At 71.2% G+C, this 57,267-nt stretch carries 50 protein-coding genes (2 of these 50 running past the window's edge); 25 read left to right on the plus strand and 25 right to left on the minus strand.

Annotated features, from left to right (window positions below):
• The 3 genes in view from ABIC53_RS10025 to ABIC53_RS10035 are tightly spaced (each overlapping or abutting the next) and all read left to right on the plus strand, a layout consistent with a single transcriptional unit that may run on beyond the window.
• Positions 1–1,650, plus strand: partial view of a heparinase II/III domain-containing protein gene (locus ABIC53_RS10025; protein ID WP_354451319.1) — the 3' portion only. The gene continues 234 nt to the left of window position 1, outside the view; only the last 1,650 of its 1,884 coding nucleotides appear in the window; its start codon lies off the left edge, out of view; it ends in the stop codon at positions 1,648–1,650.
• The gene (locus ABIC53_RS10030) at positions 1,647–2,762 is read left to right on the plus strand and encodes a substrate-binding domain-containing protein (protein WP_269267185.1); all 1,116 of its coding nucleotides are present in this window, start codon (positions 1,647–1,649) and stop codon (positions 2,760–2,762) included. Before ABIC53_RS10025 ends, ABIC53_RS10030 begins: the two co-directional genes overlap by 4 nt.
• On the plus strand, positions 2,759–4,408 hold the full coding sequence (locus tag ABIC53_RS10035) for an acyltransferase (protein ID WP_274178346.1): 1,650 nt from the start codon (positions 2,759–2,761) through the stop codon (positions 4,406–4,408). Before ABIC53_RS10030 ends, ABIC53_RS10035 begins: the two co-directional genes overlap by 4 nt.
• A gap of 74 nt (positions 4,409–4,482) precedes the next feature.
• Here ABIC53_RS10035 and ABIC53_RS10040 read toward each other — a convergent pair whose 3' ends face one another.
• The 14 genes from ABIC53_RS10040 to ABIC53_RS10105 all read right to left on the minus strand — a co-directional run bounded on the left by ABIC53_RS10040 (position 4,483) and on the right by ABIC53_RS10105 (position 20,735).
• The gene (locus tag ABIC53_RS10040) at positions 4,483–5,616 is read right to left on the minus strand and encodes a glycerate kinase (RefSeq protein ID WP_274178345.1); all 1,134 of its coding nucleotides are present in this window, start codon (positions 5,614–5,616) and stop codon (positions 4,483–4,485) included.
• Position 5,617: 1 nt separating this feature from the next.
• On the minus strand, positions 5,618–6,655 hold the full coding sequence (locus ABIC53_RS10045) for a LacI family DNA-binding transcriptional regulator (RefSeq protein WP_274178344.1): 1,038 nt from the start codon (positions 6,653–6,655) through the stop codon (positions 5,618–5,620).
• Between the two features lie 9 nt (positions 6,656–6,664).
• Positions 6,665–7,552 (minus strand): sugar phosphate isomerase/epimerase family protein, encoded by an 888-nt coding sequence (locus ABIC53_RS10050; protein WP_274178343.1) that lies wholly within the window; start codon positions 7,550–7,552, stop codon positions 6,665–6,667.
• On the minus strand, positions 7,549–8,751 hold the full coding sequence (locus tag ABIC53_RS10055; protein WP_274178342.1) for a dihydrodipicolinate synthase family protein: 1,203 nt from the start codon (positions 8,749–8,751) through the stop codon (positions 7,549–7,551). Before ABIC53_RS10055 ends, ABIC53_RS10050 begins: the two co-directional genes overlap by 4 nt.
• 10 nt (positions 8,752–8,761) lie before the next feature.
• Positions 8,762–9,886, minus strand: coding sequence for a Gfo/Idh/MocA family protein (locus ABIC53_RS10060; RefSeq protein WP_269267530.1), 1,125 nt, complete (start codon positions 9,884–9,886; stop codon positions 8,762–8,764).
• 186 nt (positions 9,887–10,072) lie between these two features.
• Entirely contained in the window at positions 10,073–11,596 is a 1,524-nt protein-coding gene (gene arfA / locus ABIC53_RS10065; protein ID WP_282502036.1) for an arabinosylfuranosidase ArfA, read from the minus strand.
• 66 nt (positions 11,597–11,662) lie between these two features.
• The gene (locus tag ABIC53_RS10070; RefSeq protein WP_274178340.1) at positions 11,663–12,943 is read right to left on the minus strand and encodes an ABC transporter substrate-binding protein; all 1,281 of its coding nucleotides are present in this window, start codon (positions 12,941–12,943) and stop codon (positions 11,663–11,665) included.
• A gap of 40 nt (positions 12,944–12,983) precedes the next feature.
• On the minus strand, positions 12,984–13,652 hold the full coding sequence (locus tag ABIC53_RS10075) for a hypothetical protein (RefSeq protein WP_274178339.1): 669 nt from the start codon (positions 13,650–13,652) through the stop codon (positions 12,984–12,986).
• Between the two features lie 2 nt (positions 13,653–13,654).
• Positions 13,655–14,581 (minus strand): carbohydrate ABC transporter permease, encoded by a 927-nt coding sequence (locus ABIC53_RS10080; RefSeq protein ID WP_120263486.1) that lies wholly within the window; start codon positions 14,579–14,581, stop codon positions 13,655–13,657.
• Positions 14,578–15,570, minus strand: coding sequence for a carbohydrate ABC transporter permease (locus ABIC53_RS10085; protein WP_112616385.1), 993 nt, complete (start codon positions 15,568–15,570; stop codon positions 14,578–14,580). Before ABIC53_RS10085 ends, ABIC53_RS10080 begins: the two co-directional genes overlap by 4 nt.
• A 71-nt stretch (positions 15,571–15,641) precedes the next feature.
• The gene (locus ABIC53_RS10090) at positions 15,642–16,940 is read right to left on the minus strand and encodes an ABC transporter substrate-binding protein (RefSeq protein WP_274178338.1); all 1,299 of its coding nucleotides are present in this window, start codon (positions 16,938–16,940) and stop codon (positions 15,642–15,644) included.
• A gap of 183 nt (positions 16,941–17,123) precedes the next feature.
• Positions 17,124–18,077 carry a glycoside hydrolase family protein gene (locus ABIC53_RS10095; protein ID WP_282502034.1) on the minus strand — a complete coding sequence of 318 codons (954 nt, stop codon included), beginning with the start codon at positions 18,075–18,077 and terminating at the stop codon, positions 17,124–17,126.
• A 103-nt stretch (positions 18,078–18,180) separates the two neighbouring features.
• Positions 18,181–19,947: an ABC transporter ATP-binding protein gene (locus ABIC53_RS10100; RefSeq protein ID WP_282502033.1), complete on the minus strand. Its 1,767-nt coding sequence runs from the start codon at positions 19,945–19,947 to the stop codon at positions 18,181–18,183.
• A gap of 50 nt (positions 19,948–19,997) precedes the next feature.
• Positions 19,998–20,735, minus strand: coding sequence for a hypothetical protein (locus tag ABIC53_RS10105; protein WP_274178336.1), 738 nt, complete (start codon positions 20,733–20,735; stop codon positions 19,998–20,000).
• A gap of 200 nt (positions 20,736–20,935) precedes the next feature.
• Here ABIC53_RS10105 and ABIC53_RS10110 point away from each other — a divergent pair, with 200 nt between their 5' ends.
• Entirely contained in the window at positions 20,936–22,894 is a 1,959-nt protein-coding gene (locus tag ABIC53_RS10110; protein WP_282502032.1) for a DUF6807 family protein, read from the plus strand.
• 10 nt (positions 22,895–22,904) lie between these two features.
• Here ABIC53_RS10110 and ABIC53_RS10115 read toward each other — a convergent pair whose 3' ends face one another.
• Positions 22,905–23,174, minus strand: coding sequence for a hypothetical protein (locus ABIC53_RS10115; RefSeq protein WP_282502031.1), 270 nt, complete (start codon positions 23,172–23,174; stop codon positions 22,905–22,907).
• A gap of 141 nt (positions 23,175–23,315) precedes the next feature.
• Here ABIC53_RS10115 and ABIC53_RS10120 point away from each other — a divergent pair, with 141 nt between their 5' ends.
• Positions 23,316–24,776, plus strand: a complete 1,461-nt coding sequence (locus ABIC53_RS10120; RefSeq protein ID WP_282502029.1) for an HNH endonuclease signature motif containing protein — start codon at positions 23,316–23,318, stop codon at positions 24,774–24,776.
• 127 nt (positions 24,777–24,903) lie between these two features.
• Here ABIC53_RS10120 and ABIC53_RS10125 read toward each other — a convergent pair whose 3' ends face one another.
• Positions 24,904–25,989 carry a M24 family metallopeptidase gene (locus tag ABIC53_RS10125; protein WP_274178333.1) on the minus strand — a complete coding sequence of 362 codons (1,086 nt, stop codon included), beginning with the start codon at positions 25,987–25,989 and terminating at the stop codon, positions 24,904–24,906.
• A gap of 62 nt (positions 25,990–26,051) precedes the next feature.
• Here ABIC53_RS10125 and ABIC53_RS10130 point away from each other — a divergent pair, with 62 nt between their 5' ends.
• The 8 genes from ABIC53_RS10130 to ABIC53_RS10165 all read left to right on the plus strand — a co-directional run bounded on the left by ABIC53_RS10130 (position 26,052) and on the right by ABIC53_RS10165 (position 36,160).
• Complete coding sequence (locus ABIC53_RS10130; protein WP_282502028.1) at positions 26,052–27,044, plus strand: LacI family DNA-binding transcriptional regulator; 993 nt, start codon at positions 26,052–26,054, stop codon at positions 27,042–27,044.
• A 121-nt stretch (positions 27,045–27,165) separates the two neighbouring features.
• Positions 27,166–28,500 carry a Gfo/Idh/MocA family protein gene (locus ABIC53_RS10135; protein ID WP_112616363.1) on the plus strand — a complete coding sequence of 445 codons (1,335 nt, stop codon included), beginning with the start codon at positions 27,166–27,168 and terminating at the stop codon, positions 28,498–28,500.
• Positions 28,497–29,432 carry an NAD-dependent epimerase/dehydratase family protein gene (locus ABIC53_RS10140; protein ID WP_282502027.1) on the plus strand — a complete coding sequence of 312 codons (936 nt, stop codon included), beginning with the start codon at positions 28,497–28,499 and terminating at the stop codon, positions 29,430–29,432. Before ABIC53_RS10135 ends, ABIC53_RS10140 begins: the two co-directional genes overlap by 4 nt.
• Positions 29,429–30,328 carry a 5-dehydro-4-deoxyglucarate dehydratase gene (locus ABIC53_RS10145; protein ID WP_274178330.1) on the plus strand — a complete coding sequence of 300 codons (900 nt, stop codon included), beginning with the start codon at positions 29,429–29,431 and terminating at the stop codon, positions 30,326–30,328. Before ABIC53_RS10140 ends, ABIC53_RS10145 begins: the two co-directional genes overlap by 4 nt.
• Positions 30,325–31,446: a mandelate racemase/muconate lactonizing enzyme family protein gene (locus ABIC53_RS10150; protein WP_274178329.1), complete on the plus strand. Its 1,122-nt coding sequence runs from the start codon at positions 30,325–30,327 to the stop codon at positions 31,444–31,446. Before ABIC53_RS10145 ends, ABIC53_RS10150 begins: the two co-directional genes overlap by 4 nt.
• Complete coding sequence (locus ABIC53_RS10155) at positions 31,443–32,882, plus strand: aldehyde dehydrogenase (NADP(+)) (RefSeq protein ID WP_323987199.1); 1,440 nt, start codon at positions 31,443–31,445, stop codon at positions 32,880–32,882. The genes ABIC53_RS10150 and ABIC53_RS10155 overlap by 4 nt, the downstream gene beginning before the upstream one ends.
• 48 nt (positions 32,883–32,930) lie before the next feature.
• Complete coding sequence (locus ABIC53_RS10160; protein ID WP_282502025.1) at positions 32,931–33,902, plus strand: serine hydrolase domain-containing protein; 972 nt, start codon at positions 32,931–32,933, stop codon at positions 33,900–33,902.
• Positions 33,899–36,160 (plus strand): beta-galactosidase, encoded by a 2,262-nt coding sequence (locus ABIC53_RS10165; protein ID WP_282502024.1) that lies wholly within the window; start codon positions 33,899–33,901, stop codon positions 36,158–36,160. The genes ABIC53_RS10160 and ABIC53_RS10165 overlap by 4 nt, the downstream gene beginning before the upstream one ends.
• 171 nt (positions 36,161–36,331) lie before the next feature.
• Here ABIC53_RS10165 and ABIC53_RS10170 read toward each other — a convergent pair whose 3' ends face one another.
• Both ABIC53_RS10170 and ABIC53_RS10175 read right to left on the minus strand, forming a co-directional pair.
• Entirely contained in the window at positions 36,332–40,237 is a 3,906-nt protein-coding gene (locus ABIC53_RS10170; RefSeq protein WP_282502023.1) for an RICIN domain-containing protein, read from the minus strand.
• 113 nt (positions 40,238–40,350) lie between these two features.
• The gene (locus ABIC53_RS10175) at positions 40,351–41,334 is read right to left on the minus strand and encodes a LacI family DNA-binding transcriptional regulator (RefSeq protein WP_282502022.1); all 984 of its coding nucleotides are present in this window, start codon (positions 41,332–41,334) and stop codon (positions 40,351–40,353) included.
• 171 nt (positions 41,335–41,505) lie between these two features.
• On the opposite strand from ABIC53_RS10175, the gene ABIC53_RS10180 reads away from it, so the two are divergent.
• From ABIC53_RS10180 to galE, 6 genes are all read left to right on the plus strand, one after another.
• Positions 41,506–42,429 (plus strand): carbohydrate ABC transporter permease, encoded by a 924-nt coding sequence (locus tag ABIC53_RS10180; protein WP_112616347.1) that lies wholly within the window; start codon positions 41,506–41,508, stop codon positions 42,427–42,429.
• Positions 42,426–43,304, plus strand: coding sequence for a carbohydrate ABC transporter permease (locus tag ABIC53_RS10185; RefSeq protein ID WP_112616345.1), 879 nt, complete (start codon positions 42,426–42,428; stop codon positions 43,302–43,304). Before ABIC53_RS10180 ends, ABIC53_RS10185 begins: the two co-directional genes overlap by 4 nt.
• Positions 43,305–43,396: 92 nt before the next feature.
• Positions 43,397–44,734, plus strand: a complete 1,338-nt coding sequence (locus ABIC53_RS10190) for an ABC transporter substrate-binding protein (protein ID WP_502915548.1) — start codon at positions 43,397–43,399, stop codon at positions 44,732–44,734.
• 74 nt (positions 44,735–44,808) lie between these two features.
• Positions 44,809–46,347, plus strand: coding sequence for an arabinosylfuranosidase ArfA (gene arfA, locus ABIC53_RS10195; RefSeq protein ID WP_282502020.1), 1,539 nt, complete (start codon positions 44,809–44,811; stop codon positions 46,345–46,347).
• Complete coding sequence (locus ABIC53_RS10200; protein WP_354451333.1) at positions 46,344–48,095, plus strand: glycoside hydrolase family 35 protein; 1,752 nt, start codon at positions 46,344–46,346, stop codon at positions 48,093–48,095. Before arfA (ABIC53_RS10195) ends, ABIC53_RS10200 begins: the two co-directional genes overlap by 4 nt.
• A gap of 40 nt (positions 48,096–48,135) precedes the next feature.
• Positions 48,136–49,116, plus strand: a complete 981-nt coding sequence (gene galE / locus ABIC53_RS10205) for a UDP-glucose 4-epimerase GalE (RefSeq protein ID WP_354451335.1) — start codon at positions 48,136–48,138, stop codon at positions 49,114–49,116.
• Between the two features lie 82 nt (positions 49,117–49,198).
• On the opposite strand, the gene ABIC53_RS10210 is transcribed toward galE, so the two are convergent.
• Complete coding sequence (locus ABIC53_RS10210) at positions 49,199–50,182, minus strand: LacI family DNA-binding transcriptional regulator (protein WP_354451337.1); 984 nt, start codon at positions 50,180–50,182, stop codon at positions 49,199–49,201.
• 63 nt (positions 50,183–50,245) lie between these two features.
• On the opposite strand from ABIC53_RS10210, the gene galT reads away from it, so the two are divergent.
• Entirely contained in the window at positions 50,246–51,406 is a 1,161-nt protein-coding gene (gene galT / locus ABIC53_RS10215; RefSeq protein WP_114589247.1) for a galactose-1-phosphate uridylyltransferase, read from the plus strand.
• Entirely contained in the window at positions 51,403–52,593 is a 1,191-nt protein-coding gene (gene galK / locus ABIC53_RS10220; protein ID WP_502915521.1) for a galactokinase, read from the plus strand. Before galT ends, galK begins: the two co-directional genes overlap by 4 nt.
• Positions 52,594–52,652: 59 nt before the next feature.
• Here galK and ABIC53_RS10225 read toward each other — a convergent pair whose 3' ends face one another.
• The 6 genes from ABIC53_RS10225 to ABIC53_RS10250 are packed head-to-tail and all read right to left on the minus strand — an operon-like array spanning position 52,653 to position 55,158.
• Positions 52,653–52,823 (minus strand): CsbD family protein, encoded by a 171-nt coding sequence (locus ABIC53_RS10225; protein WP_023952533.1) that lies wholly within the window; start codon positions 52,821–52,823, stop codon positions 52,653–52,655.
• Positions 52,824–52,882: 59 nt separating this feature from the next.
• The gene (locus tag ABIC53_RS10230; RefSeq protein ID WP_354451339.1) at positions 52,883–53,497 is read right to left on the minus strand and encodes a hypothetical protein; all 615 of its coding nucleotides are present in this window, start codon (positions 53,495–53,497) and stop codon (positions 52,883–52,885) included.
• Complete coding sequence (locus tag ABIC53_RS10235) at positions 53,494–54,078, minus strand: DNA/RNA endonuclease G (RefSeq protein WP_354451341.1); 585 nt, start codon at positions 54,076–54,078, stop codon at positions 53,494–53,496. Before ABIC53_RS10235 ends, ABIC53_RS10230 begins: the two co-directional genes overlap by 4 nt.
• Positions 54,075–54,470 (minus strand): hypothetical protein, encoded by a 396-nt coding sequence (locus tag ABIC53_RS10240; RefSeq protein WP_323987189.1) that lies wholly within the window; start codon positions 54,468–54,470, stop codon positions 54,075–54,077. The genes ABIC53_RS10235 and ABIC53_RS10240 overlap by 4 nt, the downstream gene beginning before the upstream one ends.
• Positions 54,467–54,658 (minus strand): DUF2273 domain-containing protein, encoded by a 192-nt coding sequence (locus ABIC53_RS10245; RefSeq protein ID WP_023952539.1) that lies wholly within the window; start codon positions 54,656–54,658, stop codon positions 54,467–54,469. The genes ABIC53_RS10240 and ABIC53_RS10245 overlap by 4 nt, the downstream gene beginning before the upstream one ends.
• Positions 54,655–55,158, minus strand: coding sequence for an Asp23/Gls24 family envelope stress response protein (locus ABIC53_RS10250; RefSeq protein ID WP_354451342.1), 504 nt, complete (start codon positions 55,156–55,158; stop codon positions 54,655–54,657). The genes ABIC53_RS10245 and ABIC53_RS10250 overlap by 4 nt, the downstream gene beginning before the upstream one ends.
• Positions 55,159–55,297: 139 nt before the next feature.
• On the opposite strand from ABIC53_RS10250, the gene ABIC53_RS10255 reads away from it, so the two are divergent.
• The 4 genes in view from ABIC53_RS10255 to ABIC53_RS10270 are tightly spaced (at most 48 nt apart) and all read left to right on the plus strand, a layout consistent with a single transcriptional unit that may run on beyond the window.
• On the plus strand, positions 55,298–55,870 hold the full coding sequence (locus ABIC53_RS10255) for an RNA polymerase sigma factor (RefSeq protein ID WP_282502011.1): 573 nt from the start codon (positions 55,298–55,300) through the stop codon (positions 55,868–55,870).
• Positions 55,870–56,457, plus strand: coding sequence for an Asp23/Gls24 family envelope stress response protein (locus ABIC53_RS10260; protein WP_354452208.1), 588 nt, complete (start codon positions 55,870–55,872; stop codon positions 56,455–56,457). The genes ABIC53_RS10255 and ABIC53_RS10260 overlap by 1 nt, the downstream gene beginning before the upstream one ends.
• On the plus strand, positions 56,454–56,774 hold the full coding sequence (locus ABIC53_RS10265) for a hypothetical protein (protein WP_282502009.1): 321 nt from the start codon (positions 56,454–56,456) through the stop codon (positions 56,772–56,774). The genes ABIC53_RS10260 and ABIC53_RS10265 overlap by 4 nt, the downstream gene beginning before the upstream one ends.
• Positions 56,775–56,822: 48 nt before the next feature.
• Positions 56,823–57,267, plus strand: the 5' end (the start) of a protein-coding gene (locus ABIC53_RS10270; protein WP_354451344.1) for a carboxylesterase/lipase family protein. It continues 1,034 nt past the right edge of the window; the window shows 445 of its 1,479 coding nt (coding positions 1–445); its start codon is at positions 56,823–56,825; its stop codon lies off the right edge, out of view.

The following is a 57,267-nucleotide window of genomic DNA, read 5'->3' on the forward strand; positions in this document are numbered from 1 at the left end:
CGCGACGGCTACGAGCAGCAGGTCTTCACGCGGCAGCGGCGGCTGAGTCGGGCGGTGGTCGCAGCACTGTCGGACCCCGACCCCCGATACCTCGATGAGGTCGCGGACGGCGTCTGGCTGCTGTGCGAGCAGTCGACGTGGTGCTGGCCCGCCCACGACGACACCTTCTCGCGGCACGGGTCGGTGCTGGCGACCGTCACCGACCCGTTCCTCGATCTCGGCGCGGGCGAAGTCGTCGGACAGCTCGCGTGGATCGACCACGTGCTCGGGCGACGACTCGACGAGCGATACCCCGGGCTGCGGCAGCGCATCCGGCACGAGGCCCGCACTCGCGTCATCGAGCCGTTCCTCTCGCGACGCGACTGGCACTGGCTCGGGCTCGACGGGCACGTCCACAACTGGAATCCCTGGATCCACGGGAACGTGCTGGTCGCGGGGCTCGTCCTGTGCGAGGAGGGCGATGAACGCGATCAGCTCGTCGCCCTGGTGGCACAGGGCCTGGACCGCTACGTCGCCGCGCTTCCGGCAGACGGCGCGATCGACGAGGGATACGCGTACTGGTGGAACGGTGCGTGCCGGGCGCTCGAGGCTCTCGACCTGCTCGCCTACGCCACCGATGGCGCGTGGAATCCGGTGCCCGAGGTGGAGGCCCTGCGCGAAACGGTCGCGTTCCCGCATCGCTCGCACCTCGGCGGCCCGTGGTACGTCAACCTCGCCGACGGCCCCGCCCGTCCCCCGGCGGATCAGCCCTGGCACGCCCTGCACCGGGCGGCTCGCGCCGTCGGCGACGACGAGGCCCGCCGCCACGCCGTCGCCCAGCGCCGCAACGATCTCCCCGCCACCGAGGAGGCCGGACTCGGTCGTCTGCTGCGCGCGCTGACCGACGACGCGTGGCTCGCGGAGCCGCGCGAATCCAGCCCGTTGCCCCCTGGGGTCTGGCTTCCGTCCACGCAGGTCTGGCTCGCCCGCGGCCACGCGGGCAGCGCCGCCGGACTCACCATCGTGATGAAGGGCGGCCACAACGACGAGAACCACAACCACAACGACGTCGGCTCGATCATCGTCGCGTCCGACGGCGTGCCGGTGATCGTCGACGCCGGCCGGCCGACCTACACGGCGCAGACCTTCGGCCCCGGCCGATACGACATCTGGACCATGCAGAGCGACTGGCACAGCGTGCCCCGCATCTCGGGCTCGGCGCAGCCGCATGGCGCGGCGTTCGCGGCATCCGATCCGGTCATCGTCCGAACGGATGAGATGGAGGCGCTGGATCTCGAGATCGGCGGCGCCTACCCCGCCGGCTCGGTACGCTCGTGGCGACGCCGGGCTGCGCTTCACCGCTCGGGACACGTCACGATCGACGACCGCTGGGAAGCCGCCGGACCGGATACCGAGGTGCGCCTGCTCCTCGCGGGCTCGGTGACGACGGGCGACGGATGGGCTCGCGTGACACCGCTGGACGGCGCGACCCCGGTGCGCATCACGTGGCCCGCCGGGGCACCGCACACCCTCGTCGTTCGCGAACTCGACGATCCGATGCTGACCGACGTCTGGGGCGACCGCCTGAGCCGCCTCGCGATCAGCGCCGGTGGTCGTACCGAGCTGCGTGTCACGGTAGAACAGGAACGGAACGAGGACGAGCGACCATGACCGACCCCACACCGGCGCTGCTGGCGGCCGAGCGCCGCGCGCACATCCTGGCGACGATGGAGCGCGAGGGCGCCGTGCGCATCTCGCAGCTGACCGACGAGCTGGGCGCCGCCACGGTGACCCTGCGACGCGACCTCGCGCAGATGGAGCAGGAGGGGCTGCTGCAGCGCGTGCACGGGGGCGCCATCCCCGCCACCGGTCAGCACACGCACCCGCCGGTCGCGGGCAGCGGCCCCGAGTCTGCCGCCGGCTCGATCGCCGTGCTCGTCCCCTCGCTGAACTTCTACTGGCCCGGGGTCGTGCGAGGCATGGAGGCCGCCGCACGCCGCCACGGACTCAAGGTCCACCTCCGGGGAGCGTCGTACGAGCTTCAGGACGAGCGTCCCGTGCTCGAGCGTCTCGTCGCGAGCGGCGACATCCGCGGCCTGATCGTCGCGCCGAACACCGACACCCCGCATTCGCAGGACGTCGTTCAGTGGCTCGCCGACTGCGGCACACCGAGCGTTCTCGTCGAGCGCGACGCGATCGTCCAGCCCGCCGGGGTCCCCGTCGAGGCGGTGACGACCGACCACGCGCTCGGCGCGGTCCTCGCGGCGCGCCACCTCGCCTCGCTCGGACACCGCAAGGTCGGGCTGGTGCTCTCACGCAACTCACCCACCTCGCGCAAGATCGCCGCCGGCTGGCAGGCCGCGTGCGAGGAGCTCGGGCTCACGCCCGCCCAGCACATCGAGACGACCCTGCCCGACCGGGCGAGCGCGGAGTTCTCCGCCGCGGTCGACACGACCCTCGACCGGGCGCTCGGAAGCGGTGTCACCGCCCTTCTGGTGCACTCCGATCCCGAGGCGATGGCGTTCGTCGACCTCGCGCTCAACCGCGGCATCTCCGTGCCCGACGACCTGTCGATCATCGCTTACGACGACGAGGTGGCGGAGCTGTTCACGCCCGCGCTCACCGCCGTCGCACCGCCCCGCGTCAGCGTCGGCGAGACGGCGGTCGAGCTGCTCGTCTCGCGGATGGCCGACCCCGGCCGGCCCACCCGTCGCGTGATGCTCAACCCCACCCTCGTCGTGCGCGAGTCCACCGTCGCACCGCGGGCGGACGGCCCGGCGTGATCGACCGTCACGACTACTCGCCGTGGGACTTCTGGTCCACGGCATCCGCGGAGAGCCGGCGCCGCCAGCGCGAGCATCAGGCGGCGCTGGCGAACCAGCACGCGGACTGGTCGTTCGGCGATGACTGCTTCGTCTCGGAGCTCGCGGCGCTCGACGCCGACACCCTCGACCTGGGCGATCGCTCGTACATCGCCGCGGGCGCATATCTCACCGGCACCCTGCGCATCGGCGCGGACTGCTCCGTGAATCCGTCGACCGTGGTCCGCGGCGACGTCGTCTTCGGCGACGGCGTCAGGATGGGCGCGCACAGCTCGGTGCTCGGCTTCAACCACTCGATGGAGCCCGGGACGCCTGTCTTCCGGCAGCCGCTGACCAGCCGCGGCATCCGCATCGCCGACGACGTCTGGATCGGCTCGCACGTCGTCGTCCTCGACGGGGTCACCGTGGGCGCCTCGGCGGTGCTCGCAGCCGGTGCCGTCGTGACGAAGGACGTGCCCGCCGGCGCGATCGTCGGCGGCAACCCCGCTCGTCTGCTGCGGTGGCGCGTACCGCCCGGGGACGAGGCCGCGGCGCCGAACCGTCTGCGGGTGCGTCTGACCGACTTCGCCGACCGGGCTCGCGCCGAGGCCGGCGAGGTGCTCCGGCGTTCGCTCGACCCGGATACCGGGCTGTACGCCGACCGGCCGGGCGCCCCGCCGACGGTGCGGGCGCAGGGCGATGCCGTCGAGATCGCCGACCTCCTGTTGGGGTCGACGCCGCCGGACAGCGACCGGTCCGAGCTCATCGCCCGGCTGCGCGGCTGGCAGGGTCCGGAGACGGGCGCGGTGCCGCCGCTCGGCGCGGTCGGCGTCCCCGGCTGGGATGACGGCGACACGGCCTATCACGTGCTCTCGACCGGCTACGCGCTCGACCTGTTGGGGTCGGAGTTCGCTCACCCCATCGGACTGATCCGCGACGCCACGGCCGATTCCGTGATCGCACGGCTCGATGCATTGCCCTGGGACACCGATCCTTGGAACGCCGGACATCACGTCGACGCGATCGGGACGGCTCTGCTCTGGGCCCGGCGCCGGGGCGACCGGATCGCGCCGGGCTTGGCCGAGGCCCTCTTCGGATGGCTCGTGACGCATGCGGATGCCGCGAGCGGTATGTGGGGCCGGCCTTCCGCCGACCGCGGCCTGCTGCTCGTCGTCAACGGCTTCTACCGGGCATCGCGCGGGACCTTCGCGCAGCACGGCATCCCCGTGCCGCATCCGGAGGCCGTCATCGACACGGTGCTCCGCCACGCCCGTGACGACCGCTGGTTCGACCCGGCACGGCTGGATGCCTGCAACGTGCTCGACGTCGCCCATCCCCTCTGGCTCACGCGGGCAGCCGGATACCGCCGCGCCGAGGTCGAGAACCTCGCGGCGCGCCTGCTCGACCATGTGCTCGACGAATGGCGAGCGGGGTCGGGCATGAGCTTCCACCTCGCCGGTGCAGAGCCGGGACTCCAGGGCACCGAGATGTGGCTCGCGATCGTCTGGTACCTCGCCGACCTGCTCGGCCTCTCGGACGCGCTGGGGTATCGACCACGGGGCGTCCACCGCCCCGAGCCCCCGGCATCCTCGCATCAGTCACTCAATGCACGGCCAAGCGCCCAGTGAACGACCTTCCTACGTGAGCAAGCCGTGCGCTCGCGGCGAAGCCGTTCACTCGGGCGAGTCAACGCGCGGGCAGGCTAGATACGGGCCAGCGCGGCGCCGGCGGCGCGGAGCCAGCGAGCGGGGTCGGCGAGTGAGGCCGCGGCGGATCCCGCGAGGTCGGTGAGCGAGACGGATGACGCGAACGCTGCGATGTCGGCGTCAGCGGCGATCCGCCCCGCGACGAGGGCGGCCGGCACCCCGGCCGCGGCGGCGAGCTCGGCGACGAACGCGGGGACCTTGCCTGCCGCGGACTGCCCGTCGAACGAGCCTTCGCCCGTGATGACGAGGTCGGCTCGGGCGATGGCGTCGGCGAGGCCGATGAGCGCGGCGACCTCGCGGGCTCCCGGGCTCAGGCGCGCGCCCCACGCGAGCAACCCGAACCCGGTGCCGCCGGCGGCTCCGGCCCCCGGCGTGGCAGCAAGCGACGCCCCATCCGGCACGAGGTCGGCGAGCCCGCTCAGCGCCGCGTCGGCTGCGGCGACCTGAGCCGTGTCGAGCCCCTTCTGCGGTCCGAACACGGCGGCAGCGCCACGCGCACCGAGCAGCGGGTTCGACACGTCACTGAGCACGTCGACGCCGCCCGGGGGAAGCGGTCGGAGCTCCGACAGGTCGACGTGCGCGATGTCGGCGAGGCCGCGCGCGCCGGGCACGACGTCTCGTCCGGCGGCATCCGTGAACCGGGCGCCCAGCGCGCGCAGCATCCCGGCTCCGCCGTCGGTCGACGAGCTCGATCCGATGCCGAGCACGAGGCGGTCGACTCCGGCGTCGAGCGCGGCGGCGATCGCCTCGCCGAATCCGGTGGTGTCGGCGTCGAGGCCGCGTCGCTCGTCGCCCAGCAGCTCGATCCCCGAGGTCGAGGCCAGCTCGACGACTCCCACGGAGCCGCGACCCGACGGCGCGGACCGGTCGCCGGATGTCGGGGGAAGCAGCAGCCAGGACGCATCGACGGCTGTCCTCGCGGGGCCCGTGACGGTCACGGGCATCGGGCGCGCCTCGGGGATCGCCGCGGCGAACGCGTCGAGCGTGCCCTCGCCGCCGTCCGCCATCGGGCGCAGTTCGAGAACCGCGTCGGCGTCGGCGGATGCCCACCCCGCGGCGAGCTCACGCGCAGCCTCAGCGGCCGCGATGGACCCCTTGAAGCTGTCGATCGCGACGACGACGCGCGTCACGTCACGCGCTCCGCGGCGGGGTGCTCTCGCGCACGAGCACCTCGAGGGGCAGCGCAGCCGCGGCCCCGTCAGCATCCGTGTCGACGGCGGCGCGGAGCGCGCTGTACCCGACATCGGGGAGCGGCACCCGCACGGTCGTCAGGGGCGGTGTCACGTCGCGACCGGTCGGGATGTCGTCGAAGCCGGCGAGCGCGATGTCGGTGCCGGGCTCGCGTCCTGCGGCACGCACCGCGGTGAGGGCTCCGATGGCGACGACGTCGCTGATGCCGAACACGACGGTTCCCGGCTCGACGCCGTCGGCGAGGGCCGCTGACATCGCCTCGGCACCGGACTCACGGCTGAAACCACCGCGGTACACGCGGGGCTCGGCTCCCCCGCCGCTCGTGAAGCCGTCGGCGAAGCCGGCGAGACGGTCGTCGCTCGTCACGACGCCCTCGGCGGCGGCGAGCACGATGGCCGAGCGGTAGCCGCGCGCGGCGAGTGCGGCCCCGAGCTCGCGGGCGCCGCCGCGGTTGTCGATGGCGACGCTGCGGATGCCGGGGGCGCCCGGGCCCAACGCGACGACGGTTCCCCCGCTCGCGGTGATGAGGTCGAGCTCGGTTCTCAGCTCGTCGGACATCTCGCGCGACGTGCGCGAGGCGGCGAGGATGATGCCGCGAGGGCGCTGTCCGCGCAGCGCACGGACGAGCCGCAGCTCACGCGCGGGATCGCGCTCGGTGATGGCGACCGTGACGACGAGCCCGGCTTCGTCGGCGCCGCGCGCGACGCCTGCCGCGAGCTGCCCGAAGTACGGGTCGGCGATGTCGGCCACCAGCAGCGCGACGATCGCGGACGTGCCGCGCGCGGTCGCCTGCGCCGACAGGTTGGCCGTGTAGCCGAGCCGGGCCGCGGCCTGCTCGACGCGTTCGCGATAGGCGTCGGCGACCTTGCGGGTCGAGCCGTTCAGCGCCCGCGAGGCGGTCGCGAGCGACACCCCGGCTTCTCTCGCCACATCGTGCAGCGTGGCCGAGCCACGCGGCGACATCCCCGTCTGTCCCACGAGCCGAGTCTATGCGGTGGGGGTGCGCGCGCCCGAGAGGTGCGGCGTCACAGCGGCACCGAACGCCTCGGCGGTGCGGCGCACGACCTCGGCGGGATCGGCGGCCCAGATGTCGGCGTTGAAGATCTCCACCTCGATGTCGCGGTCGTACCCCGTCGCCTCGACGGCCCGGGTCAGCGATGCGAAGTCGATGACCCCGTCGCCCGGATAGTGGCGGCTGAGCAGGACGTCCGCGGGCAGCGGCGTTCGCCAGTCGCACACCTGGTAGGTCGCGATGCGCCCCTCGCGCCCGGCCCGATCGATGGCGGGCAGGACGTCGGGGTCCCAGAAGATGTGGAACGTGTCGACCGTGGCGCCGACGACCTCGGGCTCGAAGTCGGCCGCGATGTCGAGGGCCTGGCCGAGCGTGGAGACGACGCAGCGGTCGGAGGCGAACATCGGATGCAGCGGCTCGATCGCCAGCGTCACCCCCGCCGCCTTCGCGTGGGGGGCGAGCTCGCCGATCGCGTCGCGCACCCGCTCCCGCGCGCCGACGATGTCGCGCGACCCCTCGGGCAGTCCGCCGGCGACCAGCACGAGGATCGCGGTGGAGCCGGGCGCACCGGCGGCGGCGAGCGCGGCGGCCTCATCGATCGCGACCCGGTTGTCATCGATCGAGGAGCGCCGGGCGGGACCCTCCGGCATCGTGAAGAAGCCCGCCCGGCAGTGCGTAGTGAACCGCAGGCCCGAGTCCGTCAGCATGGCGGCGGCGGTGGCGAGACCGACCTCCTGCACGGGCTCGCGCCACAGTCCGATCGCCTCGATTCCGGCATCCGCGGTGACCCGCAGCGCGGTCGCGAGGTCGGCGTACTTGATCGTGGCCTGGTTGATCGACAGGCGCGGGTCGACGACGCTCATGCCCGGACTCCGTTCAGGCGCAGCATCGCGTGCCAGCGGTCCGCGGTCAGTTCCGGCTGTTCGAGCGCGTACGACGCGTTCGCGAGCTCGACGATCCGCGAGAGGTGCGGCAGGCTGCGCGCCGAGTGCAGTCCGCCGACCATCTGGAACGCAGCCTGATGGCCGTTGAGCCACGACAGGAACGCGACGCCGGTCTTGTAGTAGAACGTCGGTGCCGCGAAGATCTGCCGGCTGAGCTCCTCCGTCGGTCCGAGGATCGCGAGATACCGGTCGGCATCCCCGGCGTCCAGAGCCTGGATGGCGGCGGAGGCGACCGGAGTGATCGCCGCAAAGGCGCCGAGCAGCGCGTCGGAGTGCTGCCGCGGCGAGGCGAGGTCGCGCTCGGGCTGGGTCGCCTGGGGCACGTCTGCGCCGCCGATGAGGCCGACGTAGTTGAAGTCGTCGCCGGTGAACATGCGCACGCCCTCGGGCAGCCGCTCGCGCACCGACACCTCGGACGCGGCGTCGAGCAGGCTCATCTTCACGCCCGCGACCCTGTCGGCGTTCTCGCCGATGATCTCGACGAGGACGTCCGATGCCGCGCGCCAATCGGGCGAGCCGAAGTAGCCCGCGAGGATCGGGTCGAAGGCGGTGCCGAGCCAGTGCAGGACGACGGGACCGGATGCCGCGGCGAGCACCTCGCGGTACACCCGGCGGTAGTCGTCGGCCGATGACGCCGCACGGGCGAGGTGCCGCGACGCCATGAGCACCGGACCCGCACCCTGGTCCTCCGTGAACGCGAGCTGGCTCTTGTAGGCGTCGATGACCTGATCGAGCGAGATGTGCTCGTCGTCGACGTGATCGGTGTTGACGCCGACGACGACCGAGCCCCCCTCCTCGCGCGCGACCTCGGCGGAGCGAGCGATGAGCTCGCGCGTCGCGGCGGCGTCGAGCCCCATGTTCCGCTGCGCGGTGTCCATGGCGTCGGCCACGCCGAGACCCCAGGAGTACACGGCGCGGCGGAAGCCGAGGGTCGCGTCCCAGTCGATCTGCGCCGGCTGGCCCGGGGTGTTGTCGGCCGAGACGACGGGAACGACATGGGCCGCCGCGTAGGCGACCCGGCTGCGCAGCGCGCTCGTCGGCCGGGCGAAGCCAGGCGCGTCGTTCAGCGGGACGGAGGTGAGGGCGCCGTCGGCGCCGAGGAGGGTGAGGTCGGTCATCGTGCGGCGCTCAGATGCTCAGCGCCGGAAGCTCGACCTTGCGGCCCTCGCGGCTCGACTGCAGGCCCGCCTCGGCGAGCTGCACTCCGCGGGCCCCTGCGAGGAGGTCGAACTCGTACGGGGTCTCGGTCACGTACGAGGTGAGGAACTCCTCCCACTGCTGACGGAAGCCATTGAGGAAGACGTCGTTGGTGGGCACGTTCTGCCAGTCGGCGTCGTAGTCGTGCGTGTCCTCGAGGTCGGGGTTCCACACCGGCTTGGGGGTCGCGTTGCGGGGCTGGATCTTCGCACCGAACAGCCCCACGACGGCGGAGCCGTGCGTGCCGTCGACGTGGAACTCGACGAGCTCGTCGCGGTTGACGCGCACGGTCCACGACGAGTTGATCTGCGCGACGACCCCGCCCTCGAGCTCGAAGACGCCGTAGGCGGCATCCTCGGCCGTGGCGGTGTAGTGCTCGCCCTTCTCGTCCCAGCGGTCGGCGATGTGCACGGCGGCCTGGGCGTAGACGGTCTTGACGTCGCCGAAGAGGTTCTCGAGCACGTAGTTCCAGTGCGGGAACATGTCGACGATGATGCCGCCGCCGTCTTCGGCGCGGTAGTTCCAGCTCGGGCGCTGCGCGGGCTGCCAGTCGCCCTCGAACACCCAGTAGCCGAACTCGCCGCGCACCGAGAGGATGCGGCCGAAGAAGCCCGAGTCGATGAGGCGCTTCAGCTTCTGCAGGCCCGGGAGGTAGAGCTTGTCGTGCACGACACCGGTCTTCACCCCCGCCTCGGCGGCGAGCTTCGCGAGTTCGAGCGCCTCGTCGACCGACTCTGCGGTGGGCTTCTCGGTGTAGATCGTCTTGCCGGCGGCGATCGCCTTGCGCAGCGCCGACGCGCGGGCCTTCGTGACGAGGAAGTCGGCGTAGATCTCCCAGCGCGGGTCGGCGAGAGCGGCGTCGAGGTCGGTCGTGTAGTCCTCGATGCCGTGCTTGGCGGCGAGGTCGGCGAGCTTCGCCTCGCTGCGACCGACGAGGAGCGGCTTGACCGTGACCTTGGTCCCGTCCGGAAGCTCGATGCCGCCCTGGTCGCGGATCGCGAGGATCGAGCGGACGAGGTGCTGGCGGTAGCCCATCCGGCCCGAGACGCCGTTCATGATGATGCCGATCTCGCGGACCTGCGGGGCGGTCGCCGTCTCCGGCGCGGGGCTGAGGGTGGTCGTCTCTGACACGGGCGTTCCTTTGCTTCGTCCGCTCACCGGTGGGGTGGTAAGCGCTTTCCCATACTGTAGATGGCTGTCACCCGCGGGCGCAACCCTGTGCTCGCGGGGTGCCGGAGCGGCTCAGCCCAGGCGGATGGCCGCCCACGAGATCGGGGGCAGCGACAGCGACAGAACGTCGTCGTCGAGCGCGATCCCGGGCACCGGAACCACGCCGACCCGGTCGGGGTCGTCGAGCGTGTTCGCGGCATATCGGTCGTCGTCGTGGAGGAGGTGCGATTCAACGATCGACACCGCTGCACCGGGATCGGTCGCGAGAGCCGACACGTCGATGCGCAGGTCCTCCGCGTCGGTTGTCGAACGGTTCACGACGAACAGTGTCGCGCCGTCGTCGTCCACGGTGGCGACGGCGTTGACGTTCGGCACCGCACCGAAGCGCTCGCTCTCGAACGTCCCGGACTCGACGGCGACCGAGATCGCGCGCTCCCCCGCGAGGCGCGACGTGAGCGAGAACGGGAAGAACGTCGTCTGTCGCCATGCCGGGCCGCCGGGCTCGGTCATGACCGGGGCGATGACGTTGACGAGCTGCGCGAGAGATGCCGACCGCACGCGGTCGCTGTGCTGAAGGAGCGTGATGAGCAGGTCACCGAAGACGACGGCATCCAACGCGTGGTACTGGTCTTCGAGCAGCCGCGGCGCGACCGGCCAGCCCGGCTCGCGCGGCTTGTCGTCCTGGCCGCCGTCGTCGTTGTGGAGGTACCAGACGTTCCACTCGTCGAAGGAGATCATGATGCGCTTGTCGCTCTTCTTCGTCGCCGCGACCGCGTCGGCGATGGCGACCACCGACTCGATGAAACGCGACATGTCGACGCCCGACGCGAGGAACTCCCGCGCGTCGCCGAAGCGCTCCTGGTAGTAGGAGTGGCACGAGATGAAGTCGACGTCGTCGAACGTGTGCTCGAGCACCGTGCGCTCCCACGATCCGAACGTCGGCATGCCGCTGCCCGACGAGCCGCAGACCACGAGCTCGACGTCGGGGTCGAGCATCCGCATCGCCTTGGCCGTGCGCGAGGCGAGCTTGCCGTAGTCGTCGGCGTTGCGGTGACCCAGCTGCCAGGGGCCGTCCATCTCGTTGCCGAGACACCACATCCGCACACCGAACGGGTCGCGCCGCCCGTTCGCGACGCGCTTTCGGGTCCACGCGGTGTCGGCGTCGGCGTTGACGTACTCGAGCAGGTCGATCGCCTCCTGCGTGCCCCGCGTTCCGAGATTGACGGCGAGCATGAGATCGCTGCCCACGAGCTCGAGCCAGCGCGCGAACTCGTGCAGGCCCACCTCGTTGGTCTCCGTGGAGTGCCAGGCGAGGTCGAGACGTCGCGGCCGCTCCTCGCGCGGCCCGACACCGTCCTCCCACCGGTATCCCGAGACGAAGTTGCCGCCGGGATAGCGGATGGTCGACACCCCGAGCTCGCGGACGAGCTCGACGACATCCGACCGGAAACCGTCGGCGTCCGCGGACGGATGACCGGGTTCGTGGATGCCGTCGTAGATGTGACGGCCGAGATGCTCGACGAAGCCGCCGAAGATACGGCGATCGATGCGGGAGATCTCGAAACGGGGGTCGATGGCGGCGTTCGTCGGCGTCATGTCATTCCTTGGGTCAGCGGGGATGCCGCGCTTCCGCGCGCGGCATCCCCGACGTGGCGGTCTTCCTCAGCCGAGCACGACCTCGGCTTCGGAGAAGAACTGGTCGACAGCCTGGTCCACCGACGTGGTTCCGAGCCCGAGCGACTTGCCGAGCTCCCAGAACGTCTGCTCGAGCGATCCGTATCCGGCCACCGGCACCGGCGGCGCATCGCCGATGCGGTCCGCGGCCGACTCGATGTAGTCGGCGACCTGCTTGTCGGCGCCCTCGAGGGTCGCGCCGGCGAGTTTCGAGGTCGACGCGGGGAAGCCGAGCGTCGTCCCGAAGACCTGACCGGCGGCCTCGGAGTTCACGACGAAGTCGAGGAACAGGGCGGCCGCCTGCGGGTGCTCGGTCTTGGCCGAGATCGCGACCTGCAGGCCGGCCTGGCGGTAGAGGTCCTTCGAGCCCTCCTTCGCCGTCGGCGGTGCGACGATCGAGATCGACGAGGCGCCCGAGTCGGCGAGGTAGCCGCCGAGGAAGTTGCTCCAGCTCATCTCGCTGGCGGTCAGCGCGGCCCCGAAGCCCGACTTGGGCGACAGCTCTTCGAGCCGCTGCTGCGGCACGGCCGCACCGTCGCGCAGGCCGGCGCCGCTCTCCCAGAACTCGCGCAGCTGGTCCTTGGTGAACCCGAGCTCGCCGTCGTCGGTGTAGAGGTTGCCGCCGTCTGCGCGGAGCACCAGCTCGAAGGCCTGGATGCGCTGGGTGTAGTCCGTGCCTCCGTAGACGGCGCCTCCTGTCTTCTCGGTGACCTCGGCCATCCATTCGTCGAACTCGGCGAAGTCGGTGCCCCCTTCGGGCGCCGCGACCCCGGCCTGCGCGACGAGGTCGTCGTTGACGAAGTTCGCCCACAGGCTGTACCCGGTCGGCAGCGAGTACTGCGTGCCGCCCAGCGCGCCGGTGCCCAGGAGCCCGTCGTCGAAGGTGGTCATGTCGATCTGGTCGGCGACCTCCGCGAGATCGAGCAGATTGCCCGACTCGCCGTACTGACGCAGGTAGCTGTCGGAGAACTGGAAGACATCCGGCAGTCCCCCGCCCGCCGCCTCCGTCTGCCGCTTCTCCCAGTAGCTCGGGAAGTCGGTGAAGCTGACGTTGACGGTGATGTTCGGGTATTCCTCGTTGAATGCCGCGATCAGCTCGTCATAGCGCTTCGCCCGGTCGTCGTTGCCCCAGAACGCGTAGGTCAGCGTGACCTTCTCGTCGGGGTCGAATGCGGCTGCGGGAGGCGTCTGCGCGCCGCCGCATCCGGTCAGTGCCAGCGCACCGGCGGCGACGATGCCGACGGTGGCGAGCAGGCGGTGTGCCTTCATGGGAGTCCTTTCATCGGGAGCGGGCCCGGGGGGACGGGTCTCAGGTGCGGCGGGGCCGGGCGGGGATCGCCACGACCGCGAGCGCGGCGCAGCCGATGCCGGCGACGAAGAGGGGCGGCAGCGCCCACGTCACGATCACGACGAAGGCCGCCGTGGCGAGGAGGTAGAGGCTTCCGACGACGTCGCCGCGCGCGGCATCCGGGATCGCTCGGACCGCTCCGCGCCACCCGAGCTCGGGGCTCCAGGAGCCGGCCGCGGTGAGGAGGGCGACGGCGAGCGCGGCGAGGCCCGCCCAGCCGACCGCTTCGATCACGACGCCGCCCGGGAGGAATCCCGATCGGGCCAGGTCGATGTCGAGCAGCAGGATGAGCGCCACGACCAGGGCCGCGAGACCGACGACCGCCCCCGGCAGCAGCCCTGCGCGGACATCCGCCCAGAACAGCGACAGCCGCGAGTCGTCGGCGGCGACGTAGCGGCGCAGATGCCGCACCCCCGCCGCGAGCGCGACCGGAAGAGTGACGACGGCGAGCGAGACGGCGCCGATGAGGAGTCCGATCAGCAGCACTTCGCCGAGCAGCGCGAACGCCCCCGCCGCACCGGGATGCCGCAGCTGCGGACGGCCCTCGAGTGTCGGTCCGCTGCCGGAGCGGTCGGCCCGCACCGCGGCGCGCTCCTCGCGCCGCGTGCGGGGACGCTCGTCGGTCGGCATCGCTAGCCCTTCAGACCCTGGGTGGCGACGCCGTCGACCAGGAACTTCTGGAAGACGATGAAGAACAGCAGGATCGGGACCAGGGCGATGAAGGATGCCGTCACCGTCGCGCCGTAGTCACTCGACGAGGTCTGGTCGTTGTAGAGGCGCAGCGCGATCGGCAGCGGGTAGTTCTCGGGGCTCGTCAGGTAGAGGAGTGGGCCGAGGAAGTCGTTCCACGCCCAGATGAAGCTGAAGATGGCGCACGTGATGAGCGCCGGCTTGATCAGGGGCAGGATGATCGACCAGAAGATGCGGAGGTGTCCCGCGCCGTCGATCTTCGCGGCCTCGTCCATGTCGCGGGGCATCTGCCGGATGAACTGCACGAGGAGGAAGACGAAGAACGCCTCGGTCGCGAGGAACTTCGGCAGCAGCAGCGGCCAGTACGTGTCCACCATCCCGAGATTGTTGAAGATGATGTACTGCGGGATGATCACGACGTGGAACGGCAGCAGCAGCGTGCCGATCATCGCGGCGAACAGGATGCCGAGCCCTTTGAACTGCAGGCGGGCGAAGGCATAGGCCGCGAGAGCCGACGACAACACGGTTCCGATCACCGAGACGCCGGCGATGAGCAGCGAGTTGGCGAAGAACCGCCACATCGGGACGCCCGCGATGCCCTCGGCGACCTTGATGTAGTTCTCGATCGTCGGCGCGTTCGGCAGCAGGCCCATGTTCTGGCCGAACTCGCTGTTGGGCTTGAACGTCGACAGCAGCAGCCAGACCAGCGGGTAGAGCACGACCGCGGTGATGACGATCAGCACGGCGAACCAGATGATCGTCTGCCAGGTCTTGCGCTTTACGCGGCGCCGGGCAGGCGGCATCGGCGTGGTCTGCTGCTCGGCGAAGATGGCCTCGCTCGTCAGCGGTGAGGTGGGTGACGTGGTCATCGGTTGTCTCCCGAGTAGTGCACCCACGACTTCTGGGTGCGGAAGAGGATGAGGGCGATGATGGCGACGACGACGAGGAGGACCCAGGCGATCGCGGCGGCGTAACCCATGCGTCCGTCGGCGAATCCGGTCTTGTAGAGGTACACCGTGATGAAGTTCGTCATGCCGGCGGGGCCGCCGGTGCCGTTGGAGATGATGTAGGCCGATCCGAAGACCTGGAACGCCCCGATGAGCCCGAGCAACAGGTTGAAGAAGATCACGGGCGAGAGCATCGGCACCGTGACCGCGCGGAAGCGGCGGAGGGCGTTGGCTCCGTCCATCTCGGCCGCCTCGTACAGCTCCTTCGGGATCTGCTTGAGGCCGGCGAGGAAGATGACCATCGTGGCACCGAACTGCCAGACCGCGAGCAGGATCATCATCGGCAGGATGAGGCCGGGGTTGCCGATCCAGCCGCCGAGCTCGATGCCGAACACGTTCAGGCCGTTGTCGACGGGACCGTCCGTGGCGAACATCGCGCGCCACACGATCGCGACCGAGACCGACGCCCCGATGAGCGACGGGGCGTAGAACGCCGACCGGAAGAAGGCCGCGCCCTTGTCGCGGTAGTTCAGCAGCAGCGCGATCAGAAGTGCGGCGATGAGCGAGATCGGGGTGCCCACGAGCACGTAGATCAGGGTGATCTGCGCCGACTGCATGAAGCTCGGGTCGTTGGTGAAGAGTCGGATGTAGTTGTCGATGCCGACCCACTTGGGCGGCGAGAAGATGTTGTAGCTCGTGAACGACAGGTACAGCGAATACGCCATCGGCACGAGCGTGAGTCCGAAGAATCCGACGAGCCACGGCAGGAGGAAGCCGTAGCCCGCGATGTTCTCGCGGACGGCGCGCTTGCGAGCGCCGGGGCGATCGAGATGTTCGGGCCGCTGCTTCCGGACCAGGCCGCGACGCGACGAGTCCTTGGTGACGATCACCCGTGTGGCGGTAGTGGTCACGATGCTCCTGAGGATGCGGGGAGGATGCGGGGCCCGCGGGCCGGCGCCGTGCGCCGGCCCGCGGGATCGGGTCATCCGTTGAGGGTGATGTCCATCTGCGAGAAGAAGCGTTCGACGGCCTCATCCACGGTGATGGTGCCGAAGGCGAGCTCGGTGCCGAGCTTGCGGAACTCCTCCTCGATCGTGCCGTAGCCGACGATCGGGACCGGCGGGGCGTCGCCGAGGCGGTCGGCGATCGACTCCTCGTACTCCTTCACCTGCTGGCTCAGCGGGTCGAGGTCGGCCGCGTCGAGGGCGGTCTGCGAGGCGGGAAGGCCACGGTTGGTGCCGAAGATCTCACCCGACTGCGGCGAGTTCACGAGGAAGTTGACGAGCGTCGCCGCGGCCGCGGGGTGCTCGGTCTTCGCCGAGATCGTGTGGAGCATCGAGGGCTTGAGGTAGAGGTCCTTCGCGCCCTCCTTCGTCACGGGCGGCGCGACGAGACCGAGCTCGGTGTAGCCCTCGCCCAGGTTGCCCAGGTAGCCGCCGCCGAAGTTGTCCCACGTGAGCTCGCTCGCCGTCAGCGCGGCGTCGAAGCCCGAGAGCGGCAGGGCCTCTTCGAGGCGCTGCTGGCCGATCACGGCTCCGCTCTCGCGGAGCTCGGCGCCGTCCTCCCAGAACTGCGTCAGCCGCTCCTCGTCGAACCCGGGCTCGCCGTCCTCGTCGAACAGCTGCGACCCCTCGGCTCGCAGCTGCAGCTCGAAGTTCTGGATGCGTCCGGTGTAGTCGGTGCCACCCCAGTAGGCGCCGCCCGACGCGTCCGTGACGCTCGCCATCCACTCGGAGTAGTCGTCCCACGAGCCGCCGGCGAAGTCCTCCACGCCCGCCTGCTCGAGCAGCTTCGGGTTGGTGAACATGCCCCACGCGTTCGTCGAGGTCGCGATGCCGTAAGTCGTGTCGCCGACGACACCGATGTCGAGGATGTTCTGCGGCAGGGCATCGGTCTCGATGATCTCGCCGAGGTAGGGGTCGAGGTCGAGCAGGAGGTTGTTCTCGGAGTACTGGCGCAGGTACGAGTAGTCGAACTGCATGACATCCGGCAGCCCGCCGCCCGCGGCCTCCGTCTGACGCTTCTCCCAGAACTCCGGGAAAGTCAGGAACGTCGCGTTGACCGTGATGTTCGGGTACTCCTCGTTGAACGCGGCGATCGCCTCGTTGTAGAGCTGTGCGCGAACGTCGTTGCCCCAGAACGCCAGGTTCAGGGTGACCTTCTCATCCGGGTCGAAGGTGGCATCCGCGGCCGGGGTCTCTCCGCCGGCGCAGCCCGCCAGGGTGAGCGCGGCGCCTGTCGCGATGGCGACCGTGGCCAGTGCCCGCTTTCTGTTGAACATCGTTGTCCTCTCTGCCGAACGTCGTCGTCTCGGTGCGCGCGAACGTCCATTGTCCGTGTGTGCAGGTGCGCGCCTCCGATGGTTGGGAAAGCGCTTGCCGGCAACGGTACTACGCGATGAAACGTTTCGCAAGGAAGTCGGGTCAACCGATTCCGACCCGTGATCTCGCGACTGTTACCGGTCTCAGTGCGTCGACTCAGCCTCGCACACCAACCGACCCGCGTCGACACGCAGCCGCACTCGGTAGACGGCGCACCGGCGGGCCTCGACGTCGTACGCACCGGCCCCGTCGCCACCGGCATCCGGGGTCGTGGCCGGCTGTGCGAAGAAGTAGTACCAGAGGGAGTCGTCGTCGCGAACGGGGGCGCCGTGGTGCCCGAACCCTCGGCCGGGCACGGCCCCCGCGCCGAGGACGATGTCGTCGGGACCGCCTTGGCGCACCCAGTGGACGGTGTCGTCCGAGACGAAGACACCCATCCCCCGCCACTCGTCGACGATCATCCACCAGCGGCCGCCGAGCTCGAAGACGCTCGGCCCCTCGTGCGGGCGTCCGCCGATCGCGACCCCGCCGTCACTCCACGACTCGAGGTCCTCCGACACCGCTACGCGGGTGACGGAATCGGCGGCTTCATCCTTGTACCAAAGCCGCCACTTCTCGTCGGGACCGCGGGCCACACCGGCGTCGATGACGCGGTCGCTCGCGAGATCGAGCGGTCCGAGCCGGTGCCACGACACGAGGTCGGTCGAGCGGTAGGCGACGATCGTGCGGGCATGACCCGGCCAGCGATCGGGCACACCGTCGATCTCGGTCAGATACATCCGCCATCCGGTGCCGTCGAAGACGACCTCGGGGGCCCAGTGGGTGCGGTCGACGTCGGCCGGAGGCTGCCCGGCGGTCAGTTCGAGCCCGCCGGCATCCGGTTCGAGGGTGCCCGCGTACTGCCAATCGACGCCGTCTCGCGAGCGCGCCACCCCGATGCGCGAGCCGTGCACCCAGGAGACGCCCGGCCCCGGGTCGGGATGCGTCGCCCGCCGCTGCGTGTAGAACATCCACCATCCGCCGTCGCCCGGCTCGATGACGACCACCGGATCGGTCGCCCCGTCGTACACCGGGTCGCGATAGATCTCCCTGAGCATGAGTTCTCCTGTCTTATACCCGTCGACTCGCCATGAAATGCAGATCCGGGGGCACCGGCATCCGCACCTTCTGGCGAGTCGACGGAGGGGTGAGGGGGGAGGGTCAGGACTGGGTGGCGTGGAGGTGGGCGTAGCGGCCGGCGGCGGCCAGCAGGTCGTCGTGCGAGCCCTGCTCGACGATCCGCCCGCGCTCGAGCACGATGATGCGGTCGGCACGCCGAATCGTCGACAGCCGGTGAGCGACCACGAGGGTCGTGCGGCCGGCCATGAGCCGCGCGAGCGCGTCCTTCACGAGCTCCTCCGACTCGGGATCGAGCGCCGAGGTCGCCTCATCCAGCAGCAGGATGCGGGGATTGCGCACCAGCGCCCGCGCGATCGCGAGCCGCTGCCGCTGCCCTCCCGACAGGCGCGCGCCCCGCTCGCCGACCACGGTGTCCCACCCGGCCGGCTGGTCGCTGACGAACTCCCACGCGTTGGCGTCGCGCAGCGCCCGCTCGATGCGCTCGTCGGAGACGTCGGGCAGCCCGTAGGCGACGTTCTCGCGGATCGTGCCCTCGAAAAGCACCGACTCCTGCGGCACGACCGACACCGCGCGGCGCACGGTCCGCAGGTCGAGCTCCTGCACGTCGGCCCCGTCGATCGTCAGCCGCCCGCTCGTCGCGCGAACGAACCCGAGGACGAGGTTCAGCAGCGTGGACTTTCCCGATCCGGACGAGCCGACGAACGCGTAGGTACGACCCGCGGGGATGTGCAGATCGATCTCGTGCAGCGCGTCGTCGCTCGCCCCCGCGTACCGATGGCTGGCACCCTCGAGCCGGATGTCGCCGACGACGCGATCCACGCGGCGCTTGCCCTCGTTCTGCTCGAGGTCGGGTTCCTGCAGCACCTCGGCGATGGAGCGCACCGACTCGAGCCCGCGCGCTCCGACCGGGATCAGCATGAGGAGCTGGGTGAGCCCCTGCGTGAGCAGCGTGAAGTAGGTCGAGAGCAGCACGACCTCGCCGGGCGATATCGGCAGGATGCCGGTGAGCGAGAAGATCGCGGCGAGCACGAGGCATCCGACGCCGAGCAGCTGCATCGCCACCCACGAGATCGAGGCGACGTGACCGTTGAGCATGTCGAGGTGAAGACCCGCGCGTCGCACTCCCTCGGCGCCGCGCGAGACGCGCGTGACGGCCGTCTCCTCGAGGCCGTGGGCGCGGGTGACCGGGATGAGCGAGGCCATCTCACCCACGCGTGCCGAGAACACCTCGACCTCGCGGCGGAAGACCGCGTTGCGCTCGCGCGAGCGGTTGCGCATGCCGTACCGGATGCCGATCGCGATCGGTACGGCGAGCGCGTAGACCGGCAGGAACTGGGGCACCGCGATCGCGGTCATGGTGAGGGCGCCGATCATCACCATCGTCGCCGACAGCAGCGGATGCGTGACCTGCTGCAGCATGAGCTCGACGTTCTCGACATCGCGCACCACCTTGGTCTGCACGATCGAGGAGCTCACCCGCGAGTGGTATCCGATCGACAGGCTCTGCAGCCGCGCGGCGAGCGCGTTGCGCAGGTCGGCCCCGGTGTCGCGCACGACGGTCATGAAGCTGCGCGTGTAGAGGATGTGGTTCGGGTAGTTCTGCAGCAGCAGGGCCGCGGCCAGCAGGAACCAGCCGATGACCGCCGAGACCTCACCCCCGCCCGCGACGATGTCGATGATCGCCGCGGTGATCACCGGGAGGAACCACATCGGGATCTCCTTCAGCGCGAAAGCGCCGACGGCGACGCTCATGCGCCCCGGGCGACGGGCGAGCAGCCGCAGGACGGATCGCGCCGGATGAGCGCCGTCGATCAGGTCCGCGGGATGGGAAAGCGGTTTCCGTGCCACGCGACCATGCTAGGCGCCCGTCGCGACCGTGCACACCCCCTCGGCGCGAATCAGCCGGCCGCCTGCGCGATGCGGTCGACGAAGAGCTGCGTCGCCTGCGGCACATAGTCCGCGCTCGTCTCGGGATCCCAGCCCACGAGCGCGAGGACGTTCTGACCCGTGCGGACCGTCGCGCCGACGAGCGCGAACGGAGAGCCGCCCACGTCGCCGGTCACCCGCCACCCCCGGACATCGTCCGCGCCGCTGACGGCGAGATCGAACGGCTCGACCGAGGTCGTGACCGGCACCCCCTGCATGGCGAACAGCTCCTGCCCGTCCGCGCAGCCTGCGATGGCATCCTCAGCCTGAGCCACCAGCGCCTCGGCGGCTGCGTCGTCGACCGCGGAGGCCACGACCGCCGTCATCGATCGGTCGTTGCTCGTGCCCCATTCGACAGCATCGCCGGCCGATTCCCACCCGGCGCCGAAGGGAGCGAGGCACCCGGCGTCCGAGACCGTCAACCCGGGATAGATCGACTCGAGCATCGCGGCGATCGTGTCGTACTGGGCGGGGCGGAACTGGATGCCGCTGAACAGGTCGGCGAGCTCGGTGCGGTCGAGCGCACCGGATGCCGCAGCGGGCGCCGACGCCGAGGGCGACGCCGCGGTGGTCTCGGGCGCAGCGCTCGAGGCCGCTCCGCTCGGTCCACCCGCCGGCGTGCAGCCCGTCAGCGCCGCCAGGCCGAGGGCCGCGACGACGAGCCCGGCGTTCAGTCGCGTGCGCGGGGTGCGGGATGCGGGTGATGCCATGGCGGTTCTCCTCGGATCGATGTGCCTCGACGCTAATGCCTGGCACCCGGGCCCGTCGCGGGCAGCGCTCCCCATCGACGGCCGGTGGCGCCTGCCGTAGGGTGTCGCTTCACCGCTCCCACCCGAAGACGTCAGCGCGCGTCGCGAGACCCATGGGAAAGCGCTTGCTGGCATGATGGGAGCGACGTCAGGAGAATCGGATGCCACGCACCACCACCATCGCCCTCGTCGGCGTCCACGGCTACGGAACCGTGCACCTCGACAATCTCCGCCGTCTGGGCGATCGCGTGCGGCTCGTCGCGGCGGCCGACCCCCGCCCGCCGGCACCGGGCACCCTGCCGGAACACACCCGCGTCTTCCCCGACCTGCCGACCCTGCTCGCCGCGACCGACGACGTCGATGTCGTCATCGTCGCCACGCCGCTGCATACCCACCTCGAGCTCGCGCGCACCGTCGTGGACCGCGGTATCGACCTGTACCTCGAGAAGCCGCCGGTGCTGACCCTCGCCGACCTGCGCGTGCTCGAGGACGCCGCCGCGCGGTCGGGCGCGCGGGTGCAGGTGGGCTTCCAGAGCCTCGGGTCGCGGGCGCTTCGAGCCTTCGCCGACGACCAGTTCGACCTGGGCCCGGTCCGCGCGATCGGAGCCGTGGGACTCTGGGCGCGCGACCGCGCGTACTGGGAGCGCAGCCGCTGGGCCGGGCGCCGCGAACTCGACGGTGTCGCCGTCGTCGACGGGGTCACGACCAACCCGCTCGCCCACGCGACCGCCACCGCTCTCGCGATCGCCGGCACGACAGCCGTCGCCGACATCACGCAGGTCACCGCCGATCTCTACCGCGCCAACGCCATCGAGGGCGACGACACGAGCCTGCTGCGCGTGTCGACGACGCGCGGCATCCGCGTCACCGCGGGGCTGACGCTGTGCGCCGACGAGCAGGTCGACCCGTACGTCGAGGTGCATGGCCGCCGCCGCTCGGCACGCTTCTTCTACACGGAGGACATCGTCGAGGTCGACGGGCGCAGCGAACGCTTCGAGCGTGACGACCTGCTCGAGAACCTCCTCGATCATCGCGACGAGGGTGTCGCGCTGCTGTCGCCCCTGTCAGCCTCGGGCGCGTTCGTCGCGGTCATCGATGCCGTGGGACGCACCGCGCCGCACGAGATCGACCCCGCGTTCGTCACTGCGCGCGGCGAGGGCCCCGCCCGGCGGCTCATCGTGGACGGCATCGAAGACGCCGTGGTCCGCGCCGTCGACGCCGAGGCGACCTTCGCCGAGCTGCACCTTCCCTGGGCTCGGCGCACGGCTCGCGACATCGTGCTGACCCTGCCGGGCGACGGCTCGCCCCTGGCGGAGCTCGTCGACGGCGCTGGCACCGCGCGGTCGTCGAGCCCGCGCCCGTACCTGCATCCGCTCCGCACCCCCGGCGGCGTGACCGTGACCGACCACCATCCCGCCGACCACGACTGGCACCTCGGTGTCAGCGTCGCCCTGCAGGATGTCGACGGCACGAACTTCTGGGGTGGTCGCACCTACACCCCGGGCGAGGACTACATCTGGCGCGACGATCACGGGCGCATCGAGATCGCCGGCGTCGAGCGGATCGCCGACGGCGCGGTTCTCGATCTGCGCTGGATCGGCCCCGACGGCAGCGTCGTCATGCGCGAGCGCCGCGAGGTGCGGCTGATCCATCGCGACGAGCGCGCCGCTGTCATCGAGCTGTCGTTCGAGCTGTCGCCGGCGACCGACCGCACCGTGATGCTCGGGGGGCCTGGCAGCAACGGGCGCAGTGGAGGCGGCTACGGCGGACTGAGCTGGCGCTTGCCCGCCTGCAGCGACGTCGACGTGCGCACGCCCTCGACCCGTGGCGAGGAGGCGGTGCACGGAACGGTCGCGCCGTGGGTCGCATGGTCGGCGTCCTTCGCCGGGCCGACCGGCGGCGCTGCTGCGGAGGCGACCGTCGCACTCGCTGCGGCAGACGAGTCGTCTGCCGGCGATCCGTGGTTCGTCCGGGTCGCGGACTATCCCGGCATCGGAGCCGCGCTGGCCTGGGACCGCGCGGTCGCGGCATCCCCGGGCGCTCCAGTACGGCGCGCCTATCGGCTCCTCGTCGCCGACGGCCGGCTGACCGACGCGGAGGTCGCGGCGCTCCTCGCCTGACCCGAAGGCGTCAGCACGCGTCGTTCCAGCGGCGCTCGAACTCGTCGGCGGTGATGGGCGTCGTGAGCTCATCGTCGTCGAGTTCCGACGCGGTCGAGGGCTGATCGGAGAGCATCCCCCAATCGTCGACGACGACCGCACCGGCGCCGTATCGCCGGGCACCCGCGGGGTGCTCATCGATCTGCCGCACGACCCACCAGAGCCCATCGGCATCCGCCTCAAGCTGCTGATATTGCGCGAAACCCGCCAGGTCCGCGTCGACGACAAGGTATCGAGGCATGGCTCCATCATCCCGAGTCGCGATGGCGATGCGGCGCGGGGCGTGGGATGGGGGCTGTGGAGAGCCGCGGGGTGATGTCGGAGGTTCGTGACAGTATTCGAACATGCATTCGAATGGCGGGCTCGGCGGCCGGGCGGTGGGATGGGCAGCGACGGCGACGTCGACGCGCTCGCCGTTCTCGTTGCGGATGCTGAGCGGGTTTCGGATGCCGCACGGGCCGTGCAGGTTCGGGAGGTTCGGGTGCTCGCCGCGGCCGGGGTTCTGGCCGAGGGGCAGGCGGCTGGCGCGTCCGAGCGCGTGAAGGCCCGGGAGATGGCGTTACGTGGCATCGCCGCCGAGCTGGCCGGGGTGTTCGTGGCGACCGACCGGACGTTGCAACGCCGGATCGACGAGGCCCGAGACCTGGTCGAGAACTATCCGGTGACGATGGCCGCCTGGGAGGACGGACGCATCGTCCGGGGGCACGTGCGGGTGATCCAGGAGATCGGATGCCTCGTCCCCGCGGCCGAACGGGCTGAGTTCGAGCGGGTCGCGATCGAGCGGTGCGAGGGCGAGACCCCGAACCGCGTGCGGGACGCGCTGCGGATGCTGGCCGAGCGGACGCACCCGCGCTCGTTCACCGAACGACACGCGGAGGCCGCGGCGGGGCGGTGCGTGCGGGTGCAGGCCGGGCCGGACGGGATGTCCGACCTGATCGCGACGCTCCCGACCGTCATCGCCGACGGAATCGTCGACGACCGGCTCACCCGACAGGCGCGCGAGATCATCAACGCGCGCGCGCACGCCGATGCCGCCGGTGCCATGCCGGACGGTGCTCGAACCGACGCGAACGGCGGCATAACCGACGCCGATACGACCCTTTGCGACGGGTCGACGTTCAACGACGATGTGCGAACCATCGACCAGGTCCGCGCCGACATGTTCAGCGACCTCCTCCTCGCCGGCGCGCCCGCCCTCGACCCCACCGCGACCGGTGACGGCGACGGAACCCTCGGCAAGATCCGGGCGCACGTGCAGGTCGCCGTGTCCGCCCTCACCCTCATCGGGCAAGACGACGGGCCTGCCGGTCTGGCGGGGCGCTCGCCCATCGACGCGGCCACCGCGCGAGAGCTCGCGGGCAACGCGACCTCCTGGGACCGGCTGCTGACCCACCCGGTCACCGGCACCGTCCTCGAATGCGACAGCTACCGGCCCACCGCCGCCATGATCCGGCTGCTGCGCGCGCGGGACCGGCACTGCCGATTCCCCGGATGCCGGCAACCCGCCATCCGCTGCGAACTCGACCACACCATCGCCGCATCCGACGACGGGCAGACGCACGTGCGTAACCTCGCCCACCTCTGCAAGAGACACCACGACGTCAAACACCACACCCGATGGCACGTCCGACAACTCCCCGGCGGGAAGCTGGTGTGGAGCTCACCGACCGGACGGATCTACCGCGAAGACGCACCACCACCATTCGTCGCGTTCACGGTCGCCGTCACGACCGATCGGCCACCGGGTAGGCGGGACGATGGACGATCGCCCGGCGCTTTGTCCCCGGCACAGCGGCGAGAGCGGCGATTCCACACCTTCCTCGGGTCAGAGCCGCCGTTCTGACGTGTTCATCCCCTTGCCGCACCCCGTGCGGAGGCCTCTCCGCGCCTGCGCGAACGACACACGCGCACATGCGCACGCGCGAACCCACGCTCAGGTTCGAGCGGAGCACAGGTCGGCACGGCGCGCTTCAGAAGAACGGGCGCGCGACGGGCCGGGCGATTCCGCCGACCGTGGTCGTAGGCCACCTCGGGTCGACCGTGAGCACCTCGACGCCGACGTCCGTGACGATGACGGTGTCTTCGACCTTCGCGCCGGGCGCGCTCGGATTCCAGGCGAACGCGTGCGGCGACCGCACGAGGTCGCGCGTCTCGGCGGTCGCCCGCGGGTCGCGCCCCGCGTATCCGGTCGGGCCTCCCTGATGGTGGCGTTCCCACTCGTCCGGATCGAACCCCGCATCGGCGTAGCCTCGACACCCCGCAGCGAACACTTCGTCCAGGTGGGCGCCGGGCCGAGTCGCCGCGAAGAACGCCGCCTCCACCGCGAGGATCCGTCCATCGTCGCCACCGGCCGCACCCACCCACCGGGTCGCGTTGGCGATGAGCCCGTGCCGACGTCCGCACACGACGAGCATCGCCCGGGCACCGAGCGGAGAGTCCGTGGGGAGGGGATGCCGGTGGGGCAGCCGCGGCTCTCCCGCCACCAGCACCACGAGCGGGTCGATGCCGCGCGCCACGAGCCCGGCAGCCAGCCGAGCAGCTGCGGCACGCTCGGATGTGAGGGGAGACAGTTCCGCGGCGACATCCGTCAACACCTCGGCCACGGCACGGCCGAGAGCCCGATAACGACCGACTTCCTCCGGCACCAGCTCGGCGCGCGCCGCCCGCAGCTGGGGGCCGACCTCCGACTCGCCGACGGCGAGATCACCCCGCCCCTCGGAGGGCCCGCCGGAACCACCGGACAGGGCGTGCGCGACGACCGATTCGTACCACGGGACCCGGGCGACGCGTGCGGCGTCGTCCGGCGCGAGCTCCTCCGCGATCAGCCGGTCGGCCTCGTTCGCCGAGACGAAGAGCGTGTCGCCGCCCTCAGCGACGCGGATGGCCAGCACGGGCGGACCCGCGAGCGAGACGTGCGTCCGAACGCCGCCGAGGTACCACGAGAGCGCCTCATGCGACGAGAGCACGAGCGCATCGGCGCCGGCATCCTCACGAACGGATGCCAGGCGACGGCGCTTGACGTCGCGCTCCGTCGTCGCGGTCGTGATCGCAGACATCGTCGTCTCCTGTCATAAAACGTTTCCTCGCATAGTATGGCCGGACGAAGGGCGGGGGAACGATGGCCGGAGCGAAGCAGACCACGATCACCGACGTCGCCGCGCACGCCGGCGTCTCACTCGCCACCGTCTCGCGCGTCATGAACGGCAACGCCACCGTCGATCCGGCTCTCGCCGAGCGGGTGCGCGCTTCGGCAGCGCAGCTCGGCTACTCGGCGAATCCGCTCGCGCGCAGCCTCGTGCTCGGCCGCACTCAGACCATCTCGGTCGTCGTGCCCGACCTGGCGAACCCCACCTTCCAGGGGATGCTGCGCGGCCTCAGCCGGGCCGCGGTCGCCGACGGCTACCACGTGCTCATCGCAGACTCCGACGAGAACGTCGACGAGGAGCGCCTGCTCGCGCTGGAGTCGCGGCGGCGCTCGGACGGACTGATCCTGTGCGCGCCACGCATGAGCGACGACCAGCTCGCCGACGTCGTCGCCGACGTCGCCCCCGTGGTCCTGGTCAACCGCACGGGCGACGCTCCGAGCGTGGCGGCCGACTATCGCACGCCTCTGCGCGCCATCATCGACCACCTCTACGCGCAGGGACACCGCCGATTCGCGTACCTCGCCGGCGCGGCGCGCAGCGCCTCGAGCGGGCAGCGACTGTCTGCACTCGAAGACGCGCGACGCGAGCTGGCGGACTGCGAGATCGCCGAGATCCCCGCCGGGGTCGACTTCTCCAGCGGCGCCGGCGCTCTCGACGATGTTCTCGCGTCAGGGGCGACGGGGGTGCTGGCATTCAACGATCTGTCGGCGATGGGGCTGCTGAGCGCGGCGACCGAACGCGGCATTCCGGTGCCCGGCCGACTCTCGATCGCGGGGTTCGACGACATCCCCTTCGCGCGGTACACCTCCCCCGCACTCACGACCGCCGCCGTGCCGATGGGCGAGCTCGGCGCGCGAGCGTGGTCGGCGCTGCACGACCTGCTGACGGGCCGCACGCCCGAGCCCGCCGTGACGGTCTCGCCCGACGTCATCGTCCGCGGCAGCACCGGCGCTCCCGCGGCCTGAGCCGCGCACCTTCGGCCTGAGCCTCGCGTCCGGAGGAGGGCTCGTGCTAGGCTGAGAAAACGTTTCCTGAGAGCGCTTTCCCACATAGGCGGCCTCTCAGCTCTTGGCACGAAGGAGAGCCATGACCCGCACGCGGTACGCCCTGGTGGGCGCGGGACACCGCGCCCAGATGTACGTCGACGCCATCACCGGGACCCACGCCGATCGGGCGGAGCTCGTCGCGATCTGCGAGCCGAACCCGGTACGCGCCGAGCACTACCGCGATCAGCTGGTCGAGCGCGGCGTGCCCGCCCCGACGCTGTGGTCGCCGGACGACCTCGAGCAGATGATCCGCGATTCTCGCGCCGAACGCGTCATCATCACCGCGCGTGACGACCTGCACGCATCCCTCATCGTGCGCTCGCTCGATGCCGGCGCGGACGTGGTGGTCGAGAAGCCCCTGACGATCGACGCGCCGAGCGCGGCGGCGATCGAGGACGCCGTCGAGCGCACCGGTCGATCGGTCGTGCTGACCTTCAACTACCGCTACTCGCCGCGCAACAGCGCCCTCCGCCAGGTGATCCAGGACGGCCGCATCGGGCGGGTGACCTCGATCGACTTCTCGTGGATGCTCGACACGAAGCACGGCGCCGACTACTTCCGCCGCTGGCACCGCGAGAAGGAGCACTCGGGCGGCCTCCTCGTCCACAAGGCGAGTCATCACTTCGACCTCGTCAACTGGTGGATCCGCGACGAGCCGCGCCGCGTGTTCGCCTCGGGCGGCCTGCGGTTCTACGGGGCGGAGAACGCCCGGGCCCGCGATCTCGGCGAGCGGCCGCAGCGCGGCACGCACGACGGCCGCCACGACCCGTTCGAGCTCGACCTCCGCGACGACGAACGCCTGCGCGCGCTCTACCTCGAAGCGGAGAGCCACGACGGCTACCTTCGCGATCGCGACGTGTTCGGCGAGGGCATCACCATCGAGGACAACCTCGCGCTCGTCGTCGACTACGCCGGCGGGGCGACGATGTCGTATTCGCTGAACGCCCACGCCCCGTGGGAGGGCTACCGCGTCGCCGTCAACGGCACCGAGGGCCGCGCCGAGCTCGAGGTGGTCGAGCGCGGCGCCGTCCTCGAGGACGAGGGTCTGCACCCGGTGCTCGACCCCTCGGCCGTCGACTCCGCCGGCCCCGCCTCCCTCCGCCCGCAGGGCGAACGGCTGATCGTCCAGCGCCACTGGGAGGACGCCGTCGAGATCCCGATCGAGGCGGGCGAGGGCGGCCACGGCGGCGGAGACGAGCTGCTGCTCGCCGACGTCTTCGTCGGCCCTGGCGATGACCCGCTGGCTCGACCCGCCGGCTGGGCCGACGGCGTCCGCTCGATCGCGGTGGGCATCGCGGGCAACCTGTCGCTGGCGTCGGGTCTTCCCGTGCACACCTCCGAGCTCCGCATCCGACTGCTCGACGGTCGGCGATGAGCCGGGTCGTCGTCACCGGCGGCTCCGGCCGCCTCGGTCGCAGCCTCGTCGGCGGCCTCGTCGCCGCGGGGCATCGGGTGGTCTCCTTCGATCGGACGGTCTCGGACGCCCCCGAGCTGCAGGGCGCCGACCAACTCGCCATCGACCTGCTCGACGCCGAGGCCACCGCCGCGGCGCTCCGCGCGCAGCGGGCGACCGCCGTCATCCACCTGGCCGCGATCGCCGTCCCCTTCAGCGCCCCCGAAGACGTCATCATGCGCACGAATGCGGCCCTGGCCGTCTCGGTGCTCGGCGGTGCCGTGACCGCAGGGATCCCGCGGATCGTCGCCGCTTCCAGCCCCACCGTGCTGGGCTACGGGGCGCCGCGCGGCTGGGTGCCCGACCGCTTCCCGCTCGATGAGGACACGCCGCCACGGCCGTGGAACAGCTACGCCCTGTCGAAGCTCGTGATCGAGCAAACGTTGCGGATGCTGCACCGACAGACCGGCGACGCCGTACGCTTCGCCGCCTTCCGCCCGTGTTACGTGATCGCACCCGAGGAGTGGCGCGGAGCCCCCACGCAGCAGGGCCACACCGTTCGCGAGCGCCTCGACGATCCGAGCCTCGCCGCTCCCGCGCTGTTCAACTACGTCGACGCGCGCGACGTCGCCTCCTTCGCCGACGCTCTCCTGTCCGCTCTGCCCACGATCCCGAACGCCGAGACCTTCTTCGTCGGAGCCGACGACGCCCTCGCCCGCCGCCCGCTCGCCGAGCTCATCCCCCGCTTCCACCCCGGCACGGAGGAGGCTTCCGCCGTCCTCACCGGCACGGCGCCCGCGTTCTCGAACGCGAAGGCGCGTCGCCTGCTGGACTGGGCGCCCCGCTACTCGTGGCGCGACGCCCTGACCGAAGAACCCTCCCGCACCGACACCCGAAAGGACGTGCCGGTATGAACTTCGACGGCATCCTCTTCTTCCCCGTCACCCCGTTCGACGCCTCCGGCGCCGTCGACCACGAGCTGCTCGCCTCGCACGTGAGCCGCGGTGTCGAGGAAGGAGCCGGCGGCGTCTTCCCCGCGTGCGGCACGGGCGAGTTCCACGCGCTCTCGACCGCCGAAGCGGCCGCGGTCGTCCGCACTGCCGTCTCGAGCGTCGCGGGCGCCGTGCCCGTCGTCGCCGGGACCGGGGGTCCGCTCGGCCACGCGCTCGAGACGGCTCGCGCGGCGGCCGACGCCGGGGCCGATGCCCTGCTCGCCCTGCCGCCCTACCTCGTCGGCGGGCCGCAGGAAGGACTCGTCGCCTACGTCGAGGCGATCGCCGCGGCATCCGACCTGCCGGTGATCGTCTACCACCGCGCCAACGCGCAGTTCACGCGCGAGTCGATGCGCCGTCTCGCCGACAACCCGCGGATCGTCGGATTCAAGGACGGCACCGGCGACATCGGCACGACGCAGCTCATCGTCCGCGTGATCGCCGACGCCGGCCGCGACGACTTCGCGTTCTTCAACGGGCTCCTCACCGCCGAGCTCACTCAGGCCGCATATCGCGGCATCGGCGTGCCGCTGTATTCGTCCGCAGCCTTCGCCATGGCGCCCGAGGTCGCGAACGCGTACTACCGGGCCTACGTCGAGCACGACGAGGAGCGTCGCCTGGCACTGCTCGACGCGTTCTACACACCTCTTGTCGCGCTCCGCGACGAGACGCCCGGGTTCGGCGTCTCGCTCATCAAGGCGGGCCTGCGCCTGAGCGGGCAGGCCGTCGGCGGGGTTCGCGCCCCGCTCGTCGACCCCACCGCCGACCAGGAACGCCGCCTGGCGGCGATCCTCGATGCCGGGCGCGCCCTGCTGTGACGACGATCGCCGCGCTCGCAGCGCGCCTGATCCGGGTCCCGCTCACCCGCCCGTGGGCCGCCGACGTCACCTCGGTCGGCGTCATCGCGACGCACGTGCAGCGCAGTGACGGCGCCGAGGGGTGGGGCTTCTCGTGGACCCCGCAGATCGGGGCGGAGGCTGTGCTCGCCCTGCTGCGACACGACATCGCACCGGCCGCCGTCGGACGTTCCGCCGAGCCGGGCGGCGCATGGCAGGGCCTCTGGGAGCACCTGCACGAGGCGGGCGGTGGTGGCGTGACGACGATCGCCCTCGCGGGCCTCGACCTGGCGCTCTGGGATGCCGCGGCTCGCGCGGCCGGCTCGTCGGTCTCGACGCTGATCGGACGGCGCCGCGAGAGCGCCCGCGTGTACGGCAGCGGCGTGAACCTCCACTACTCACTCGATGAGCTCGTCGCTCAGGTCGAGCGGTGGGTCACGCGCGGGTTCACCGCCGTCAAGGTCAAGGTCGGCAAGCCCGACGTCGCGGAGGACCTCGACCGCCTTCGCGCCGTCCGCTCGGTGCTGGGCCCGGACCGGGGCCTGATGATCGACGCGAACCAGCGCTGGGACCTGGCCCGCGCGACGCGGTCGCTCGAGGTCCTCGCCGAGGTCCGACCCGACTGGATCGAGGAGCCCCTGCGCGCCGACGACCTCGACGGACACGCCGAGCTCGCACGGCGCCTCGGCGGCGGACCGCGCATTCCGATCGCCGTGGGCGAGAACCTGCACACCGCGTACCGCTTCGCCGAGGTGCTGCGACGCGGCGCCGCGCAGATCGTCCAGCCCAACATCGTGCGCGTCGGGGGGATCACGCCGCTGCAACGCATCGCCGCGATCGCCGAGGACGCCGGCGCCGAGCTGCACCCGCATCTGCTGCCCGAGCTGTCGGGCCAGCTCGCACTGACCCTCCCCGGCGGCGCGGCCGAACCCTGGGTCGAGGACGTGGAGGATGCCGGCTTCGCCGAGCTGGGCGCCCTCCGCGGCCCCTCCCCCGTCGTGATCCGCGACGGACGGCTCCGCGAGACCGACCACCTCGGCCTGGGCCTGCGCTTCACCGACGGACACTTCACCACTGACGACCGCGAGGAACACCGATGACCACCACCCCTGATCGCATCGACGAGCTGGCCGCCGCGGCGTCCGCCGCAGCCCCGATCTGGCGCGATTCGGATGCCGCGACGCGCGCCACCTGGCTGCGCGCTCTCGCCGACGCCCTCGACGGCGCTGCTGACGAGCTCGTCGCGATCGCCGATCGCGAGACGCGACTCGGCGAGGCGCGCCTGCGCGGCGAGGTCGCCCGCACCACGGGACAGCTGGGACTCTTCGCCGACGTCGTGACGGAGGGCTCGTTCCGAGAGATCACGATCGACGAGGCCGATGCCGCGGCGACGCCGCCCCAGCCCGAGCTGCGTCGCCTGCTGGTGGGCGTCGGACCCGTCGCGGTGTTCTCCGCCTCGAACTTCCCCTTCGCGTTCTCGGTGTGCGGCGGCGACACGGCGTCCGCTCTCGCCGCCGGCAACCCGGTGATCGTCAAGGCGCATTCCGGGCACCCGGAGCTCTCTCGCCGCACGGCCGAGATCGCCGTCGCCGCGCTCGACGGCGCCGGAGCGCCGGAAGGCTCCTTCGCACTCGTCGAAGGTCGCGAGGCGGGCAACGCCCTCGTGCAGCATCCCCTCGTTCGGGCGGCGGGCTTCACCGGCTCGGTGTCGGGCGGCCGCGCCCTGTTCGACCTCGCTTCCGGGCGACCGGACCCGATCCCCTTCTACGGCGAGCTGGGCAGCGTGAATCCCGTGGTCGTGACGCCCGCGGCGGCCGAGGCCCGCGGCGACGAGCTCGCCCGCGGACTCGTGACATCGTTCACCCTGGGGGCGGGTCAGTTCTGCACCAAGCCCGGCGTCGTCTTCGTTCCCCGGGGCAGCGGATTCGTCGAGTCCGTCGCCGCCGCCGCCCACGGCGCGACCGGCGGCCCGCTGCTGACCGACCGCATCACCGAGGCCTTCCCGGCAGGGATCGCCGCGCTCGAGGCCGACGCGTCGGTGCGGGTGGCGGCAGAAGGCGTCCCGGGCGACGGCGCGCGACCCGTCGTCCTCGTGTCGGACGCGTCCGCGGTCGCCGCCCGTCCGGAGGTCCTGCTCGAGGAGTGCTTCGGCCCTGTCACCCTCCTCGTTGAGTACGCCGACGAGAGCGACGTGCACGCGGCCCTCGCCGCCGTGCCCGGCAGCCTCACCGCCACCCTGCACTCCGAGCCGGGCGACGACGTCGCCGCGACCCTCGCGCTCCTGCAGGAGCGCGCCGGACGCGTGCTGTTCGCGGGCTGGCCGACCGGCGTCGCGGTGACCTGGTCGCAGCACCACGGCGGGCCCTGGCCTGCGACGACCTCGCTGCACACCTCCGTCGGGGCCACCGCCATCCGCCGATTTCTCCGGCCGCTCGTCTTCCAGGACGCGCCGGCCGCGCTGCTGCCGCGCGAACTGCGTGACGAGTCGCTGGAGAGAACTCCGCACCGACGCAACGGCGTGCTCGTGCTGCCGTAACGGCCGGATGCCGGCGCGAACGGAAAACGCTTCCCGTAGGCTGGGGCGATGACATCGAGCTTCACCGCTGCGTTCGACTGGGCCCGCCGGCATGTGACGGACGGCCGCCTGCCGTCCGCGGTCGTCGGGGTCGCCGATGCGAACGGCGTCCTCGCCCTCGACGCCGTCGCGGCGGACATCGACGATCGGTACGCGCTCTTCTCGATCACGAAGCCGCTGCTGGGCATCTCCGCTGCCCGCGCCATCCAGCGCGGCGAGCTCACGCTGCAGACTCCGCTGACCCGTGCCCTGCCCGAGTTCGGCCGCGACCGGGACGACATCGTGCGGCTCTCGCACCTCGTGAGCCACACGAGCGGCATCAGCGAGCCGCCGCTCGACACCCGACTCCCGCTCCGTACCGAGCTGCTCACCCGCGGCCGTGACTTCGTCGCCGGCACGGCCTCGCGGTACTCCACGCTCGCCTTCGAGGGCGTCGCCGCACTCGTCGAGAGCGTGAGCGGCCGCACCTGGCACGACGACATCGCCGACTGGGCATCGGGCATCGGCGCCGGCGGCCTGTCGGTCGACCTCGACGGCACGGCGCCGATCGCGGATGCCGCCGCCGCGGGCGCCGACATGGCGGCCTTCGCCGCGCAGCGCAACCCCGGGGCCGGCCTCGCCGGGAAGGCGCACGACCTGCTCGCGCTCGGGACCGAACTGCTGCGGATCCACGCCGGCGCCCGCGACGGCATCCTCGCCCCGGCGACGCTCGCGATGATGCGGCGACCCCTGACCGGCGACATCCCCCGATTGGAGCCGTACCCTGCCGAGCGCGGGCAGGACTGGGGTCTCGCCTGGAACCTCCGCACCCGAGCGCCGGGCCTGATCGACCGCGACGTCTACGGTCACGGCGGCTGGGCGGGAACGGAGTTCTGGGTGCACCCGACCGCGGGCATCGCGTGGGTGCTGCTGACCAACCGGGCGTTGCGCTCCGGCGTCGACATCGACGAACTCGACAACGCGATCGTCGGCGCGCTGTGAGCGAGCTGCTCCGCGTCGAGCATTCCGCGTGGCCGCAGCCCGAACGGCCCGCACCGCTGCCCGCTCCCCACGAGCGCGCCCGCGGCATCTCGGTCACCGACCGCGCCCTGTACCGGCACGGTGAAGGCTGGGTGCCGGTGTCGGGCGAGGTGCACTACAGCCGACTGCCGCGCGATCGCTGGTCCGAGCGGATGCGGCAGCTGCGCGCCGCCGGCGTCACGGTCGCATCGACCTACGCCTTCTGGAACCACCACGTCGCCGAGCGCGAGCACCCGCGCTTCGACGGGAACCTCGACATCGGGGCCTTCGTCGACGAGGCGGCTGCGGCGGGACTCGATGTCGTGCTGCGCATCGGCCCGTGGGCGCATGGCGAGTCCCGCAACGGCGGCTTCCCCGATTGGGTTCAGGCTCTGCCGGTCATCCTCCGCAGCGATGACCCCGGCTACCTCGACCTCGTCCGGGAGTGGTTCGGCCAGCTCGCCGCGTCCCTGGGCGGCCGCGCGCGACCAGGCGGGCCGGTCATCGGCATCCAGCTCGAGAACGAGTTGTACGACCGTCCGGAGCACCTGGTCACGCTCAAGCGCCTCGCCCGCGAAGCGGGCATGGCGGCACCCCTGTGGACGGCGACGGCCTGGGGCGGGGCGCAGCTGCCCGACGGTGAGGTCATGCCGCTCTTCGGCGGGTATGCGGACGGATTCTGGGTCGACCCGGGCGCACCCTGGGACCCGACGTTCCGCGCGCATTACTTCCCCTCACACGACTGGGACGACCCGGGGGTCGGGGCGGACGTGCGCGCGAGCCAGGGCTTCGCGGCGGCGAGCGCGACGGCCGACCTGCACGGCTTCCCCCCGGCGACCTGCGAGCTGGGCGGGGGGATGGCCACCGCGTACCACCGTCGCCCGGTACTCGGAGGACGCGATGTCGCCGCGCTCGCCCACATCAAGATCGGCAACGGGTCGGCCTGGCAGGGCTATTACATGTTCGTCGGCGGCCGGAACCCCGGACCCGATCTGCAGGAGACGATCGACACCGGGTATCCCAACGACCTCCCCGAGTTCGGCTACGACTTCCACGCCCCGATCGGGCAGTCGGGCGACCTCGCCGACTCCGCTCCGCTGCTGCGCGCGCAGCACGCCTTCCTCACCGCGTTCGGCGACCGCCTGTCCGGCATGTCGTCTGCTCTTCCCGACGTCCGCGCCGCGTCGCTCGACGACCGGACCACCCTCCGGTGGGCGCTGCGTTCCGACGGAGCGGAGGGCGTCGTCGTGATCTCGCACCACCAGCCGTACGAACAGGTGGAGGACGTCGCCGACGTCCAGCTGCGCGTCGTCGTCGGCGACACCGAGACCGTGCTCCCGTCACGTCCGGTCACGGTCCCCGCGGGGACGCTCGCTCGATGGCCCGTCGGGCTCACCGTGGGTCGGGCACGGGTCGCCTGGGCGACGGCCACCTTGATCACGGTCCTCTCGGGCGGCCCGCGTCCGACGCTGGTGCTGCTCGAAGATCGCGGCATCCCAGCCGAGATCGCGATCGGCCAGGCCGGATCGCAGGTCGCCCGGCCGGGACGCGCTCCGCTCCGCTTCGACGACCTCGATGTCGTGGTGTTGCCGGCCGCCGACGCCGACCGGCTCTGGGTGCGCCCCGGGTCGCGCCCGGAGCTGTGGCTGACCGATGGCGAGCTGGCGTGGGATGCCGACATCGCGATGCTCCGTGGCGCTCGGGAGGCTCACCGCTACGACCCGCACACCGGCGAGTGGTCGATCGTCACGGGCGCGCCCGGCGCGCCCGGCGGGCCCGGCCGCGTTACCGCGATGGGCAGCGCGCCGGTGGGAGTCGAGCTCGTCCGCCCGCCAGCCGCTCCGGCGACGGACTACGGCTTCGGCGGCCCGCGTCACCGCGCGCCGTCGGACGAGACGTTCGCCGAGCGGGCCGCCCGGTACCGGGTGCAGCTCCCCGCGACCTCGCTGGACCCCGAGGCGGACGCGGTGCTCGACCTCGACTGGGCGGGCGACGTGGGACGGTTCCTGGTCGACGGCCGCATCGTCGACGACCGCTTCTGGGACGGCACGCGCTGGTCGCTGTCGCTTCGGGACGCCGGTGCGACACCGACGAGCGAGATCACCGTCGAGGTGCTGGCGTTGTCTCCGGCCTCGACGATCGCCCTCGCGACGGATGCGGAGTCGCGGCGAGCCGATGCCGTGGCGACATCCCTACGCGCGTCGCTCCGGCTGCGCGGTCCCTGGCAGCACCTCGCGTGATGCGGCACGCGGCGCGCGGCGCCAGCGAACTCGGAGAATGACGCGTAAATCGGATGCCGCGAGAGCTGAAGCTCCGAGAAGCGCGGGATTCTCCGGAGACGGCGAGGCCGTGCCGATCGTTCACATCGATCGGCACGGCCTGCGTCGTCGGGCGCTCAGGTCCTCAGGCGCTCAGGCCTGCGCGCGTCGGCGACGCAGCACGAGCGCTCCGGCGCCGAGCATGAGCAGCGCGAGCGCGCCCATCACCGTCGCGGTGATGCCGCCGGCATCCCCTCCCGTGCGTGCGAGATCGCGCGCGTCCGTCGAGGCAGCCGAGCCGTTCGCTCCGGCCCCCGTCGCCGAGCCGCTACCCGAACCCGAACCCGAGCCAGCGCCCGAACCCGGAGCGCCGGTGCCGCCGCCGGTGCCGCCATCGGTGCCGCCGCCCGTTCCCGGGTCGACGACGGCGGCGGTCGGGACGATCGCCGCTGAGCGGGCGCTGCCGTCGATGAAGCCGGCCGCCTCGGCGGCCACCTCGACCGAGATCTCCCGGCCTTCGTCGGCGGCCGTCAGCGCGTAGGTGTCGGCGGTGGCGCCATCGATCGCCGCCCCGTCGCGCAGCCAGACGAACGCGCGTGCCGCGTCCGCGGGATCGGTGACGGCCACCGCGCGCACGGTCGCGCCGACGCGCGGCTCGCCCGACACGACCGGCGTCTCGACGCCGACGGCGCGGTTCACGGTCACCGAGTAGGTGCGCGAGGCGGCGTCGGGAGCCGTGACCGTCACGGTTCCGGTGCTGCTGATCACGTCGTCGGCCGCAGGCGCGGCATCCGCCGCCATGCGCTGCACGTCGCCAGCCTGGTCCTCGCCAGGCTGGGTCACGACGACCGTGGCATCGTCGTCGACCGCGAGCGCGTGGAGCATCGGCCACGCGGACCCCGTCGTCGTGACGGTGTACTCCAGCGTGTCGGGCGCGAACCCGTCGACGGGCTCGTCGCCGACCGTGAGGCGCGCGAGATCCGCGATCCCGGCCGGCGCCGGTGCTGCGGCGAAGATCTCGACCTCCGACACGATCATGTGCGTGTCGGGACGGGCGTTCAGCACGACGCGCACCTCGTCGGCGGCGCCGGTGACCGGCACCTCGACGCGCGGCGCACCCGCGGTGGGCTCCGGCACCGGAACGAGGTCGCCCTCGACCCAGTCGCCGCCGCTCACGCGGTGGTCGACCCGCATGGTCGCGGGCCAGCTCAGCGAGCTGCCGTCGCGGTAGAACTGCACGGCGACACGCGTCAGGGTCTCGCGCTGCGCCAGGGCGTAGCTCAGGGTGTCCTGCGCGTTCTTCGTGCCCGAGCGCCAGTTCGACCAGCCCTTGTCGGTCGAGCTTCCGTTGATCGTGTTGCTCACCGCGTACTGCGCGCTTTCGGTGAAGGTCGCGCTCGGGCGGCTCTCGGGGGCGACGTTGCGCTCGGACGCGGCCGTGACGATCACGGTCAGCCGCGCGTCGAGCTTCTCGCCGCTCGGGCCCGTGGCCACGCCGGGCACCGAGACCGTGCCGGGCTCGGCGAACGCACCATCGGCGATGCCGTCCCACGCCCACTCGACCGGGACCGGGAAGCCCGCTCCCGAGGGTCGCAGCTCGGCCTCCACGGTGTCGTCGGCCTGGCTCCTGACGGCGTCGAGGGCGCTTCCGGCCGGGACGGTGACGGATGCCGGCCGCGTCGCGGTGTAGGCGCCGATCTCGACGGTCGCGGTCGCTTCGAACGAGCCGCCGAACAGCTCGGTGCCCGTGCCGGTGACCTCCACCGCACCGGGGCGCGAGAAGTCGACACCGTCGAGCTGCCACGTCACCGGCGCCTGTCGCACCGTCCCTCCGACGTAGCGCACGCTCACGGACGCGGGCAGCGTCGGGGCGACGCCGACAGCGGTCGCGACCGTGACGGGCTCGGTGCCCGCGACGCTCGTGCTCGCGATGCGCCACTGCTGGTTCCCGCCGCCGTTCGAGGTCCACAGGCCCACCGCAGCGCCGGACGTCGTGCTGCCGCCGTTCACGTCGAGCACGCGCTCCGCGGCGACGTTGAGCACCGAGTAGTACGTGCCGTCCGTCGTCGAGGCCATCCACTGCAGGGCGGGATCGGCCGCGGCTGCCGCCGGGTCGGCATCCACGAGCGCCGTGGCCGTGCCGCGCGAAGCGAGGAACTGCCCGGAACCGTTCTGCAGCGTGAAGCGATGGCGGTTGGCGCCCGCGCCCTCGATCGTGCGGACGGTCCAGGCCTGTCCGCGGGCGGCCTCGGCCGTGGTGGCGAGTGAACGGACCGCGAGGCTCGAGCTGCCGTCGAGGGCGAGTCCGCTCTGAAGACCCGTGAGCTGCACCGTCTCGCCGTCGCGGAAGGCCGCGGCATCCGATGAGACGCCCGAGACGCCGTCGATGACGAAGGTCACGACCGACTTGGCGGGCACCGTCAGCGTCGCGGTGCGGGATGCCGCGTCCACGGCGACCGGCTGCCCCTGCCGGAGCGCGTTGACCGAGGGCTCCGCGGCGGTCGACTGCGTCGTCACGATGGGGGTCACGGTCGCCCCGGGGGCCACCGTGCCGAAGTCGCTCAGGTCGATCTCCACCGTGCGTTCGGCGGCCTCGGCGTTGACGTGCACGATCGTGGCGCCCTCGCCGTCGGCGTCGATCGCCGCCGTCGACTGCGCGTTGTCGGTCGCGATCAAGCGGTCGCCGGGGGTGATGTAGTGCGTGAAGTTGCGCACGGTGTTGAACTTCTCGTTCGTCAGCACCTTGCAGGAGGGGTCGGCGTCACCGTCGCGGAGCCGGCGCTCGGACTGCCCCTCGTCATTGCAGTCGAAGTCGATGAAGACGCTGCCCCAGTTCAGCTTCTCGACCTTCTCCATGTTGTAGAGGTCCTCGACCGGCTGCCAGAACACCCAGGCGTCGGGCTCGAGCTCGCGCAGGTCACCGACGATGTGCTGGGCCATGCCGAGGCCGTTGTCGATGTCGTCGGTGACGAACCCCTTGCTCTGATCGGTCCAGTTGCCCTCGACCTCGCTCATCCACAGCGGCTTGTCGGCGGCCTTGGCGATGTCGCGGACGACCTGGCGCCCGCCGGTGCCGTACGTGTGGACGTTCAGCTGGTCGACGAGGCCCTTCGCCTCCGCAGACCACGTGTTCCAGTTGGTGGCGAAGATGCCGGGGTTGGTCTCGTCCATCGCCGAGATGACCGCGTCGGTGGTCGTCCCCGGCTGCGCGAGGCGGTCGGCGAGGGCGGCGATCATCGCGTCCTGCGCCTCCGGCCCGATGTGCGCACCCTCCTGGCGTCCGCCGGTGGGCCACGTGGCACCGTCGGGGATCTGCGTCGACCAGTAGTTCGTGTTGGGCTCGTTGAACGGGTCGATCGTGTCGAACGAGATGTCGTGGACCCGCTCGAGCTCGTCGACGACGTTCACCAGATAGCCGGCGAACTTGTCCATGTCCGCCGGGGCGAGCTGCTCGCTCGTGGCGTTGTTGATCCCGCCCGAGACGTAGCCGCTCTGGGTGAGGAAGTAGGGCGGGGAGTTGCTGAACGCCTCCCAGTGCGTGACCTTGTCCTTCAGCGCGTCGAGCCACCAGCGCTGAGCGGAATCCTGGGAGAAGTCGAAGGCGTCGGGATCGTCGGGGTCCCAGGCATCCCGGTACCGGTCGCGGTCAGCGAAGGTCGAGGTGATCGCCCCTTCGTCATCGGTCGCCGGCAGGTTCGGATTCCAGAAGCCGGGAACCGCGCCGCCCGGCCGCAGGTACGGCGGGACGTCGGAGGCGTTGCCGCCGCCGATGTTGTAGCGCGCGATGTTGAGGTTCAGGCCTTCGTCGCCGAAGACGGCGTCGAAGAGGTCCTGCCGGACGTCGTCGGGATAGTCGCCGGTCGCGTTGGCGAACCAGACGAGGCTCGTGCCCCATCCCTCGAACGGCTTCTCCGAGGCGGTGGCGGGATTCGGAGTGATCCGCACGGCAGCGGCGTCGGCGGCATGCACCGGCGGGGGCGCGACGGCGGTCGCAGCGGTGAGCCCACCGGACGCGAGCGCCACCGCGCAGGTCATCGACATCAGTCGAGCTGACTTCATCGTCATTCCTATCCGGTCGCAACGATGCGACCTCAGGGGGGGTGATGTTGACGTAAACATGTTGACGTCAACATCGAGCCTACGGGACGCCTCTGTCCCGGTGCAACGGTTGATCAGCGGCGCGGGCCGGAACTCGCACGCACGACGAGCTCGGTGGGGACGAGCGTGCGCTCGGCCGGCACCTCTCCCCCGTCGATCTCGGTGAGCAGCGACCGCACGGCGGCCGCGCCGATCCGGTCGAAGTGCTGACGTACGGTCGTCAGCGGGGGCCAGAAGTTCGCCGACTCGGGAGCATCGTCGTACCCGACGACGCTGACGCTCGCCGGCACAGGGCGATCGGCCTCGTGCAGCGCGCGCAGCAGCCCGAGCGCCATGCGGTCGTTGGCGACGAAGACCGCCGTCACGCGGTGGTCGCCGGCGAGCGCCCGACCGATCTCGTAACCCGACTCCGCGGTCCAGTCCCCGACGTGCACCTCGGGCACAGCCGCACCGCGGGCGACGAGCGTGTCGTGCCAGGCGGCTCGCCTGCGCTCGGCGGCGAACGACTCCCGCGGCCCTGAGATGTGGCTCACCGTCTCGTGCCCGAGGTCGAGCAGGTGCTCGGTCGCGAGGCGCGCGCCCAGCGTCTGGTCGTTGTCGACGACGGGATACGGGTAATCGGCACTCGAGTCGACCACGACGACGGGGAGTCCCGTCGGCAGCGCCAGCTCGCGCTCGCCCAGACGATGCGTCTCGATCAGGATGATGACGCCGTCGACGGCATGCTCGGCCAGGCGCACGAATGCACCCGAGACGTCGGACTGCGTCGCCGACTGCACCGTGATGACGGTGAGGGAGTACCCCGCCTCGGCGGCGACGGATGCCACGGCGTCGAGCGTGCGCGTGTTGCCGTAGCTCGCGAGCGAGAACATGATCACGCCGATGCTGCGGAAGCGCCCCGAACGCAGTGCACGCGCGGCACTGTTGGGTCGATAGCCGAGCTGCGCCATCGCATCCTGGACGCGCGCCCGGGTCTCGGGGTCGACGTTCTCGCGGCCGTTCGCGACCCGCGAGACGGTCTGACCCGACACGCCGGCCATCGCCGCCACGTCGGCCATCGACACTTCCCGACGCCGCGGTCGAGCGTCCGGGCGTACGGCTGGCCCTGCTTTACCCATGCCCGGATCCTCCTTGATGTTGACGTTGACATGCTAGCGTCTCCGAGTTATGTTTACGTCAACATCCGCGCTCAATCGGCGAGCGCCTGCATCACAGAAGAGGCACGGACGATGACGACCACAACGGCACCCCCTCCCGCCGTGCGCACCGCGCGGAAGCGGCGGCGCGTCAGCGTCGAACAGCGCGGATGGCTCTTCGTGGGGCCCTTCGCGATCGTGTTCGCCCTCGTCTTCCTCGCACCCCTCGCCTACGCGCTCTACCTCAGCTTCTTCCGCGAGCAGATCGTCGGCGGCAACGCGTTCGTCGGCTTCGAGAACTACCTGACGGCCTTCGCCGACCCGAAGCTGTGGGACGGCTTCCTCCGCGTGCTGCTGTTCCTGCTGATCCAGGTGCCGATCATGCTCGTGCTCGCCCTCGCTGCGGCCCTCGCGATCGACAGCGCGCGCCTGCACGCCTCGGGCTTCTACCGGATCATCATCTTCCTGCCCTACGCCGTGCCCGCCGTCGTCGCGGTCCTCATGTGGGGCTACATCTACGGCGACCAGTTCGGCCTCGCCGGCAACATCAACGATCTGCTCGGTGCCCAGGTCCTGCGACCCTTCCTCCCCGAGTGGATGATGGTCTCGATCGGCAACATCGTGACGTGGCAGTTCGTCGGCTACAACATGCTGATCTTCTACTCGTCGCTCAAGACCATCCCCGGTGAGCTGTACGAGGCGGCATCCCTCGACGGCGCCGGCGCCTGGCGCACGATCCTCTCGATCAAGATCCCCGCTCTGCGCGGCTCGATCGTCATCGCCACGATCTTCTCGATCATCGGCAGCTTCCAGCTCTTCAACGAGCCGAACATCCTCAAGCCCCTGGCCCCGAACACGATCACGACGTTCTTCACGCCGAACATGTACGCGTACAACCTCTCGTTCGCCGGCCAGCAGTACAACTACGCCGCCACCGTCGCGATCATCATGGGCGTCATCACGGCGGTCATCGCCTACGTCGTCCAGTTGCGCGGATCCCGTCAGGAGATGCGATGACCGCTCCCGCCCTCGCCCGCAGCACGCCGTTCGCCCGGCGGAAGTCCGTCGTACTCACCGTCGTGATGAGCCTGTTCATCCTCTACACGCTGCTGCCGCTGTTCTGGCTGATCATCAACGCGACGAAGACGCAGGGCGACCTGTTCACGACGTTCGGCCTCTGGTTCGGCGACAGCTTCAACCTGTGGAACAACATCGTCGACACGTTCACCTACCGCGACGGCATCTTCCTCCGGTGGCTCGGCAACACGCTCCTCTACGTCGTCGTCGGCGCGGGCGGAGCCACGGTGCTGGCCACAATGGCGGGCTACGGCCTGGCGAAGTACAACTTCCGCGGCCGCAAGGCGGTCTTCGCCGTCGTCATCGGCGCCGTCGCCGTTCCCGGCACCGCCCTCGCGGTCCCCACGTTCCTCATGTTCAGCCAGCTGGGCCTGACGAACACCCCGTGGGCGATCATCATCCCCTCGCTCATCAGCCCCTTCGGCCTGTACCTGATGTGGGTGTTCGCCAGCGACGCCGTTCCCACCGAGCTGCTCGAGGCCGCTCGGATGGACGGCGCCAGCGAGATGCGCACGTTCTTCACCATCTCGACCAAGCTCCTCATGCCCGGCATCGTCACCGTGCTGCTGTTCGCGGTCGTCGCCACGTGGAACAACTACTTCCTCCCGCTCATCATGCTCAGCGACCCCGCCTGGTACCCGCTCACCGTCGGGCTCAACCAGTGGAACGCCCAGGCCACCGGAGCCGCGGCGCAGCCGATCTACAACCTGGTGATCACCGGATCGCTGTTGTCGATCATCCCGATCGTGGTGGCCTTCCTCATGCTGCAGCGCTTCTGGCAGTCCGGTCTGAGCGCCGGCAGCGTCAAGCAGTGAGCACACCCCCCGAAGACCCTGTATTCCGCACCACCTGAATCCACAACAACCCGAATCCACAACAACGAAGTGAAGGAACTCCCATGACACCCATGCGCAAGGGATCGGCGCTGCGTCGCGCCGCATCCGTCGTGGCCCTGACCGCAGCCGCCGGCCTCGTGCTGGCCGCCTGCTCGTCCTCCGGCCCCGCCGCGGGCAGCGGCAACCCCGACGACCTCGACGCGGCCCTGAAGGCCGGCGGTGAGATCACCTACTGGTCGTGGACCCCGTCCGCCGAGGCGCAGGCCGAGGCGTTCATGAAGAAGTACCCCGAGGTCAAGGTCAACGTCGTCAACGCGGGCACCAACACCGAGGAGTACACCAAGCTCCAGAACGCGATCAAGGCCGGCTCGGGCGCCCCCGACGTCGTGCAGATCGAGTACTACGCCTTCCCGCAGTTCGCCCTCACCGACGGGCTGCTCGACCTCGCGCCCTACGGCTTCGGCGACCTCGAGAGCGACTACACCGCCTCGACGTGGAACTCCGTCGACTTCGACGGCAAGATCTACGGCCTCCCGCAGGACTCGGGTCCCATGGCGCTGTTCTACAACAAGGCGGTCTTCGACCAGTACGGCCTGACGGTCCCGACGACGTGGGACGAGTACATCGCCACCGCGCGTCAGCTCACCGCCGCCGACCCGACGAAGAAGATCACGAACGATACCGGTGACGCCGGCTTCGCCACCAGCATGATCTGGCAGGCGGGCGGCCAGCCGTTCTCCGCCGATGGCACCGACGTGACGATCAACGTCGCCGACGAGGGCTCGAAGAAGTGGGCCGACACCTGGAACACGCTCGTCGAGGACGACCTGATCGCCAGCACCCCGAGCTGGAGCGACGAGTGGTTCAAGGGCCTCGGCGACGGCTCGATCGCGACCCTCGTCATCGGCGCCTGGATGCCCGGCAACCTCGAGTCGTCGGTGGCCGACGCGGCGGGCGACTGGCGCGTGGCTCCCATGCCGACCTACGACGGCACCCCGGTCTCGGCCGAGAACGGCGGCGGCGGCCAGGCGGTCACGAAGCAGAGCGAGAACCCGGCCCTCGCCGCCGCGTTCCTGAAGTGGCTGAACAACGCCGAGGAGAGCCTGACGATCTTCGCCGAGAGCGGCGGCTTCCCCTCGACGACCGCGCAGCTCGAGTCGGATGAGTTCCTGAACAAGGCACCCGAGTACTTCGGCGGCCAGAAGATCAACGAGGTGCTCGTGCAGGCGGCCAAGGACGTGCGTCCCGGCTGGCAGTACCTGCCCTTCCAGGTGTACGCGAACAGCATCTTCAGCGACACCGTCGGGCAGTCCTACGCCTCGAAGTCCGACCTGAACGAGGGCCTCGCCACGTGGCAGGACCAGCTCGTGCAGTACGGCAACGACCAGGGCTTCACCGTCAACAAGTGACGCCCGACGAGGGGCGGGTCGCATCGAGCTTCGGTCCGGCCCGCCCCTCGCCATGTCCCCCCAGGAGAAGAGCAATGACCTCCCCCACCCGCATCTCGCTCGACACGGCCGCACCCGGGCCGGTGGTCCCGCGCCGGCTCTTCGGCACCTTCGTCGAGCACATGGGCCGCTGCGTCTACGACGGCATCTTCGAGCCGGGTCACGCCACGGCCGACGACGCCGGCTTCCGCGCCGACGTCCTCGAGCTCGTGCGTGAGCTGGGCGCGACCGTCGTGCGCTATCCCGGGGGCAACTTCGTCTCGGGCTACCGGTGGGAGGACGGCGTCGGCCCGCGCGGCCAGCGCCCCGTGCGCCTGGATGCCGCATGGCACAGCACCGAGACCAACCAGGTCGGGCTGCACGAGTTCGCCGCGTGGGCCGAGCAGGCGGGGCTCGAGCTCATGGAGGCCGTGAACCTCGGCACGCGCGGCGTCGCCGAGGCCGCCGACCTGCTCGAGTACGCCAATCACCCGGGCGGCACCGCCCTGTCGGAGCGCCGCCGCGAGAACGGGCGCGCCGAGCCCTTCGGCATCCGGCTCTGGTGCCTGGGCAACGAGATGGACGGCCCCTGGCAGATCGGGCACAAGACCGCCGACGAGTACGGCCGCCTCGCCGCCGAGAGCGCCCGGCTCATGCGGTTCATCGATCCCGACATCGAGCTCGTCGCCGCGGGCAGCTCGAACCACGAGATGCCGACCTTCGGCGAGTGGGAGCGCACCGTGCTCCGTCACACCGCGGGACTCGTCGACCACATCTCCGTGCACGCCTACTACGAGGAGACCCCGGGCGACCCCGCGAGCTTCCTCGCCTCCGGCGCCGCCCTCGACGCCTACATCGGCGAGGTCGCCGGCATCATCGACGAGGTGCGCGCCGAGCGCGGCATCACCGACCCCATCGGCATCAGCGTCGACGAGTGGAACGTCTGGAACCAGACCCGCTGGAACGAGGTCGACAAGCCCGAGGTGTTCACGGGCGACTGGCCCGTCGCCCCGCGCCTCATCGAGGACGACTACACCGTCACGGATGCCGTCGTCGTCGGGTCCCTCCTCATCACGATGCTCCGCCGCGCCGACCGCGTCTCGATGGCGAATCTCGCGCAGCTCGTCAACGTCATCGCGCCGATCCGCACCGAGCCGAGCGGCGCGGCCTGGCGGCAGACCACCTTCTTCCCCTTCCAGCTGACCGCGGCCGCGGCATCCGGCCACGTCGTTGTCCCGGTCATCGACACTGGCGTCATCCCGACCGCGCGCTACGGCGACGTGGGCGCCGTCGACGCCGTTGCGACGATCGCCGGCGACGAGCTGTCGATCTTCCTCGTGCACCGCGGACTCGACGCCGAGACACCCGTCACGATCGATCTCGACCGCTCGGCCGCGGGCGCGGAGGCGCTCGTGCTGACCGTCCCCGCCGGCGGCGACCGGCACACCGTCAACAGCGCGTCGTCGCAGCCCGTCGCGCCGGCATCCCTCGCCGTCGACATCCGCGACAGCGCCGTGACCCTGACCCTTCCCCCGCTCTCCTGGGCGCGCGTGACCGTGCGCCTGAACCCCGGAACGAATCGAGTGACCGCGTGACGACCTTCAGCATCGGCGAGACCGACTTCCTCCTCGACGGGCGCCCCCACCGGGTCTTCGCGGGAGCCCTGCACTACTTCCGCATCCACCCGGACCACTGGGCCGACCGCATCCGCAAGGCGCGGCTCATGGGGCTCAACACGATCGAGACGTACGTCGCCTGGAACGCCCACGAGCCGGTGCGCGGCGAATGGGATGCCACGGGCTGGAACGACCTGGGGCGCTTCCTCGACCTCATCGCGGCGGAGGGCATGCATGCGATCGTGCGCCCCGGCCCGTACATCTGCGCCGAGTGGCACAACGGCGGACTTCCGGTGTGGCTCACCAGCACGCCCGGCATCGGGCTGCGCCGTTCCGAGCCGCAGTACCTCGAGGCGGTGAGCACCTACCTGCGCCGGGTCTACGAGATCGTCGCCCCGCGTCAGATCGATCGCGGCGGCAACGTCGTGCTCCTGCAGATCGAGAACGAGTACGGCGCCTACGGCTCGGACCACGACTACCTCCGCACGCTCACCGAGCTCACCCGCGCCTGCGACATCACCGTGCCGCTGACGACCGTCGACCAGCCCGAGCCCCACATGCTCGCGGCCGGAACGCTGCCCGACCTGCACACGACCGGATCGTTCGGCTCGCGCGCCACCGAGCGCCTCGCGACGCTGCGCGAGCACCAGCCGACCGGGCCGCTCATGTGCTCGGAGTTCTGGGACGGCTGGTTCGACTGGTGGGGCGGGGTGCACCACACCACGGATGCCGCGGCCTCGGCATCCGAGCTCGACGCGCTGCTCGCCGCGGGAGCGTCGGTGAACATCTACATGCTCCACGGCGGCACGAACTTCGGCACCACGAACGGCGCGAACGACAAGGGCCGCTACGCCCCCATCGTCACCTCGTACGACTACGACGCTCCGCTGGACGAATCGGGCCACCCGACCGAGAAGTACCACGCGTTCCGCGAGGTCATCGCCCGGTACGCCCCGGTCCCCGACGAGGTGCCGCCCGCGCGGCCTGCGGCTCCCGTCCTGTCGGTCCCGCTGCGGACCACGGGCGACTGGCTGCCCGCGACGGGTGCTGACGGCGGCGCGGTCGACCTTCCTCCCACGTTCGAAGAGCTCGGACAGCTCGGACCTCTCGTGCGTTACGACATCGCGCTGCCCGCCGAGCCGTTCGGTGATTCCGACAGCGCCGTGCTCGCCTTCGCGGAGGTCCGCGACCTCGCCTGGGTCGCGGTCGACGGCGCGCCGATCGGCCGCCTGCAGCGCGCGCTGCACGAGCGGTCGCTGCCGATCCCCCGCGGGGCGCGGCTGACGGTGCTCGTCGAGGACCAGGGCCGCGTCAACTACGACGTCCGCCTCGGCGAGAACAAGGGCCTCGTCGGCCCCGTCACCCTCGGCGGCCACGAGCTGACCGGCTGGTCGGCGCAGCCCGTCGACCTCGCGGCCGTCGCCGCCGGCATCGCCCGGGCGTCCGAGCACGCCGTCGCCGGACGCACCGGTCTCGTGGGCACGTTCGACCTCGACGAGCCCGCCGACCTCTTCCTCGACACGGAGGCCTGGAGCAAGGGCTACGCGTTCGTGAACGGGTTCTCCCTCGGCCGGTACTGGCGCAGTGGCCCGCAGCGCACGCTCTACGTTCCCGCTCCCGCGACCCGCGCCGGGGCGAACGAGGTCGTCGTCGTCGAGCTCGAGCACGTCGTCGACCCCGTCGCCGCCTTCGTCGCGGAGCCCGACCTCGGCCACCGCGAGGAGTGACCGTGAGGGAGCCCCGCCAGGATCGGGCAGGATGGATGTCATGAGCTGGATGGTCACCGGTGGTGCTGGATACATCGGCGCGCATGTCGTGCGCGCCCTCTCCGCGGCGGGCCTCGACCCCGTCGTCCTGGACGATCTGTCGAGCGGGCACGCGGGGTTCGTCCCCGAGGGCGTGCCGTTCGTCCGCGGCTCGATCCTCGACCGTCCGCTCGTCGAGGGCGCGCTGCGCGAGCACGGCGTCGAGGGCGTCATCCACGTCGCCGGCTACAAGTACGCCGGCGTCTCCGTGACGCGCCCGCTGCACACCTACGCGCAGAACGTCGAGGGCACGCGGATCGTGCTCGAGGCGATGGAGACCGCGGGCGTCGACAAGATCGTCTTCTCCTCCAGCGCCGCCGTCTACGGCACCCCCGACGTGCCGCTCGTCACGGAGGACCTGCCCAAACGTCCCGCGTCGCCCTACGGCGAGTCGAAGCTCATCGGCGAGTGGCTCCTGCGCGATCAGGCCGTCGCGACCGTGGACTCCCCCGCACCCCTGCGCCACACCTCGCTGCGCTACTTCAACGTCGTGGGCTCGGGCGACCCGTCCGTCTACGACACGAGCCCCCACAACCTCTTCCCCATCGTCTTCGAGAAGCTGATCGCCGGCGAGACCCCGCAGATCAACGGCGACGACTACGACACCGAAGACGGCACGAACGTGCGCGACTACGTCCACGTCGCCGACATCGCGGCGGCCCACGTCGTCGCCGCCCAGCGCCTCGCGGCCGGCGAGAACGTCGAGCCGGCCTACAACCTCGGGTCGCAGAACGGCCTCTCGGTCCGCGAGATCATGGACGCGATGGCCCGGGTGACCGGCATCGACTTCACGCCGAGAGTCGGCCCCCGCCGGCCCGGCGACCCCGACCGCATCGTCGCCACCGGAGAGCTCGCCGCCCGCGACCTCGAATGGGCGAATCGCTACTCGGTCGACGAGATGGTCCGCACCGGCTGGGAGGCCCGCCGCGCGGCATCCGTCTGACCCGCTCGCCGAGCGCGGGGATCAGGCGCAGTTCCGGGGATGACGCGCGGTTCGAACCGCGTCGGGCACCCCGAACTGCGCCTCATTCCGCCGCGAAACCGCGTACCGAGCTCGCGCGGACCACGAGTTCCGTGGGAACGGTGCGCAACGCGGCCGTTGAGCCCGACTCGATGACCTCCACGAGCGCCTCGACGGCGCGGGCGCCGAGGGCGTCGAAGTCCTGGCGGACGGTCGTCAGCGGAGGCCGGTACTCCGCGGCATCCACGACGTCGTCGAACCCGACGATCGCGACGTCGTCCGGCACAGCGCGACCGGCGTCGCTGAACGCCCGCAGCAGGCCGAGCGCCATCTGGTCGTTGGCGGCGAACACCGCCGTGGCGCCCGCGAGCCCCGCTCCCGCCGCGTGACCGCCGCGCGAGGTCCAGTCGCCGCGGACGACCTCGGGCACGACGGCATCCGCGTCGATCAGCGCCTCGCGCCAGCCGCGTTCGCGCTCTTGCGCCGCGAACGACGCCTCGGGCCCCGCGAGGTGGTGCACCGTCGCGTGCCCCAGCTCGAGCAGATGCCGCGTCGCCAACCGGGCGCCGCCCGCGTGATCGGTCTGCACGATCGCGAAACGGTCGTCGGGCGGCGAGTCGACGACGACGAGACGCAGGTCGGCGGGCGGCGCGGTGTCACGAGCGAGCCGCGTCGCCTCGTTGAGCACGATCGCCCCGTCGACGCCCTGGTCGCGCAGCTGTGCGAAGGCCTCCGCGATGTCACGCGCCCCGGCGACCGTCACCACGGCGAGGGCGTAGTCGCGCTCGCTCGCCGCGTCGGCGATGGCCTGCAGCATGCGGGAGTTGCCGACCGAGGCGAGCGTCGAGACGACGAGGCCGATCGTGCGGGTCTGGCCGGTGCGCAGGGCGCGGGCGGCACGATGCATGCGGTAGCCGAGCGCCGCCATGGACGCCTCGACGCGGGCCCGCGTCGCGGGGTCGACGCGCGGGCTGCCGTTGGCCACGCGCGAAACGGTCTGCGCCGAGACGCCCGCGTGGGCCGCCACCTGGGCCATCGACACGCGCATGCCGGTCCTCTCGTCGGGTGTGTTGACGATAGCACGGCCGGGATGTAGCGTGTTATCGTGAACATCAGCGCTCCTCCCGCCGTGCCGCTCGGCGCGGGCGTCGTCAAACGCTCCACGCGACTCGACGACGGCCGCGAGCTCATCTACTACGACGACCCCGAGACGACGCTCGGCCCCGAGCGAGCGGTCGACGCCCGCACCCTCGACCCGCGCCCCGAGACCGCGACGATGCGGCAGGACGTCCTGACGGGTGACTGGATCTCGATCGCCGCATCACGGCAGAACCGCGCCTTCCTGCCCCCGGCCGAGCTCGACCCGCTCGCCCCGCAGACACCCACCAACCCTTCCGAGATCCCGTCGCGCTACGACGTCGCCGTCTTCGAGAACAAGTCGCCGTCGTTCGGTCCCGCCCTCGCCGAGGCGTTCGGCGGCGCACCCGCGGCATCCGATCCTCCCCGCGGCATCGACGACCTCGCCCACCTCGGCCTCGGCCGCACCCGCACGAGCGTCGGACGCACCGAGGTCGTGTGCTTCTCTCCCGAGCACGCCGGATCGTTCGGCACCCAGACGGTCACCCGCGCCCGCACCGTCATCGAGGCGTGGGCCGACCGCACGGCCGCGCTCTCGACGCTCCCCGGCATCGAGCAGGTATTCCCGTTCGAGAACCGCGGCGAGGCGATCGGCGTCACCCTGCCGCATCCGCACGGGCAGATCTACGCCTACCCGTACATCACGCCCCGCACGACCCGCTTGCTCGACTCGATCGACCGCACGGCTCCCGACCTGTTCCAGCGCATCCTCGAGTTCGAGCAGGCCGGCCCGCGGGTCGTGCTCCGCGGCGAGCACTGGACGGCGTTCGTCCCGTTCGCCGCACGCTGGCCGATCGAGGTGCACCTGCTCCCCCACCGGCACGTCGCCGACTTCGCCGAGACGAACGACGCCGAGCGAGACGAACTCGCCCCGCTCTACCTGCGCCTGCTGCGCGGCATCGACGCGCTGTATGACACCCCGACGCCGTACATCGCCGCGTGGCACCAGGCTCCGGTCCGCCATGCGCGCGACACCGCGCGTCTGCACCTGCAGCTCACGAGCCCGCGCCGCGCCGCCGACAAGCTCAAGTTCCTCGCCGGTTCCGAGGCGGCCATGGGCGCCTGGATCGGCGACATCCCGCCCGAGACCGCGGCCGCGCGTATCCGCGAGGCCGTAGAAGGAGTGACCCTGTGACCGACACCGATCCGCGCACCGATGCGCGCGACCTCCTGACCTCGCTCGGCGCGACCGCGACGAGCGAGTGGTCGGCGCCCGGCCGCGTCAATCTCATCGGCGAGCACACCGACTACAACGACGGCTTCGTGTTCCCGTTCGCCACGCCCCACCGCACGCACGTGGCGCTCGCTACCCGCGACGACGGCCGGCTGCGCGTCATCTCGACGTTCGACACGGTGCCGGTCGAGGTGGCGATCGCCGACCTCGACGCGATCTTCCCGACCACGGGCGGCGAGCACGCCGTGCCCGAGTGGTCCGCATACCCGCTCGGCGTCGCCTGGGCATTGATCCAGGCCGCCGGCGCAGACCCGACCGCGCTGACCGGCGCCGATCTCGCGTTCGCGTCGAACGTGCCGGTCGGCGCAGGCCTGTCGTCGTCCGCGGCGATCGAGGGCGCCACCGCCTCAGCACTCAACGAGCTGTGGAACCTCGGACTCGACCCCGTCGCGCTCGCGCAGGTGGGCCGTCGCGCCGAGAACGAGGCCGTCGGCGCTCCCACCGGAATCATGGACCAGATGGCGTCGATGCTCGGCGAGCCGGATGCCGCCACCTTCCTCGACTGCCGTTCGCTCGAGACCGATGAGGTCGAGCTCGGCTTCGCCGCCGCGGGGCTCACGCTGCTGGTCATGGACACCAACGTCAAGCACGCGCACTCCACCGGAGGCTACGGCGAGCGCCGCGCGTCGTGCGAGAAGGGCGCGCGGGTCATGGGCGTCCCGATGCTGCGCGACCTGTCGGTCGGCGACCTCGACCGTGCCGCCGAGCTGCTCGACGACGTCACTTTCCGCCGGGTCCGCCACATCGTCACCGAGAACCAGCGTGTGCTCGACACGGTGCAGACCCTCCGGGAGCAGGGGCCACGAGCGATCGGGTCGCTGCTGGACGCCTCGCACGCCTCGATGCGCGACGACTTCGAGATCTCCGTCCCCGAACTCGACCTCGCCGTCGAGACCGCCCGCGCGGCCGGCGCCATCGGCGCGCGCATGACCGGCGGTGGCTTCGGCGGTGCGGCGATCGCACTCGTCGAGACCGCCGCCGGCGACGACGTAGCTGATGCCGTCGAGAAGGCGTTCGCTGCCGCCGGGTACGCGACCCCGACGATCTTCCCCGTCAGCCCGTCGGCCGGCGCGCGCCGCGACAGCTGACGCGACGAGACCACAAGAGGGGGATGCCGACACGGCATCCCCCTCTGCAGTCACGCGGCTTACTTGAAGGCGTCCTTGACGTCTTCGCCCGTCTTCTTCGCCTCGGCCTTGACCTGATCGGCCTTGCCCTCGGCTTCGAGCTTGTCGTTGTCTGTCGCCTTGCCGATGGCTTCCTTCGCCTTGCCGGCGATGTCCTGGGCGGCGTTCTTGATCTTGTCGTCGAGACCCATGATGGGCTCCTCTCTTTCGGTGGTGGCGCCCCGCGGGCGGGGCTGTGGACGTGCGCGATTCAGGACAGGCGGCGCTGGTCGTGCGCCAGCTTCGCGCGCAGCCCGGTGTGGATGGAGATGTAGGTCGTGAGCTGCTGACCCGTCAGCGTGCCGAGGTTGCCGACGAGACGTTCGACGGTCTCGGCCACGTGCAGCGGCGAGGCGTTCTGCCGCGGGGTCACGCTGACGTGCAGCACGGGCTGCTTCTTGATGTCGTTCGCGGTGACGCGGGCACTGAGGATCTCGTCGCGGTCGGCCAGCGCGTTCTTCAGCGCATCCGCCGCGAAGCCCTCCGCGACCGTGATGCGGCCGAGGTCGCTCTCCGCCCCGGTCGCCCGGAGCGCGGTCCGGCGGCGGCCGTGGATGCTGCGCACGACCAGCACGATCAGCAGCACGACCAGCAGCGCGAGCGCGGCGAGCACGCCGACGGCGAGCCAGGTGAGGCTCGTGCCCGCGATGACGGTGGCATCCCACGCCTGCTTCGCCCAGTCCTCGGCCCCGGATCCGACCGAGGTCCAGGTGTCGGCGGCCGCCGGCCACACCGCGCCGGCGATGATTCCGCCGCCGACGACGACGAGCACCAGTCCCAGGATCAGGAGGATCGTGCGGTTGACCGCGCGATTGGTGTTGTTCATGCGTTCTCCTCCTGTTCGCGGGGCCGCTCGATCCGCACCGCCGTGCGCAGCTTCGACGCGAGTCGATACGACTCCAGCTCCGCATCCGCGAGGGCGCGGACCTGCGTCTCGTCGACGGGGACTCCCACCGCAGGGGTGAGGGTCACGTCGACCGAGCGGTGTCCGACACCGACCCGCACCTGGTCGCGGGGCAGTCCGCTCTCGTCGCTGACCCGCTGCGCGATCGCCGAGGCGATCACGCCGTTGTCGGCGACGACGGCGCTCTCGCCGACGACGAGCTGGTGCTTCGACAGGCGGCCCGGGGCGACGGCGAGCACCACGAGGACCACGCCGAGCACCGCGATGACGGCGCCGATGGCGACGCTGACGCCGACCGGTACCTCCGTCGGGAGACCGACGACCCACCCGAAGGCAGCGGCGGGTCCGAGGAGAAGCGCCGGCTGAGCCGCGAGGTTCAGCACGATCTCCGTGCCGACGTAGATCAGCGCGAGGATGACGAGGACGACGGCGACGATCATCGCGACGGTGCGCGGCGAGTGCGTCTCACGTCGCACGACGCGGCGCAGCACGGGACTGCTCATCGGACTCTCCTCCTTGCGGGTGTCGTGGCACCGGTGACGGTGATGTCGACGCGGGTGACGGGTTTACCCAGCACGCGGCCGAGCTCTTCCTGCACGCGGTGCTGGGCCTCACGGGCGATGTCGACGACGACTCCGGCGGCTCGTACCGCTTCGGTGTCGTCGAGCGACGGGACGGGGAACGGCGCCTGGATGCGGACGGCCACCCCACCCCGGTGATCGGATGCCGTGACCGACACGCGGTCGACGTCCACTCCGATGACCTGGGATGCGATCTGTTCCGAGACCTTCCGCACCACGCGCTCGCGCACAACGACCCGTCCGGCGAGACCGGATGCCCCGCCGGCGGCGGCCGTGACGCCGCCACCGGGACGGATGGCCTCTGCAACGGTCATGACGAGGTGCGCCGACCTGTCAGCACGTCGGCCAGCCCGCGGACGTCGAGCTTGCCGGACGCGATGCGACCGACCGCCGCGCCGATCGCCATGAAGAGGGCGACGAGGAGGAATCCCCAGAAGCCGAACAACAGGGCGGCGGCGGCGAGGATGGCGCCGATCAGCGCACCCGAGACGGTGGCACTCATGCGACGCGCGACTCGGACTCGTTGTCGTCGTCGTCAGCGCCGGCGATGTGCACGTCGTTGACCTCGACGTTGACCTCGACGACCTCGAGGCCCACGAGACGGCTGATGGCACCGGCGACGGCGGCGCGGACGTTGTCGGCGACCTCCTGGATCGGCGCCGGGTACTCGACGACGATCGTGAGGTCGGCCGCGGCCTGGGTCTCGCCGACCTCCACCTTCACGCCCTGCGACAGGTCGGTGGCGTTGATGGCGTCGCGGATCGCACCGAAGGCGCGTGCTCCGCCGCCACCGAGCGCGTAGACACCGGCGACCTCACGCGCCGCGATGCCGGCGACCTTCGCCACGACGCCGTCGGCGATCGTCGTCTTGCCCGCGGCGTCGGTGTCGGCCGGGACGCGCGACGACGAGAACGTGCGGTCGACGCGCGAAGCCTGCGACGCGGCGGCCTGCGACTTCGTGGTCTCAGCAGCGGGGGCGGTGTTCTTCTGGTCCTCAGCCATGACGTTTCCTTATCTGTCTGCGTTGTCCGATGCAAGCTCTCGGCTCGTCATTCGGTGAGCGTTACGTTCGCTCTACAGATAAGAGGGCGGCTCATCCGGATTCGTCACAAAAAAGTTCGAGAAGTTTTCTAGGGGAACGATGCGAGCCGAAGACAGCGGGTCGGACACCGACCTGCAGGCCGCGCCCGACGGCATCCTGGCTGCCCGCGCGGCATCCGGCGACGCCGACGCGTTCGATGTCCTCCTCCACCGTCACTCCCGCCTCGTGCGCGCCTACGTGTACCGCATCGTCGGCACCCTCTCGGAGACGGACGACGTCGTGCAGGAGGCGTTCCTCACCGCGTGGCGGCAGCTGTCCACCCTGCGTGACCCGAACGCCGTGAAGGCGTGGCTCATGAAGATCGCGAGCCGCGAGGCGTACGCGCATCTCAGGAAGCGCCCCGACCATGACACACTGGACGGATTCGACAGAGCCGCGGAGGCGAGTCTCCTCCCCGAGGCGGCCGCCATCCGCAACGCACAGTTGCAAGCGCTCTCTCTTGCACTCGATGCGCTGCCGGAAGCCCAACGCCGCTGCTGGCTGCTCCGAGAAGTCGGGTCGCTCAGCTATACCGAGATCGCAGAAGAGATGAACCTCCCTCTCAGCACCGTTCGAGGAAACCTGTCCCGCGCCCGCGCCAGCATCACGATCCAGATGGCGGGGTGGCGTTGATGGATGCCGCCGACGTGACTCTCGAGTGCGGCAAGACGATCGACGAGATCAGTGACTACCTCGACAGCGGTCGCTCGCCGTACGACCCCGAGATCGAGACCTGTCCCGACTGTCTGAACGCCCTCGACGCGCTCGAGCGCGCGGGGCGGTTGTCACGCGAACTCATCGCGGCGGATGCCGCCGAGATGCCCGAGCCCTCGGAGAACTGGTTCCACGGTGTGATGGACGCCGTGCGGGCCGAGCTGCGGGCCGGGCGCTCGATCCCGCTCTCGCATCCCGATCCTCGGGTCTCGATGACCGTCACCGAGGGAGCCGTGCAAGCGCTCATCCGCGCCAGCGGCGACGCGATCGACGGCGTCTTCATCGGCCATTCGCGCATCGTCGGCGACGTCGAGGTGCCCGATGCGCCGATCGCCGTCGACATCACCGCGTCGGTCGCCTGGGGCGAGTCGCTGCCGACCGCCGCCGGAGCGGTCCGCCGAGCGGTGTCCGAGGCGCTCGCCCAGCACACCGAGCTGAACATCACCGCCGTCGACGTCACCGTCGAAGACCTCCACCGTCCCTTCCCGCCCAAGGACATCGCATGATCGAGCCCGTCTCCGTCGTCGGCCCGTCGGCTCCGCGCCCCCTCGTCGAGGTGCCCGGGGTCAGCGCCGTGCACGATCCGCGCCCGCCGCTGACCCGCGTGCTCGGAGCGGCGGCCACGGCGCTCCGCCGAGAAGCGGCGGCTCCGACGAACGACATCCTCGTCTCGGCCGACGGCGAGGTGGTGACCGCGGCAGCCGCCATCTCCGTCGCCGCATCCGCGCGCACTCCCGAGGTGGCCCGCGCCGTCGCCGACGAACTCCGCGTGCAGTATCCGACCGTCGACCGGATCACGGTGCAGGTCCGCCGCATTGCCTGACCCGCAGCCGCCTCACCGAGGCGCCGCCGAGTCCGCTAGCTTCGGATCGTGACAGCGAGCGTCTCGGCATCCCTCTCCAGCGGTGAGGTGCGCGGCACGCGTCGCCCCGACGGCACTCTCGCGTTCCTCGGCATCCCATACGCGAAGGCCCCGACCGGCACGCTGCGGTTCGCCGAGCCCGCGCCCGTCGAGCCGTGGGACGGCGTCCGCGACGCGACCGCCTACGGACCGACGCCGCAGCGCGGGAACGACGCCGACACCCTCATCCCCGAGCCGTCGATCCCGGGCGACGACACCCTGTCGGTCAACGTCTTCGCGCCCGACTCGCCCGCGCGGGCGGGCGGCGCACGGCATCCGGTGCTCGTCTACATCCACGGCGGAGCCTTCGTGCAGGGTTCGCCCGCGAGCCCCTGGTACGACGGCGGCTCGTTCGCGCGGGCGGGCATCGTCGTGGTGACGGTCTCGTACCGGCTGGGCTTCGACGGCTTCGGCC

Origin of the sequence: Microbacterium sp. 1262 (genome assembly GCF_040544895.1) — a bacterium.
Taxonomy (GTDB): Bacteria; Actinomycetota; Actinomycetes; order Actinomycetales; family Microbacteriaceae; genus Microbacterium; species Microbacterium plantarum.

Bases quoted from the DNA above. Each gene is read 5' to 3' on its own strand.
- ABIC53_RS10030 (WP_269267185.1), top strand. From the start codon at position 1,647: ATGACCGACCCCACACCGGCGCTGCTGGCGGCCGAGCGCCGCGCGCAC.
- ABIC53_RS10050 (WP_274178343.1), bottom strand. From the start codon at position 7,552: ATGAGCGTCGTCGACCCGCGCCTGTCGATCAACCAGGCCACGATCAAG.
- ABIC53_RS10055 (WP_274178342.1), bottom strand. From the start codon at position 8,751: ATGACCGACCTCACCCTCCTCGGCGCCGACGGCGCCCTCACCTCCGTC.
- ABIC53_RS10060 (WP_269267530.1), bottom strand. From the start codon at position 9,886: ATGAACGGCGTCTCGGGCCGGATGGGCTACCGCCAGCACCTCGTCCGC.
- arfA (WP_282502036.1), bottom strand. From the start codon at position 11,596: ATGACGCCGACGAACGCCGCCATCGACCCCCGTTTCGAGATCTCCCGC.
- ABIC53_RS10070 (WP_274178340.1), bottom strand. From the start codon at position 12,943: ATGAAGGCACACCGCCTGCTCGCCACCGTCGGCATCGTCGCCGCCGGT.
- ABIC53_RS10075 (WP_274178339.1), bottom strand. From the start codon at position 13,652: ATGCCGACCGACGAGCGTCCCCGCACGCGGCGCGAGGAGCGCGCCGCG.
- ABIC53_RS10080 (WP_120263486.1), bottom strand. From the start codon at position 14,581: ATGACCACGTCACCCACCTCACCGCTGACGAGCGAGGCCATCTTCGCC.
- ABIC53_RS10090 (WP_274178338.1), bottom strand. From the start codon at position 16,940: ATGTTCAACAGAAAGCGGGCACTGGCCACGGTCGCCATCGCGACAGGC.
- ABIC53_RS10095 (WP_282502034.1), bottom strand. From the start codon at position 18,077: ATGCTCAGGGAGATCTATCGCGACCCGGTGTACGACGGGGCGACCGAT.
- ABIC53_RS10105 (WP_274178336.1), bottom strand. From the start codon at position 20,735: ATGGCATCACCCGCATCCCGCACCCCGCGCACGCGACTGAACGCCGGG.
- ABIC53_RS10110 (WP_282502032.1), top strand. From the start codon at position 20,936: ATGCCACGCACCACCACCATCGCCCTCGTCGGCGTCCACGGCTACGGA.
- ABIC53_RS10115 (WP_282502031.1), bottom strand. From the start codon at position 23,174: ATGCCTCGATACCTTGTCGTCGACGCGGACCTGGCGGGTTTCGCGCAA.
- ABIC53_RS10120 (WP_282502029.1), top strand. From the start codon at position 23,316: ATGGGCAGCGACGGCGACGTCGACGCGCTCGCCGTTCTCGTTGCGGAT.
- ABIC53_RS10125 (WP_274178333.1), bottom strand. From the start codon at position 25,989: ATGTCTGCGATCACGACCGCGACGACGGAGCGCGACGTCAAGCGCCGT.
- ABIC53_RS10130 (WP_282502028.1), top strand. From the start codon at position 26,052: ATGGCCGGAGCGAAGCAGACCACGATCACCGACGTCGCCGCGCACGCC.
- ABIC53_RS10135 (WP_112616363.1), top strand. From the start codon at position 27,166: ATGACCCGCACGCGGTACGCCCTGGTGGGCGCGGGACACCGCGCCCAG.
- ABIC53_RS10140 (WP_282502027.1), top strand. From the start codon at position 28,497: ATGAGCCGGGTCGTCGTCACCGGCGGCTCCGGCCGCCTCGGTCGCAGC.
- ABIC53_RS10145 (WP_274178330.1), top strand. From the start codon at position 29,429: ATGAACTTCGACGGCATCCTCTTCTTCCCCGTCACCCCGTTCGACGCC.
- ABIC53_RS10155 (WP_323987199.1), top strand. From the start codon at position 31,443: ATGACCACCACCCCTGATCGCATCGACGAGCTGGCCGCCGCGGCGTCC.
- ABIC53_RS10160 (WP_282502025.1), top strand. From the start codon at position 32,931: ATGACATCGAGCTTCACCGCTGCGTTCGACTGGGCCCGCCGGCATGTG.
- ABIC53_RS10170 (WP_282502023.1), bottom strand. From the start codon at position 40,237: ATGAAGTCAGCTCGACTGATGTCGATGACCTGCGCGGTGGCGCTCGCG.
- ABIC53_RS10175 (WP_282502022.1), bottom strand. From the start codon at position 41,334: ATGGCCGACGTGGCGGCGATGGCCGGCGTGTCGGGTCAGACCGTCTCG.
- ABIC53_RS10180 (WP_112616347.1), top strand. From the start codon at position 41,506: ATGACGACCACAACGGCACCCCCTCCCGCCGTGCGCACCGCGCGGAAG.
- ABIC53_RS10185 (WP_112616345.1), top strand. From the start codon at position 42,426: ATGACCGCTCCCGCCCTCGCCCGCAGCACGCCGTTCGCCCGGCGGAAG.
- ABIC53_RS10190 (WP_502915548.1), top strand. From the start codon at position 43,397: ATGCGCAAGGGATCGGCGCTGCGTCGCGCCGCATCCGTCGTGGCCCTG.
- arfA (WP_282502020.1), top strand. From the start codon at position 44,809: ATGACCTCCCCCACCCGCATCTCGCTCGACACGGCCGCACCCGGGCCG.
- galE (WP_354451335.1), top strand. From the start codon at position 48,136: ATGAGCTGGATGGTCACCGGTGGTGCTGGATACATCGGCGCGCATGTC.
- ABIC53_RS10210 (WP_354451337.1), bottom strand. From the start codon at position 50,182: ATGCGCGTGTCGATGGCCCAGGTGGCGGCCCACGCGGGCGTCTCGGCG.
- ABIC53_RS10225 (WP_023952533.1), bottom strand. From the start codon at position 52,823: ATGGGTCTCGACGACAAGATCAAGAACGCCGCCCAGGACATCGCCGGC.
- ABIC53_RS10230 (WP_354451339.1), bottom strand. From the start codon at position 53,497: ATGAACAACACCAATCGCGCGGTCAACCGCACGATCCTCCTGATCCTG.
- ABIC53_RS10235 (WP_354451341.1), bottom strand. From the start codon at position 54,078: ATGAGCAGTCCCGTGCTGCGCCGCGTCGTGCGACGTGAGACGCACTCG.
- ABIC53_RS10240 (WP_323987189.1), bottom strand. From the start codon at position 54,470: ATGACCGTTGCAGAGGCCATCCGTCCCGGTGGCGGCGTCACGGCCGCC.
- ABIC53_RS10245 (WP_023952539.1), bottom strand. From the start codon at position 54,658: ATGAGTGCCACCGTCTCGGGTGCGCTGATCGGCGCCATCCTCGCCGCC.
- ABIC53_RS10250 (WP_354451342.1), bottom strand. From the start codon at position 55,158: ATGGCTGAGGACCAGAAGAACACCGCCCCCGCTGCTGAGACCACGAAG.
- ABIC53_RS10255 (WP_282502011.1), top strand. From the start codon at position 55,298: ATGCGAGCCGAAGACAGCGGGTCGGACACCGACCTGCAGGCCGCGCCC.
- ABIC53_RS10260 (WP_354452208.1), top strand. From the start codon at position 55,870: ATGGATGCCGCCGACGTGACTCTCGAGTGCGGCAAGACGATCGACGAG.
- ABIC53_RS10265 (WP_282502009.1), top strand. From the start codon at position 56,454: ATGATCGAGCCCGTCTCCGTCGTCGGCCCGTCGGCTCCGCGCCCCCTC.